Genomic DNA, 54,364 nt, shown 5'->3' on the forward strand with positions numbered 1-54,364 from the left:
CTTTTTATTATGAATATGTTCATGTGCTTCTTCTAATTGCTTAAAACCTGGATGATGTGTCGGCACAGTGAAACTTGGGAAGATCTCTCCTTTATCCTCAATCATAGATGTACCACCCCATTCAAATTCAAGTGGATTCTCTCTGAGCCATACATCTGCTTCTGCAACCTTATTTAAATATTCCTCTATTTCATCAACTACAGATTCATAACTTTCGTTCGGTAAGTAATGAACAGTAATCCATAATCGACATTCATCTGCAATAAATGCAGGATGACGTCCACCTTCTATGACAGCTGGGTTAATTGTATTCGCACCTGGCGGCATTCCAGGGCTCTTCTTCATGACAGCCCAATGTCTTTCAAGTTCATTAAGCGATTGAATCACCTTTGTCATTTTTTCAATGGCACTTGCACCAAACAAGCCCCCACCGGCATGTATCGTTTGACTACGCGCACCATCATGTATCGTATTCTTACTTTTAACTGTAATCCATCCAGTAATCACGCCACCTTGCCCAAGTGCTTGATTCTCACTCGTATCTAAGACAAGAGCTAAGTCACCTTTAGGTCCTATTTCACATGCACGTTTAGTCCCTGCTTCACCTACTTCTTCACCGACTACTGATTGAACAATAATATCACCTTCTGGACGTACACCCTCTTGATGTAATTGTTCCAAGACGTAGAATAATGAAGACATACCACCTTTCATATCGCTAACGCCACGACCGTATAGCCATTCATCTTTGTTGGTAAGTTTAAAAGGTGGATACTGCCAATATTGATCATCATCTACAGAAGCTACATCAACATGCCCATTCAATATCAGTTTTGGCGCTTGAGGATTGTGTCCTTTTAAGGTTGCTACTATCACACTATCATTGTCATATAACTGTTCTCTTTGTATTGAAAAATCCAGTTGTTTAAGTAACGTTTCGATTTCATCTTGCAATGGATCTGTATTACGTCCAGGTGGACTTTCAGTATTAAATTTAACTAGCATATCTAAAATTTCAAATTGACGTTTATCCAATTGATATCCCATCCTTTGTGTAAAGTGGTTGAATTCAAACGTAACAATTTAAGTGTAACATGAAACGAAAATGCTATTTTAAATAGAGAAATGTCATCATTTAAACAGGTCTTATCGTTACTTCATTAACATTAACGTGACTAGGTTGTGTTAAAGCATATACTACAGCATCAGCAATGTTCTGTGCTTCAAGTTTTTTGCGTTCTCCAAAATCAGTCCCTTCCGTCATAGGGGTATCAACCATTCCTGGTGAAATACTAGTCACTTTAACACCTGTACGTGCTAATTCTTTTTCAAGAGACTGTGTGATTGCATGTATTGCTGCTTTTGTCGCACCATAAACGCCATTCGTCTTTGTTGGTTCAAATCCTGATACTGATGCAAGATTGATGATATGCCCACTAGATTGTTTTAACAAATAAGGCAATGTTGCTTGTAAAACATGGAGTGTACCTTTAATATTTACATCTACCATAGTATCCCACTGCTCAACATTATAGTCTGTAATTTTAGATGATAAACTTTGACCTGCGCTATTCACAACAATATCGATATGACCGAAATGGTCTATTGCAACTTTTAACATATCATCTATGTTCGATTTTACAGTGACATCCGCTGAAACAACTTTAGCTGGGTTATTTAGTTGCTGGGCTATTTCGTTTAAGCGTTGTTCGTTACGACCAACCAGAACTATTGATGCGCCTTGTTGACTTAACTTTTTGGCAATCGCCTCTCCTATACCGCTACTCGCACCTGTAACGACTGCAACTTTCTCTTTTAATTTTGTCATACATCACTACTCCTTATCATAGTATTATTTTAAATATCTTTATCATAACGTTTTGTTAGAGAATAGGACATTAATGTGATTTATAGATCAACTTTAAACAAAAGGAATCAAACATATATTTAATTATAAAAATCATTTTATATTTAGTCATTTTCATTATAAAGTAAACATAGTAACAAAAGAATAAAAGTCAAGTTTTAGGAGGAACAGTAATGTCGTTTTATGAACGGGTATTAAAACTAAGCGAAAATAATCATCGTACTGCTTTTGAATTTCGTTTTGAAGAATTATTTTCAGAGGAAGAATGGTGCGCATTATCGCTAGCTGAACGTCAGGAACAAGAAAAAGCATTTAGATGCGAAGTGAACAAGCGAGACGATATACGTATACCATTTTCAAGTGAAAACGATGCTAAAAATAAGTTATATAATATTGTTTATGCTTACAATTCCGTAAAAAAGAACTTTAAACAGGCTGAACGGTCTAAAAATCCTAGAAGTCGAAACGTTTAATAATTATCAAGTCAGCTTGCATTGTGATGATTAAAATATGTTGGGAAATGAAAGATTCGATGTGATCATAGGATACTTCGTGTGAGACAATATGACACATTAAAAGAAATGTAAATCATCGTTGAATCACAGATCAAAAATGAAGACCATAACTCACAGGGGTAGTAAGTTACGGTCTCCTAACACATTAATTAAGATTTTAGGGGTATATAGAGTGTCAATTTTGCCCTCAATTACTCTTTGAGAGCAAGCGAGTTCAACATTGTGGGAGTTCGTCAAAAATCAACTTGTAACGAGAGCTTTGCGCTCTAAACTATAATAGTATAATCTTTCAGCATCAATATATGGGATAGAATCAATCGTCAAATAACCATCCTTGATGTCTCCAACCAACCCTTGGTTAACGCCTGTGTTTACATAGATGTCATAACTACTTACATCGGAGAAGATCAATTCTTCTATAGCATTTCTCATAGTCATCACCTCAATAATTTACTCTTTCCTTACACTTCATATACTACATCATTTTATGTAAATTAAAAGTATTTTGTGATACATTTCACAAAAGTATCACTTATTTTTACTAATAGTCAAAATTCATAAATAATAATTTTAGTATAAGTAATTAAGTAATATATCTATAAATATCATCTCGAATAGACGTATTCATTGATAAATGCATAGTAACCACGCTATTTCCATTAGGCATATAATCTTGCTTCTCAGTTCCTTTAATATATTTGGCTTTACCTAAATAGTAGAAATATTTCCCTTCATCATCTCTTTTTTTCACAAATATATACATATCTGTATTATTTTCTTCATGCTTTAAAATATTTTGTACTTCCGGTGAAGTTAATTTACGATTAGACCGCGTGTACCATTTCAATTCGTCTTGGCTCAAAAATTCATCGTCATACTTAGTATTATCGCTGATATTCTCATGTTTATCATAAGTGATAAATAAAGGAAGTGTACGATGTTTCATACGATAACCATTAATTGTTCCTGATTCATCTTTATCCCAGTTTAATAACTTAACAAAATCTTCCCTAGAATATTTGTTATATAGAATTAAACTGTTTTTCTTATTTTGATATTTGTCATTATTATAATTAGCAAGATCAATTAAATCATGAACAAATGTGTTAAACAGTGATTTATTTAAAGCCTCTTTAAATTCATTTCCTAGATAAATAAGATTATCCTTATATTGTATTAAAGGCAATCCATAAGTTTTACCTATAGTCTTTTTGAAAAAAGTAAAATCTAAAATACTCAATGAAGTGTTAATATCATATTCAGAAATATCGTTATTAATGTTTAACATTTTTTTGTTAAATTTTCATAAGTTACGTCATTTTGTATAACTTCTTTCAATACATCAATATCTACTTTTTTAAGTCCAGGTGCTAATTGTCTTGATAAAAATGTTAAATTTTTAAATTCATTAATACTTAATTCATTCTCAATAATTTTATTTTTTATTAAAAACTCATAATAATTTTTAAAACGTGAGAAAATCACACTCGGATCTATCGAATCGTTATTTATAAAGTCCATAAGTAAAGGTAATTTACCTATTCGGTCTTTTAAATTGTTAAAAGCTTCTTTAATTAGTTTTGGTTGATTTAATTTAACAGAATCTAGCGAATTATAGATTTTATTTTTAGCTACTTCTTCAAAATTTATTGTTGAAACACCGTTTAAAACCGTAGTATCTGTTAAGAATTTTCTATAATTATCCTTATTTTGAGATTTATTCCCAGATAAGGCTATTGGGATCATATAGTTAGTTTTATAATTGCCAATAAAATCTATAACAGTAACGAATTCTTTATTATTACTTTTCCTTAATCCTCTACCAAGCTGTTGAATAAATATAATACTGGATTTGGTAGGTCTTAACATTACAACTTGATTTATTTCAGGAATATCAATTCCTTCGTTAAACAAATCAACAGTAATTATATAATTAATAGATCCTTCTTTTAGTTGTTGAATTGTTTCAGTTCTATAAGCTATAGAATCTTTTCCTGTCAAACCAACTGATGATATACCACGTTTACTTAATTGGTTTGCTAATTGATACGCCTCCTCCCTACTACTAACAAATATTAAACCCTTTAAAGCGTCACCTGAATAACCATAATAATTAGTCTTTTTTATGATATGTTCAACACGCTCATTAGATGCTAAATATTTTAGATTAAATGCATCTTCTTGACTCATTTCATTTTGAATATAATCTGTAACTCCAAAATAATGAAAAGGACATAAAATATTACTCTCTAAAGCCTCTTGTAAACGAATTTCATAAGCAATATTGTAATTAAATAATTCAAAAATATTTAATTCATCTGTTCTTTCAGGTGTTGCAGTCATTCCTAGCAAAAAGTTAGGTTTAAAATAATTAAATATTTTCTGATAACTAGATGCAGCAGTTCGATGCGCCTCGTCAAAAACGATATAGTCAAAATGATTAGAGTTAAACAATTTATAATTTTCCTTTTTAGAAAGTGTTTGAATTGTTGCAAAAAGGAATTTAGCATCATGATCTTTTCGCTTTCCCGTTAATAATCCAAAATTACTTTCATCCTCATATGGAAAAACTTTCTTAAATTCTTCTATAGCTCTATTTAATATACCTTCATTATGAACAATAAATAGAAATTTATCTGGAGAATAAGCTCTTACATCAAGTGCGCATAAAATAGTTTTTCCAGTTCCTGTCGCAGATATAATTAACCCCTTTTCTTCTCCCATATTTCTCAAAGACTCTAATGACTTTAAAGCGTGTTCTTGCATTAAATTGGGTTTTATAAGTTTTGATTCATTAAACTTTTTAATATCCGAATTTTGAACGGCTGTGTTATCAAATACTTTTTGCAATGTTTGATATTCAAAAGATTGTTTATATTCCCTTATCCATTCATTAGTTAAAGAAAAGCTAGAATCCCAAAGTTCATCAAATTTATATTTAATATTGTTAACAAGATCTCCATTTTTATGAGTAGATAAAAATAAATTATGTTCATAATTCAATTTCAATGCATTAGAAGTTAAATTCGAACTCCCTATAATAAAAGAAGTATGATTATGATGTTCAAATATGTATCCCTTAGCATGGAACCCCTCAATGTTTGTTAATTTAACCTCTACATTCTCTATTTTTAATAATTCCTCAAACATTTTCGGACTATTAAAACCTAAGTAATTTGATGTTATTATCCTTCCTTTTACGCCTTTCTTACTTAAATCATAAAAATGTGATTTTAGACTTGCCAAACCACTTTCTGTTATAAATGCAACCGAAATACAAAAAGATTGGCAATTGTGCAGCTGATCTATAATAGTAGAAAGAACATTTTCCTCTTTGTTATTTACTAGTAATCTTGGAACAAAATTACCTTTATGGGAACTATCTTTATCTATAAACCCTTTATATAAAGATTGCTTAATATCTTGTATCAAATTACTCAATCTAATTCTCCTCTATTATACGTCTTACAGCAAGTACGTCTGCTGGAGCCCATTCTAATTTATCTAATTCATTTTTTCCTACCCATTTTATTTCCTTATGCTCAGTTAAAGTTGGTTTTTTATTGTTAAGTTTACACTTGTAGGTTGTTAAGTTAACTATTCCAAAGTCATACTCATAAGTTGTGGTTGTTACCTTATCACCAACAATTAAATCACATTTCATTTCTTCTTTAATTTCTCTTATTAATGCATCTTTTTCGGTTTCCCCATTTTCTATTTTCCCACCTGGGAACTCCCATTTTAAGGGTAAACTCATATTTTCGCTTCTTTGCGCACATAATATTTTGTTATCAGAGTATATAATAGCACCTACTACATTAATTTCCTTTTTCAATTTCATCACCTTCACACCTTAATAAATTTATTTTAATTTTAACAAATGTATATGTGTTTATACATCCAAACAACTGCGAAAAATGCTCTGTTTATGTATATAAAATTTATTTTTTAAACAAGTCGTGGTTTACATACTTAATATATTAGATGAGTTAAAAATATGATTTATATAGATAATTCATTGTTATTAAACGTATTTTATTTATGCATAAAAAAAGGTATTCAGATCATCTCAACCATCTGAATACCTAAAATTTTCAATTTATATATAATTACTTTACTCTCTCAAACAACTTCTGATAGTTATTCTTTGCTTGTTCATACTTGAGTGCATTTTTTGTTTCAACTTTTGTTAGTGGATTTTTAATTATTTTATCCATATAGGCTGCGAATGCTTCAATGTTATCTGGCTCAACAAGATAACCATTTTCACCGTGCTCTATGATTTCACCAGGACCGTATCTTACATCATAAGCAATGACTGGGCAACCTACTTCAATACTTTCCATAACGGTTAAACCAAAACCTTCGTATTCACTGGTTAATAGTGAGGCTTTAGATTTTTTGAATTCTTCAAGTGGATGCTTGGTAAAATCATTTAAATCAACTTTATCTTCAATTTGATATTCTTTAACTAAATCTAGTATGACTTGTTTTTGATTTTGTTCATCTGCACCATAAATCGCTAATTTCGTTTGATGTCCATATTTTAAGAATTGATTATAAGATTTGATTAAATGGTCCACTTGTTTTTGTTTGCCTAGTCTACCAATAAATACGAATCTATCCTCTTTGTCATGAGTATCTTGTTGTCCATAGCTTTTAATAAAGTGAGGTACAATCGATATTTTTTCATCGCTGATACCATATGCATGTTGAATATCGTCTTTTTGCATATGTGTGAGCAAGAGGTATTGAGCTACTTTATCAGAATTTTCCAGTGCAATTTTGTATGAAGATTTAATATGATCTCCATCGATGTGGCTATTATGAAATACAAGCACATTTTTTGTGTTCATACAGTTATTTAAAAGTGGTTTATCTAGAAGTCTAGCATCATTAAAAACAATATCATTTTGCTTAAAGCGATGTTCGAAATAATATTTAAAGAGATCTTTTTCGTTTTTAAAAGCCTTCATGATACGTTGATTTTTAAAAATTTGAATGAAATCTAATTCATTTGCCTTTTGAGAATTGAAAAATTTTTTACAGTAAATACTTCCCTCTGTGTCAAAATATTCTTCCAAAATTTTGTGATATGTGCGACTTGAGAAGTAAATCTTTCTATGCAATTGACCGAAGTGATTATATTCTCTACGTTCAATTTTTTTCTTAGAAATTGGTGACATCACGTCTTCAAATTCTATGATATTTGTATCTTCATAAAATTTACGATATAAAACATAAGTTTCTTGATCATAATATCTCATCACATTGCCATCATTGAATGCTTTAGAAGTTAAACCTTCTATGTCTCTATCTTTTTCAGAGTAAAGAGTTTTTTTCTTAAATCTTGTTTTAGGTATTGAAAGTAATTTGAAATCAGATAACCAATCATATATATTTTCGATTTGCGTATTTTTCGTTATGAGTTGATTCTCTTCGAACTTTTGATAAACTTCATTATAATTAGCGTTATAATTCGTTGTTAATATTTTATTGTGAATGCCCATTTCTTTATCAAGAAATCGAATTCTTGTTAATAATGATTTAGTTCTTCCTCCGTGCACTAGGGGTAATGTGCTTGTTACCGTATATATCATTGTTTTAATCCTCACCTTTTAAGATGTATGCTATTTTATAGTTAATTATAAAAATATTGATGCATTTTGAAGCTAGAAATTTTATAATGTGATTTAAGAAGTATTTTATATGTTGTTTTAAAATAAGCTAAGAACTTTTTATGTTTTCGAAAATAAACGTAAACTAAAAATATAGTATAATGTATATTTTAATTTTAATAAAGAGGAATTTGTAAATATGAAAAATAATTGGATAGATGTATTAGACGAAAGTTTAGTCAAAGATTTTTATAATAATCAAACTCCCGAAGAGCAACAAGAAGGACTCAATACTACACTGTCTTTTGGCACGGCTGGTATTAGAGGGAAATTCGGTTTAGGTGAAGGCCGATTAAATAAGTTCACAGTATCTAAAGTAGCGTTAGGCTTTGCCCACTATTTAACATCAAGTATCGCACATCCTGTCGTCGTCATACATTATGACACAAGGCACTTATCACCTGAATTTGCTCAAATTATCGCTAATATTCTAGCAAGTCATGATATTAAAGTTTATCTTGCTGATACATACAGAACAACACCTGATTTGTCATTTGCAGTCAGATACTTACAGGCTGATGCGGGTGTAATGATTACAGCTAGCCATAATCCTAAAGATTACAACGGAATCAAAGTGTATGGAGAAGATGGTGCACAATTACCAACCGACGCTTCCGCACAATTAAGCACATATATCGATAAATTAGGTCATCCGCTTCATATTAATTTACCTAGTTTAACTACTGAACAACAATCATTAATTCATTCAGTCCCGAGCGAAGTCAGAGAAGATTATTTCAAAAACGTACAAGACTTAGTTGGAACGATTCCACAGTCCGATTTAAAAGTTGTCTTTACAAGCTTGCATGGTACGAGTGTGCCAATTGTACCTGACATTTTATCTTCTCTTAACTTTAATCAATTTGAGTTAGTTGCATCACAATGTGAACCTGATTCAGATTTCAGCTCTGTAGCCAGTGCAAATCCAGAGGATCATAAAGCGTTTGATCAATCGATAGAACTTGCTAATCATATTGATGCTGATTTACTTATTGGCACAGATCCCGATGCAGACCGCTTAGGAATAGTTGAACGTGATGCTGAAGGTAACATCTACTATTACAATGGAAATCAGATTGGTGCACTTTTGTTAAATTATCGCATCAAGCAAACAGAAGGATTGCCTAACAGAATCATGTTCCAATCAATTGTAAGTGGTGGCTTAGCTAAATCTCTTGCTCAATATCATAATGTTAATTTCAAAGAAGTTTTGACAGGTTTTAAATATATCGCAGCTGAAATAAGACATCTGTCTCCTGAACAAAACTTTATTTTTGGCTACGAGGAAAGCTATGGCTTCTTAGCTCGTCCTTTCGTAAGAGATAAAGATGCGATTCAAATCGTGCCATTAATGATTAAGTATGCAGCTGAATTAAAAAATGAAGGACGCATGCTTAAAGATGAATTAGAAGACATTACTCGAAATGTCGGTAACTTTAATGACAAGCTCTTCTCACATACATTTGAAGGTACTCAAGGCAAGGCAAAAATCGAAAATATTATGACTCAATTCAGAAGTGAAACACCTACGGAAATGTGCGGTCTTAAAGTCATTGCAATCGAAGATTTTGAAACAGGTAAAAAGACTGACTTACAAAATGATGAAGTCAGTGATATAACTTTACCTAAAGCGAATGTAATAAAGATATACTTTAATGAAGGATTTATTGCTTTGCGTCCTTCTGGTACAGAACCTAAAATCAAACTTTATGTATCACTTTCTTGTGATCATTTTGACGTAATTGCACAAAAAATGAACGATGCTATATTTAACTCTTAAGTAGAAAAAGATAGAAATGTATTCTCTTTGCAATCTTAATATCGAAATAGAATTAACATGGTTAGTAGAATCTCTAGGTTGAACTCTCGATATTGGGTACTATCCTTTCTAATAATCAAAATTTGATGACAGTGAATACTCAATCCAATCATCCACTATAAATACGTAAAATGCCTGGAACAACTATTTTGTCCCAGGCATTTTTGATTGAATTTAAATATCTAATTGCTTAATGAATGCTTTTAAGTCTTGACTCATTTCTGGATCTTTTAAAGCATATTCAATCGTTGTTTTAACAAATCCTAATTTTTCTCCAACATCATAACGATTACCCTCAAAATCATATGCATACACTTGTTGTTTGCTATTCATTCGTTCAATCGCATCAGTTAATTGAATTTCATTTCCAGCACCTTTTTCTTGTGTTTCAAGATAATCAAAAATTTCTGGTGTTAATACATAACGACCCATGATTGCTAAATTAGACGGGGCAGTACCTTGTTTCGGCTTTTCTACAAATTGACGTACTTCATATCGACTCCCCTCTTTAGCAGAAGGATCAATCACACCATAACGATGTGTATCAGATTCTGGCACTTCTTGAACACCTATCACTGAATGGCCTGTTTCTTCATAAACGTCCATTAATTGTTTAATAGCTGGTGTATCAGACTCTACAATGTCATCTCCTAATAACACTGCAAATGGTTCGTTACCGATAAACTGTTTTGCAGTATGAATTGCATGTCCTAGCCCCTTTTGTTCTTTTTGTCGTACGTAAAAAATATTAGCTAAATCTGTTGAATATTGTACTTTTTCAAGCAGGTCTGCTTTTCCTTTATTTTCAAGAACCATTTCTAATTCTTTTTGATTATCAAAGTGATCTTCAATTGCACGTTTATGCTTACCAGTCACTATAATAATATCTTCAATCCCTGCTTTAGAAGCTTCTTCTACAATATATTGGATTGTTGGTTTATCTAATATTGGTAACATTTCTTTTGGCATCGCCTTTGTTGCTGGTAAAAAACGAGTACCTAAACCAGCGGCAGGAATTATTGCTTTTTTTATCTTTTTCAATCTATAAACTCCTTTACCTATTTACGTAATTAAACTCTTAATAAAGTGTATCACTATTTAAAATGCTTTCATAGTAGCGTTTTTTCACCACAATCTTTTTCAATATTAACATTAACTTAATCAAGAATTGCGTTAGAAATTAAAAATACTCGAAAAGAAATTAACTTTATTTTAAATACATCGGTGACAGACATCCACTGAAAAACACTCGCTATATTTTTAAAATGAGAGCGGCAGGAAATTTTTCTCTATACAAATAAACTAATAAACAAAATAAATAAAATACCTGATACTGAAATAATTGTCTCTAATAACGACCATGTTAAAAATGTTTCTTTAACTGTCAGCCCGAAATATTCTTTAAACATCCAGAATCCTGCATCATTGACGTGAGAGAGAATTACGCTACCTGCGCCTATTGCAAGAACGACCAAAGCAACATTAACATCTGAATGTTCTAAAAGTGGTAACACAATGCCTGTTGTTGATACGGCAGCAACTGTAGCTGATCCTAATGAAACCCTTAAGACTGCAGCTACAATCCATGCTAATAAAATGGGTGACATGCTTGTTCCTTCAAACATCTTAGCGATTGTATCACCTACGCCACCATCGATGAGCACTTGTTTAAATGTACCACCACCACCGATGATGAGTAACATCATACCGATTGGATAAATAGCATGCGTAACTGAATTCATAATGTCTTCCATTTTTCGGTGTTGCTTCATTCCCATCGTAAAGATTGCAAATATCACTGCGATAAGCATTGCAGTACCAGCAGTTCCTATGAAGTAAACAATTTGTTCGAATACATTTTTTGCTTCTTCGTGTCCTGTAATCAGTTGCACAATTGTAGAAATCAACATAAGAATAACAGGTAAAATAGCAGTCAATAAACTTATTCCGAAACTTGGCATCTCTTCTTCTTTAAATTCCTTTTGAGTACCTAAAGAAGAAATATCCCCTTCTCTCGTATACGCTGTTGGAACCATCTTTTGTGCAAATCGATTAAAGAGTGGACCTGAAATAAGTGTTACAGGGATAGCAATAATCATACCATATAACAAAACTTCACCAATGTTCGCTTTAAGCTCTTTAGCGATGACAACGGGTCCAGGGTGCGGTGGTAAGAATCCGTGTGTAACGGATAACGCTGTGACCATTGGTAGTCCTAATTTTAAAATTGATACATTTGCGCGTTTAGCTACTGTAAATACGAGTGGGATTAATAGTACAAGACCTACTTCAAAAAATAGCGCAATACCAACGATAAATGCTGCTATCAACATAGCCCATTGAACATGTTTCTGACCAAACTTTGCAATAAGTGTATCAGCAATACGCGTTGCCCCACCACCATCGGCTAATAATTTACCTAATATCGCACCTAAGCCAAAGATTAAAGCAATGTGACCTAGCGTACTACCCATACCATTTTCAATGGTTTCCATAATTTTGTTAAGTGGCATACCTAATAATAACGCTGTTATTATTGAGGTAATGATTAATGAAATAAATGTATTAAGTTTCAATCCAATAATTAATGTTAATAAGATAATAATTCCTAATACAACACTGATGAGTGGCCAAATCTCTCCAAACATCGCATTCCCCTTCTTTCTCTTGTTTATTATTCATATAATATATAATCAATTAATCACTTAAATGTTCTCGTTGGAAATTCGCAATATCACTGTAGTTCTCAGTCATAGAACGACTAATGTTAATAAAAATGGTGACAAGTTGTTGGTAGATGGCAACTGTTTCTTGGTTAGGTTCATGGGCATGTGTTGTACCAACCATATCTTTAATGACTGAAAAATCATCTATTTCTCCTAGAGCTTTCATTCCAAGTACACATGCACCTAGACATGAACTTTCGTAGCTTTCAGGTACGATTAAGTCTGTATCAAAAATATCTGCCATCATTTGTCGCCAAATTTCACTTTTAGCAAAACCACCCGTCGCTTTAATTGTTGTCGGTGTTTCATTCATCACTTCAATTAATGCCAGATAAACCGTATATAAGTTATACAGTACACCTTCCAATGCTGCACGGATCATATGCTCTTTCTTGTGAGATAATGTCAATCCGAAGAATGAACCCCTTGCGTCAGCATTCCACAATGGTGCGCGCTCTCCAGCTAAATAGGGATGAAAAATCAATCCTTCAGCACCTGGTTTTACTCTGCTCGCAATCTGAGTTAACACATCATAAGGATCGACCCCCAACCTTTTAGCCGTTTCAACTTCACTCGCTAAAATTTCATCTCGTAACCATCTCAAAACGACACCACCATTATTGACGGGACCGCCAATCACATATTGATCTTTATCGAGAATATAACAGAAAATACGCCCCTTCTCGTCTGTTTTTGGCTGATTTATTACCGTACGAATTGCGCCCGATGTGCCAATAGTTACAGCAACTTCACCTTTTTGATAGCTATTTACACCTAAGTTAGATAATACGCCATCGCTCGCTCCGACAATTACAGGCGTTTGTTCATCAATCCCCATCAACGTTGCATAGCGTTTTTTCATTCCAGTTAAAACATGTGTAGTTGGAACAAGTTGAGGTAATTGATTTCTTTCAATACCTAACAATTCTAAAGCCTTATGATCCCAATCTAATTGTTCTAAGTTCATCATACCTGTAGCTGATCCTAAAGAATAATCAATGACGAATCGCTCATATAATTGAAACAGTACGTATGTTTTTAAATCTGCAAACATAGCTGTTTGTTTAAATATTTCCGGTTCCTCATGTCTCATCCAAAAGATTTTTGATAATGGTGACATAGGATGAATCGGTGTACCCGTTCGTTGATACAATTCAAAACCGTCATATGATTTTTCTATTAAATCAGCATAATCATTCGCTCGATTGTCAGCCCATGTGATATTTTCAGTTAAACGTTGATTATCCGCGTTCATAGCAATCAAACTATGCATTTGCGCACTCAAGGAAATAAACTTAATATCTTCTTTTGCGATGCCAGATTCTCTTACAATATATTTAACCGTCATAAGCACAGCATCAAATATTTCATCCGGATTTTCTTCCGACACATCTACGTTTGGTGTATGTAAGTCATAGCCAATATTATGTTTCATTATAAACTTGCCTTTTTCATCATATAGCACAGCTTTCGTACTCGTTGTCCCCATATCTACACCAATCATATATTTCATATTTCATCCCTCTTTTCTATAAATTAACGTAACCAGAATGCTTCAATATTTTCTCCTACATCATCAAAATTTAAATGGAATGCTTTTCTCAATATGGAGGCATCATCGTTCTCAACAGCATCTATAAAAACTTGATGATTACTATGAATTCTATCGAAATCTTTAGGGTCATTTGCCATTCTTTGTCTCATTGAAATGAGTATGAGTGATTCCATAACAGGTTTAAGGTGATTCCAAAACACTTTAAGATACTGATGGTTTGTTGCTTGAATCATCACCTCGTGAAACTCAAAATCATGTTGTGTAAATGCTTCAGCATCCTCAAATTGGACTGCAACCTTCATCATTTCTAATTGCTTTTTCATTTCCTTAACAATATGTTGTGTATCTGTTCCACTTAATTTTGAAAAGGCGAATGATTCGAGCATCAAACGCAAATCATACATTTCCTTTTTCTCTTGATCACCAAAAGGAAGTATCTGTGCGCCCATACGTTCTAATTGAATCAGTTGATCTGTTTGAAGTAACTTAAATGCATCTCTGACTGGTGAACGACTCACATTAAATTGTTGTGCAACTTGATTTTCACTTAGTTGTATATGGGATTCAATTTCGCCATTCACTATTCCTAAACGTAACTCAGCAGCTATTACTTGTCCTGAAGTCATGTTTTCCTTCCACTTTTTCGGATAACCATACGTCACGTTCTATCCACCTCAATTCAATGTCCCTCTACTTGTATACAAGTATGTTAATATACAAATTTTTGTTTTGCAAGCGCTTTCTTTTAGGTGTTTTGACATTTTAAACACAATTCAACAAAATATTTCTTAGAATTATTTACATCCATCTTTGATTCGTTCACTTTCCTTCCTCTCAATACAATTTATAAAATAATGTAAAATACACTTAAACCATACTTACTTATTGCTTGTTTCTTATTATTCAATTATATATTTTATATTTCATAAAAAAATATAATTATATTGACAACGCTTACTTGGATACTTAAAATTTACTCGTAATTATTTTTCAGTTTTATACATCATCATACGATTAGGAGGTTATAACATGTTTAATTTCTTAAAACCAGCTAGACATATCAAATCATTGCCATCAGAAAAAGTAGATGATACGTATAAAAGACTACGCTTTCAAGTCTTTTTAGGAATATTTATCGGTTATGCTGGTTACTATTTATTAAGAAAGAACTTCTCTTTAGCAATGCCTTCATTAATTGAGCAAGGCTTTAGTAAAGGGGAATTAGGTATTGCGTTATCTGCAGTATCTATCGCATATGGCTTTAGTAAATTTGTAATGGGAACTGTCAGCGATCGAAGTAATGCTCGAATGTTCTTAACTTTAGGTTTAGTATTGACAGCAATTATTAACTTATTATTAGGATTTATTCCATTCTTTACTTCAAGCATAACTATAATGTTTATCATGCTGTTTTTAGTTGGTTGGTTCCAAGGAATGGGTTGGCCACCATCTGGACGTGTGTTAGTTCATTGGTTTAGTGTTAGCGAACGCGGAAGCAAAACGTCAATATGGAATGTAGCACATAATGTAGGCGGAGGTTTAATGGCACCTATTGCTACGTGGGGTATTTCCATGACTGCATTATACAACTTCGGTTATTTAAAAGGGTTTGAAGGCGTCTTTATATACCCTGCACTATTGGCTATCATTATCGCTATCTTTTCTTACATACTTATTAGAGATACACCACAATCTCAGGGGTTACCACCAATTGAGCAGTATAAAAATGATTATGCCACTTCAACTAAACAAACAATTGAAACAGAACTAACTACGAAAGAAATATTGTTTAAATATGTACTTAATAACAAATGGGTATGGGCGATTGCTTTTACAAACATTTTCGTTTATTTTGTGCGTTATGGTGTTTTGGACTGGGCACCGACATATTTAAGTGAGGAAAAGCATTTTGATTTAAGTGCTTCAGGTTGGGCTTACTTCTTATACGAATGGGCAGGAATTCCGGGCACACTACTTTGTGGTTATCTATCTGACAAACTATTTAAAGGTCGTCGTGGTCCAGCAGGCTTCTTCTTTATGTTAGGCGTAACAATCTTTATCCTTATATATTGGTTAAATCCACCAGGTCACGCATGGTTAGATAATCTTTCATTAATTGGTATTGGTTTCTTAATTTATGGTCCAGTCATGTTAATTGGTTTACAAGCGTTAGATTATGTTCCTAAAAAAGCAGCTGGCACTGCGGCTGGTCTAACTGGTCTATTTGGATACTTGTTCGGTGCAGTTATGGCTAATATTGTATTAGGGTTTGTAGTTCAACATTTTGGATGGCATATTGGCTTTGTGTTATTAACAGTCATCAGCATACTCGCTATGTTATGTTTCATTTTAACTTGGAATAAACGTGGTCAAGAACAAATCGACTAATATCCTGAGTGTGCTCAATCATTAATTACGATGCGCATATGTCCTATTCAGTCGTGTACTATATATAAAAATAGCCTAAGACTATTCGTCTCAGGCTATTTTTATGCTTTTCGTCATGTAGCACAAATGAATTTTTATTAATATATCCAAATTACATTCATTGCTTAGCAATTTCTACACAATAATGTATTTCGTGACAATCAGGACATTGAAGCTTTCTAGTTTTAGGTGTATGTGATGCTGTTACAAAATTAATGACACTAGGATTAAACACATGGTGGCAATTAGGACAGACATATGAAACATTCTTTTTATACTTTTTTGTTAACCAAAGTGAATACATAGCTACCGCAGGCATCATCGACAAGAAAGGCTTTTTCCTTTTAGTTACAATTGAAGTGATCAAACCACCATATTGTAATGAACCAATCAGAGCTATACTTAACCATAATTTCTTTCTAACATATTTGCGTCTATGAGATTCTTCCATATAAGTAGCTATATCTTGTAAATAATAAATTGGAGATATTGAATTTTGATGAACATAGCGCTGAATTTGCTCTATTTTACGTACCTTGTTTTCTTTAACTGTTATTGACTGTTGTATCTCATGCTTTTTGATTTGAAGAAGAGTGTAAAGCGTCTTCATTGATGAGTCTTCTTGTAATAACACTTTAATTTCTTTAATTGTGCAACCTATTTCCTTAAGAAATAAAATCAGTTCAAGTTTCTCCACTTCCTTATCAGTGTAAAAGCGTCTGTTAGTTTCAGAAGTATAATTTGGCGATAAGATTCCTTGTTTATCGTAGTACTGAATAGTGCGTGTTGACACATGGCATTTATGAGCTATATCTCCTGAAGTATAAATCGACATAGACATCTCACCTCCTAGTCAAAGCATACTCGATAACGTTACGTCATTATCAATAACTTTATTCATTTCTAGACGTCCGGACGTCTTATTTTTTGGAAATCCACGCTTTAATTTCATCTACCACGCCAGTTTGTCCATCCGATTGGGTTTCTAAAACACTCGGGAAATCTATATGACCAATTCCTGGATAAATAACTTCTTTAGTTTCTCCACCTAACGCCTTAAATTTTTCTAACGTAGCTTGAGAATCCGTATAAGGAATAATTTGATCTTCTTTTCCAGACATAAATAATATTTTCGGAAATTGTTTAATCTCATCGATATCTGGTAAATAATCTGTATTAATCGTGTAAATCATATCCGTAATTATAGTTTTAATAGGTGCAATAAATTGTACCAAATCAAGTGCGTTTTCCTTTTGTGCATAAATCGTTTTATCAAGTATATATTGAGGAAGATTTTTTACTGCCTTAATTTCATCTTTTAACACTGCTCGCTTACTCTCACTAGTGAATAATCGTGCTAACATACTCGCATCTGGAGTAATTTTCGCTGCGCTATGTAAATAAATAAGATGAGATACTGGTAATGTATTATACTTAAGTAATCGTGTCGCAATCATTCCTCCCATTGAATAACCAACAATACTCAGTTCTTTTATCTGTTGCTCCTTAACAATTTGCGTTAATACATCATATATACGTGCAGCGTAATCATCTAATGTATGTGTGTCACGATCTAAATCTGAACTTTTACCACGACTTGGACAATTAATAAATATTAATTTGTAATCTCTGAAGTAAGGCTCGAACATCGTCATAATTTTATATGTTAAGAGTGCACCATGAATAAATACAATCACATCATCAGCTTGGCTATCTCCTGCGTAGGCAACTTCACTATATTCCCCCTCAAATTGTTTAAGTGGATAAACTTTAGTTGTAAAATTTTGCTTAATCATATACATCCTCTTATTCTTAATACATTAATTAATATAATAATATCATATAATTAAATTTTTTATAATTATACTAATCATATGTCCATACTCTTTATATTACTACATATTTAAAACTGATTTTTCTATTTAAATAAGTTTAAACAATTTGAATCACATTAATGCGCTTAATAAAAAATTAATATTCCCCTCATACTTAATTAACATTTTATTACTATTCTTAATACTAGGAAACGAACGTTGCTTATAAATAATTTATACGTTTTACACAACATCATTTACATTTTCAACATCTAGGGAGGCACATTATTTTATGGTTATTTCAAAGAAATTAGCATTTACAACTTTAGGTATCTTAATATGTATTCTTTTAAGTTCACCTCTTATCGATCAACAGATTTCAAATCATTTCATGAATCAAGATTCCGTTTTTGGCACACTATTCCAAAACTACGGTTTATTTCCACCTACGCTTGTACTAATTATTTCAACTGTAATTTTAAATTATTATATTTTCACTACATTTCAAAATAAATTAGCTAAAATATTAACATTGCTTATATCTTTCATATTCACCCTAATTAAAACCAATGAATTCGTGTCAGAAACTGCTCAATATATGTTATCTACATCAGAAAACATCAAAAATCATAAGCCAATGGGTATGGCAAATAATGAAGGAAACGCCGGAAATGCTTTATCTTTAGGAATGAGTTTCTTTATTTCTTTGATTATCATTATAATTATCACTTTTATTTGTTATCAGTTTTGGTTAAAACATACAAATAACCAAGAACTTGATCATTTATTCAAAGTTTCACTTATTAGCTTTATGATTTTATTTATTGGATTAGAACTTGTTGATAGCTTGAAACATTTGTGGGGACGTTTTAGACCATATGAAATCACTGGCAAAGCCGGACATTTCACTCACTGGCTCACAATAAATGGAAACACTGGACATAGTTCCTTCCCTTCAGGACATACTGGAAATGGTGCATTTCTAATGTTTATCGCATTTTACTTTAAAAAATTACGCACTCAAAAAATAGTATTTAGTATCGGATTATGTTATAGCATTTTAATGGCATTGAGCAGAATTCGTATTGGTGCACATTTCACTAGTGATGTAACAATGAGCTTGCTTATTATGTTTTCACTCATGGTTATTGCAGATTTTATAATCAATAAAGTTAACATCCTGAATAAAATTCATAGTAATAATTCATAGTTTTTAATATGACAGTATTGTCAATTCTATATAAAAATAATCTTACATATACACATTAAAGCTGAATAAATTAACATGACACCCTGTTATTTTATTCAGCTATTCTTTTATTCATAATAATTTTAACTATATTTTTATATTCATTGTAATGATTAAAGTGATGTTTAATATCAATATATTTTAATACTTCCAAAAAAGAATCGTTTAATATTGCTAATTTTTCATAATACGATTTAGTGTATACTTTATTTAATGTTTCTAACTGCAATTCACTTAATTTACTCCTTCTCCCTTCATATTTAGACCAATCTCCCAAAGAATTGGGTTCTTCAGTCATTTCTAAATACCATAAATGGCAAAGAGAATTAGTCATCATATTAATGGCGTATTGCAGATAAAATAATTCATCTCTTTGATATCTTTTGTAAGACTCTATCAAGTATGCTAAGTACTTATTACAAATATTACATAACCTTTCACTTGTTATATTAGTCGTAACATCAGATTTTTTCTTTAAATCACTTAAAAAGAAATCTTTATCTTTAACAATCAAAATATTGTTAAACCAAATACTGGGCATTAATTCTTGCTTATAAAATATTAAGACATCAATTTTCAAAAGATTTTCTAAGTGTACTATAGCGAATTCATTAGTCTGATTTTCAACAAATAAAATATTATCAAATAAATTAATAAATTCCTTTAAAATTTTACACTTTTTTTGATTAGCTTTAATTATAATTCTTAAATCTATATCTGAAAACTTGTCCGATTCATTTCGAGCAATACTTCCACCGTAAAATGCTCCGAGTATATCATCATCGTATAAAATGTAACTTTCTATTATCTTTCTATATATATTCAATCAACTCACACCTTATAATACGCTACTTCTCTCGATTTGAAATTTCTGAATGTATTTGTTGCATTTTACTTTCTACATTTGTAATTTCTGATGCACATTGCTCTAATAATCCTTTATATTTTTCAGTGTCTGTATCATTTTTATAACGAATTTTGTGTTCTAAACTTGCCCACATATCCATGCCGATTGTACGAATTTGTATTTCTACTGGTGTTACTTCTACTGAATCTGCTAAAAACACTGGAATAGATACGACGATATGTAAACTTCGATAGCCGTTTTCTTTAGGATGTGTGATATAATCTTTACGTTTTAATAATTTAACATCTTCTTGTCTTAATAACATTTTTTCAATGACATAAACATCGTCTAAATAGTTACATACGACACGTATACCAGCAATATCCATAATGTTATCTTTAGCACTTTGTGCACTTACTTCAAATCCTTTACGATTCAACTTTTTAACTAAACTGTGCATCTCTTTTACTCGTCGTTCCATATGATGAATTGGATTGTGTTTATATTGATAGTTAAAGTTATCATCTAAAATACTTAATTTTGTACTTATTTCTTTAAGTGCTGAAGAATATAGGTGGTCCAGTTCCACAAATCCAACTAATGTATTAAATGCTTCATCATCATCTTTAAAATGTTTTAAGCTATTTTTGAATTCGTCTCGTAAATCTTCGATATAAAGTGCAGGCTTTCTCTCTACATACATCTTTCTCAACCTCCGATTTCTTTTCAAACCCATTATAGCGAATTAAAATTTAATATAGAAATTTTATGTCATATTACAGTTGTATCATATATCATTTATAGATAAAAAAACTGAGACAACAATAATTGTCTCAGGTAACATTCATTCATGCTTTTAATCATCGATAAGTCAATTTCATATATTTATTAGCTTTTATATTACAATACCAAATGTTTATATGAGGTTATCACTTCAACATAAATTCATCGCCATTACTTTGTTTAAAATCACTCATCTTTTCGATGCTCAATCACTTTGGTACCTTTATTCTCTGCGATATGTTGTGCACGGTTAACTGCTTCAGATTTTGTATCAAATGTATCTGAAGCTCGTTTAGCCTCTGTAGATTTTGCTTTCCATAACTGATCTTCATAATATACATGAACATTTTCTTCGTTAAGTTTAGGATTAGCTGATTCATCTTCTTGATGTTGCGTGATATGTTTGTTTTTTAACGTCTCTAATTCTTCTTTTGAAGCATGTTGATACCATTTTTCAGCTTGATTTGTAGCAATGGGTATCACATCAGATTCTTTATAGCCATCTTTGAGCATCGCATTACCAATATCAATCGCTTTTTTCCGTTCGAGTTCTTCAAAGTTTTTCCAACTTTGAGGATAATCTTGCATCGTCCAAGGCATCGTCTTACCTCCTCAATAATTTACTACACCTTACCACTAAATTTGTTTAATTAAACAATACGAGACATCTGTACTAATTAATCTTTTGTGATGGCCTGACGTTGTTCAGCACAATTACGTTGTATATTCATAAGGGAAGCACGGATGTAATTGTATTGAGGTAATGCTTGCATGTCTCTAAGATTTAAATCTGCTTGAAATTGGAAATGCTTAGCTATATTTTCAAATACAACTAAATATTCACCCATTAAATCATCATTTATTGTTTGTCGGTGTTTATTATTCATGGCACGCTCTAGCATAAAACTTATTTCCTCTAGAGCAAATATACTTGGATAGTAATACCTTACCGCTTCTTTATTACTAAACAATTCACCATTCGCTGAATTGTAAATCTGTGTCACATTACTGATTTTGACGTTTAAATTTAAACTTTCTACCCTATCACGTTCATTCGTTTCTTGTTTATTTTTTGAAAATAAATAATGAAATAAAATACCTTCTTTACGTACCAATTCGGCAATAGCATCAGATAACATTGAGGATGCAGTTTTACGCGCGAGTATGAATATACCAATAACTGCAATAGCTATACCTATTAGAACGTCAATAATTCGAGTGTATGCTATCTCAATATTTAAATTTTGAGAGGCTAGACCATTGAGCATAATGACCTGTGTCGTAATAAAAATAACTGCAAATGCATAGTTAGATGCCACAAACGCTTCCGTCATCATGGCTGAAAATCCCATAATGATAATAGCGAAAATAGGATCGATATGAAATGCCAAGATTCCCGACAAAACAATAGTCCCTATTATTGTTCCAATACCTCTAGCAATTGACCTGTCTAACGTACGAATCGTTGTCACATTACCTAACATGATGGTATGCGCTGACAATGGCACCCAATACGCTTTTTGAATGTTAAATGCTAGAGCAATAAATATAGCCACTGCCATAATAACTGTATATTGCAAAGCATTTCTAAATACAATTGAGTCGAAAGTTAGATTTTGATATATTCGCTTGCTATATAAAGGCTTACGAATATCTGCTTCATATTTAATTTGATTATCGTTTGCGTGAATCATTTCATCTATTTTCAAAATATGATCCATTAAATTTTGAAATTCTGGTGCTACATCAACAACTTTTGACCACGGTCGATATTGTTTAGGTTGTTGAACACTTTTAATAATATGATCCATCATTTCAACTAAGTCATTTGGTAATGGACGAATATGATTTTCATTGAGTTCTAGTAATTCTGAATATATCCCTTGTGCTGATGTGTGTAATAAAATTAATTTCTGAAACCTTTTACTTAATTTTCCATTACCACCTGATGTTGAAGTAATTAAAAGTTTTTCAGAATTTCTAAATTCTGTAACAGCATTTCGAGCATATGCTTTGAAATCCTCTGGCTCATCAAAATGATGTAGCAAGTTATGTAATGTTTTAAAATCCGCATGAATTGCTCTGTCTTCTGCTTTCTCTTTAGCAAATATGATTGTTAAAATTACTGTTATGGTTGCCAACATACCACCAATGAGAATTGCAGATCCACGTAAAAGCGCTTCTTCTGGGGCTATCGGTAAGTTTATAGATAAGCAAAACGTTACTAAAAAGAATGTCGATGATGGACCAGCGATTTTTAGCGCATTAAACGTATAATATGGGATTGTAACAACAATCAGTAATAGTAATCCAAATAAAATAGGCTGAGATACTGTTAAGGTGCCAAGAATCATGCAAATAGTAAATGATAGTGAACATGTGATGACTGTTTTTAACATAGATTGCGGTGATCCACTAAAAACGTAGACATGTGCTAGCGTACCTGTTGATATTAAAATACCAAACATAGGGAATCCTAATAAGTAACCTATCAATGCTGGTAGTATCATTAAAAATCCTTGTCGTATTCCTTTAGCTATATCAATCTTTGAACGGTCGAAGTGTATCAAAGAGTTAATGATTTGTTGCATCCCAATCTTCCTTTCTCTAACATCCCACAAATTCAATTAAAAAAGGACAGAACATATACTTCATACATTTATTGTTCTGCCCTTCATCAGCATTGTTGAGAATTATGATATTTAGTTATTATTTTATCACATTGTCACTTTAGAGTAAGTACAGATTGTGATTATAATTGAATAGGTTGACTTACATCAATTTGAGGTTCTTCAATTAAATATTGACTAATATTATCACTAAAAACTTTAAAGTAATCTGATTGATTGTGTGCTTGAACCGCTTGTTCGTCTTTATAGTTTTCAACTACGACAAAGACATTTTTCTCAGTTACATCTTCGTAATGATGATAGAATAAATTACCTTCTTCTTTTCTAGAATTTATGACTAATTCCTTCATAAGTTTTAGATAATCTTCGCGTTTGTTACCATCGATTTTTAATTTTGCGTTAATAATAATCATTTTAGTCAACTCCTATACATATTAATTATAAGTTTAGCAGTTTATAACTGATTAAAAAAACAATTCGCTTATCGCTTCCATGTTCTATACCACATAATAAAAGAATAAACACACGCAATGATATGAATGTCATTGCATGTGTTTCAAAAAATATTATTTATTAACATGTTCTTCACTAACAACAAGAGGTTTATCTGGTTTAACGAAGAACCATAAAATTGCTGCTATAATAGCCGGAACGATTAAGAGTTGTAATGTCATTGACCATCCTAAATGATCTACAACAATTCCTGCAAGTAAAGGACTAATAAGTGCGCCAACATTTCCCCATAAGTTCATCCAACCTGACACAGTTCCAGAGAAATTACGACCTAAGTCAGTGGCTGCAGCCCAACTCATTCCCATAGAAATACCTACGCCACCTAAACAAAGTGATAACCAGAAAATGGTTACATATAAGTTGTCTGTATGTACTGCTAAGAAAATTGAAATTGAGAATACCACAAATCCCGCAATCGCAATTACGCCACGTGCAACAAAACGTGATTGACCTGTATTCAAAATCTTGTCTGAAATAGCTCCAGCAAATAAAATTAAGAAGAACATAAATAACCAAGGTAATGCACTGATAGTCATTTCTTTGAAATTCACATGATATTGTTCAGTTAAATATGTTGGTAACCATATTAGGAACAATGCGATAACAAACTGAACTACAAAGTATTGCAATGCGATTGCGTAAAAACTGAAATGACTTAAAAAACGTTTCCACGGTGGTAAAGATTTCTCAGTCGCGACAATATCACGATTTTGAGTAATAAATCTTTTCTCGGCATCGTTTACCATTTTATGTTGTTCTGGTAAGTCTTTAGCAATAATTGCCCAAAGAACTGCCATTAAAATTCCTACAACCCCGAAAATGTAGAAAACGGCTTGCCAGTTAAAAGCGTTGACAATGGCTATCGTGATGATAGGTGCTAAAACTGGACCAAAATAAGAACCTGCTAACAACGCACTAGATGCACGACCTTTTTCATTTTTAGCGAACCAAAAAGAGTTAAAAACCGCATTGGATGGATACATTGGCGCTTCACCAACACCAAATAAGAATCTAATAAAGTAAAGTAAACCATGGTGTTTAATCATCCCTGTTAAGATAGTAAATGCACTCCACCAAACTAAAGCGACAGTAATCATTTTACGTGGTCCAAACTTCTCTGCTAACATTCCCGAAGGTACTTGCATTAATGCATATCCCAGGGAGAAAAATGATGCTAATAAACCAAATTGTGTCTTAGTTAACCCCAAATCTTTCATCATCGGTACTGCAATATAAGATATGTTAGATCGATCCATGTAAGCAATAACCCCAATAAAGAAGAACCCTATTGCAAAATACCAACGAACATTACTACGTTTTTCTTTCATATTTGTTTCCTACTTCCATTTGTATTCTGTTGTTTCTTATTATGATGTCGTTATGTTTCAGAAATCCCCTCTGGTGACTGTTTTAACTTCAATTTTTAAAACAACTATTAAGTTGTAGCGCTACAATTTTTTATTAATATAGCACGTAGTGTAAACGGTTACAATACTTTTTGTGAATTTTTTTTGAACTTTTTAAAATTTTTTGTGTATTTTAGATGCATCTTACACCTTTATATCTTTTACCGCGCCCCTTACACCCTATTCTCACAATATACTAGCAATCATTAGTTATTGATTTTTAAAGATGGTTTCTAAATATGTACTTGGCAAATTAAAGTTTAAAAATGATTCACAAATGATGATAATAACTTTTAAATGAATACGATATCTACAAATTACTTAATAGAAATTGTAAAGAAATTTGAAGTCTTTTATTAAAGGTAGTAAAATATTGTAAACGAAACATTTAATATCTTGTAAATTAATTTCATATTTAACCACTGGAAGTGCCTTTGTTTAAGGCTGAGAGTAAAGAACTGACTTTATAATTCCTGGAACCTGATCCAGTTCATACTGGCGTAGGGAAGTGGCGACGCTCAATTTTATGAAGTCATACTAAAGCTCAACGCTATTTCCCAATTTAAGGGAAATAGCGTTTTTTTATTGTAGAAATTGGGGGGATATTTATATTTATTGCGATTACACATCATAAACAACTGACTAGGGACGATTTACAGCATTATAAACATATCGAAGAAGCTATTGATGGCTTGTTATTTCGCACTTCCATGAATAACGAAGAAAACAAGGACATGATTCAATCTTTACTTCAATTGGGTTTTAGTAAAGATAAAATAATTATTCACAGTGATACGACACTATTAGAGGAATTAAATCTTAAACGTATTCATTTTAAGAGTAATGATACAACTGCTTTCGCATATAAAGCAGCACATCCTGATATTTATGTAAGTATGTCTACACATGACGTTGAAACAGTAAAACGATGTTATGAAAATAATTTAGATTATGTCTTTTTGGGGCACATTTTTCCGACCGCTTCACATCCAGATACGCCACCACGTTCTAAAAAGACCATTCAACAAGCATTAGATGTTCCTATCCCTATTTATGCTATTGGTGGTATCAATGAACATTCGATTCAAAAGATGCCACCTGGATTTAAAGGTATATGTGCCATATCATATTTTAACAATGCTTCACTAGAAGAAATTAAACAATTAAGAAAGGAGTGGTCTACTCATGCATGATGTACTAATCATTGGTTCAGGAGTTATTGGTATGTCAATTGCAAGACACCTCAGTGCAACACACTTAGATGTTGCAGTCATAGATAGAGATGTACCTGGAAAGCATGCGTCATATAAAGCTGGAGGTATGCTTGGCGCACAAAATGAATTTACAAAGGATAGTGACTTGTTTCAATTAGCCATCGAATCTCGTGCTATGTTTCCACAATTAAGTAAATCATTATTAGATGAAACAGGCATAGACATTCAATTTAAAAATTCAGGACTTATCAAAATTGCTAATGAACACGATGATATCTCATCTATAAGACGACAATATCAATTTCTGAATAGTCAAGACCGTAGTGTCAAACAATTATCAGATGATGACTTGCTACAACTTACACATGGTGAAGTTAAACCTTCATACGCGGCCATTCATATACCGCATGATGGTCAAATTAATGCACATCATTACACACTGGCATTATTAGAATCATTGAAGTTAAGAGAGATTAAGCGTTATGCGTCTACAGAGGTCACTTCAATAGAACGGCATAATGGCTATTATTCAGTGAAAACCAATCAATCTTCAACAATTGAAGCGCACAAAGTTATCGTTGCAGGTGGCGCATGGTCTTCACAATTATTAACACAATATCATTTACAACGACAAGTGATTGGCGTTAAAGGAGAAGTCATCTTATTAGAAAATAACGATCTTGCACTTACTGAAACATTATTTATGACTAATGGTTGTTACATCGTTCCAAAACAACCCAATCGTTTTTTAATTGGTGCGACGAGTGAATTTAATAATTATTCTGTCGGTACTACAGATGAAGGTATGGATTGGCTTCTTCACCATGCATATCATCGTGTACCTCAACTAAAAGACAGTCATATACTGAAGAAATGGTCAGGAGTAAGACCATACACAGAAAAAGAAATGCCAGTCATGGATCAAATTGATGATGGCTTATACGTGATAAGTGGTCATTATCGAAACGGAATATTATTGTCACCTATTATCGGTCGTGACATTGCCAATTGGCTAATTTCTGGTATTAAACCATCACGTTATTCAAGTTTTACAGTTACAAGGAGGAATAATCATGAAGTGTATCATTAATGGCGACCTCTTCACTTTCGATCAGGATCAATCGATACAAGAGGTTTTACATTCACTTGAGTTAGACCCAAAACGAGTGATTGTTGAACTAAACAAAGAACTTATCAAGCAAGACAAATATGAAGAATATACTGTAAGAGAAGACGACAGATTAGAATTACTAGAAATTGTTGGAGGCGGTTAATATGTTTAAAATAGGAAATTTAGAATTACAATCTCGTTTACTTTTAGGTACTGGAAAATTTGAAAATGAAGAGGTTCAATCAAAAGCAATTGAGGCATCTGAAACAAATGTACTTACATTTGCAGTAAGACGGATGAATTTATATGATCGTAACCTACCTAACCCACTTGCAAACGTTAATTTAAAAGATTTTATCACTTTTCCAAATACTGCAGGTGCCAAAACAGCTCAAGAAGCTATCAGAATTGCTGAAATTGCTAGTCACGCAGGTGTATGTGACATGATTAAAGTCGAAGTCATTGGCGATGACGAAACATTATTACCTGACCCATTCGAAACATACGAGGCATGCAAAGTATTGTTAGAAAAGGGCTACATTGTTTGTCCTTACATCTCTAATGATTTAGTTTTAGCTCAACGTTTGGAAAAATTGGGTGTACACGCAGTCATGCCACTTGCATCTCCTATTGGCACAGGTAGAGGTATTAATAACCCATTAAATTTAAGTTATATTATCGAAAATGCTAGTGTCCCTGTCATCGTAGATGCTGGTATTGGTTCCCCTAAAGATGCGTGTCATGCCATGGAGCTTGGCGCAGATGGTATTTTACTCAACACAGCCATTTCAGCAGCAAAAGATCCTGTGAAAATGGCTGAAGCAATGAAATTAGGTATAAATGCCGGCAGACTTTCATATGAAGCTGGACGCATTCCTGTTAAGTATACTGCACAAGCATCTAGTCCATCAGAAGGTTTAGGGTTCTTGTAAAATGTCGCGTTATGAACGTCAAACACGCTTTGCACCATTTGGAGAAGAGGGACAGCAAAAGCTATCTACCTCTCAAATACTTATTTTTGGTGCTGGTGCTTTAGGAAGCCATATTGTAGATCAACTCGCACGCATGGGGGCTCATCATATTGCAATTGTCGATATGGATATTGTTGAAATTTCAAATTTACATCGACAAACACTCTTCGATGAAGAAGACGCACATACTTTAATATCCAAAGTAGAAGCAATCAAGCATAAGGTTAATCAAATTAATACAAATGTCAATCTAACAACTTATGATTTAGAAGTTACTTCATCAAATATCGAAAATTTGATAAAAAATGTCGAACCAGACATCATCATTGATGGCATGGATAACTTCAAAATACGATACCTGATTAATGAGGTTTGTCACAAGCATCAAATCCCATGGGTTTATGGTGCAGCTGTTGGTAGTAAAGGATCAGTATATGGAATAGATTACCAAGGACCATGTCTAAAATGTTTATTGCAAACAATTCCTGACACAGGGGAAAGTTGCGCTATTAATGGCGTACTTCCCCCTGTTATATCAATGATTGCAAGCTATGAAGTAGCAGAGGCCGTACGTTATCTTTCAGGAAAAGGATTTTCTAAGCAATTAATCACTATCGATGCATTTAATATTAATTATAAGTCAATGAATGTAGATGCACTCAAAAATGAAGATTGCCCAGTGTGTGAAAAACATGAATATACGTTACTAGAAAGCCAACAAGAACGTACTATTGAGGACTTGTGTGGGAATGCTTATTTATTTAGATTTCCACCTAAAGCTTTTAAACACGCTGCCCATTTCCCTGGAAATATGGTGAAATCTACTTCCTTTGCCAAATTAATTCAATATCAAACTTATGAATTCACCTTGTTTAAAGATGGTCGTATGAATGCATATGGTATACACAATGATGAAGAAGCACATCACCTATACAATACGTTGTTAAAATCCATACGCTAATTAAAGTAAGATTGTTACCCTTTCAACCTGTTTCTTGTTAAAATAACTTATACTTAACATCAAGTTTACGACAACTCGATTAATTTAAAAGGAGAAACTAACGTTGTATGGAACAAATTATCACCGATTTTATTAGTAAGTGGGGTTATACAGCGATATTTATTTTAATCTTATTAGAGAACGTATTACCTGTTGTTCCGTCTGAGATTATTTTAACTTTTGCAGGCTTATTATCTGTGAAATCACACTTGTCTATATGGACATTATTAATCATAGCAACAATTGCTTCATTCATTGGTTTACTCATTTTGTATTATATTTGTAGACTTATCTCAGAAGAGAAATTATATCGTTTCGTTGATCGACATGGTAAGTGGATGAAGTTAAAAAGTAAAGATTTGAAACGGGCAAATGATTGGTTTAAAAGGTATGGTGCATGGGCTGTATTTTTATGTCGTTTTGTCCCGGTACTTCGAGTATTAATTACAATACCTGCTGGCATTAATCGGATGAACGTTATTCAGTTTACAACTTTATCGTTAATAGGTACTACAATTTGGAATTTTGCTTTAATACTTCTCGGTCGTTTGCTCAGTGACAGTTTTGACGCTTTGATGAATGGTATTCATACATATTCACGTATCATGTATGTCATTATTATTATTGCAGTCATATATTTTGTCATACGTTATTTAATGAAACGTCGTCGCAGTGTTAAATAAATGTTATGCTAAGTTTTCCGTTTCTTAACGGTTAACTTAGCTTTTTTATTAATTTTAATTTTATGATACGCAATTATTGAAAATTAATTGTTTTTTCAAGATAATCTATGTAAGCGCATTATTATAAATAATCGTATCGTTAGGTCGGAAAATATAATTAGAGGTGACTATGCATGACCCATATTACAGAAAGTGAAATGAAACAAAAATATCTAGATTTACTCTCACAAAAATTTGACAGTGCAGAAAAACTTGCTACTGAAATTATTAACTTAGAGTCAATCTTAGAATTACCTAAAGGAACTGAACATTTTGTCAGTGACCTTCATGGTGAATACGAATCTTTCCAACATGTTTTAAGAAACGGATCTGGAAATGTGCGTGCTAAAATTAATGATATCTTCAAAGATAAATTATCCAAGCAAGAAATCAACGACTTAGCAGCATTAGTATACTATCCGGAAGAAAAACTAAAATTAGTTAAAAATAATTTCGATTCAATCGGAACATTAAATATTTGGTATATTACAACCATTCAACAATTAATTGATTTAATTACATATTGCTCATCAAAATATACACGTTCAAAATTACGCAAAGCATTACCTGAACAATATGTTTATATCATTGAAGAGTTACTTTATAAGAGCAATGAATTTCATAATAAAAAGCCTTATTATGAAACACTAGTTAACCAAATTATTGAATTAGAACAATCAGATGATTTAATCATTGGCCTTTCCTATACTGTACAACGTCTTGTCGTAGACCATCTTCATGTCGTGGGCGATATCTATGATCGTGGTCCTAAACCTGATAAAATTATGGATACATTAATAAATTATCATTCTGTAGATATCCAATGGGGAAATCATGATGTATTATGGATTGGCGCCTATGCTGGTTCAAAAGTATGTCTTGCTAACCTTCTACGAATCTGTGCACGTTATGATAATTTAGATATTATCGAAGATGCATATGGAATCAATCTACGTCCTTTACTTACGCTTGCTGAAAAGTATTACGATGCTGAAAACCCAGCTTTTAAACCTAAGAAACGACCAGATAAAGACGTCAGTCTTACAAAGCGCGAAGAAAGTCAAATCACAAAAATTCATCAAGCGATTGCGATGATTCAATTTAAACTTGAAATGCCTATTATTAAGCGTCGTCCTTCTTTTGAAATGGAAGAACGCTTAGTTTTAGAAAAAATAGATTATGATAATAATGAAATCACTATATACAATAAAACTTATCCGCTTAAAGATACTTGTTTCCAAACTGTAGATCCTAATAATCCCGCTGAGTTACTAGCAGAGGAAAAAGAAGTCATGGATAAGCTATTACTTTCATTCCAACAATCTGAAAAATTAAGACGTCATATGTCTTTCCTTATGCGAAAAGGAAAATTATATCTTCCATATAATGGCAACCTTTTAATTCACGGTTGTATTCCCGTCGATGAAAATGGAGAAATGGAATCATTTGAAATTGAAGGTGAACGTTTAAGTGGTCGTGAACTACTCGATGTTTTTGAATATCATGTAAGAAAAGCTTTCGACCATAAAACATCTACCGAAGACATATCTACAGATTTAGTATGGTATCTTTGGACAGGTAAATATTCATCTTTATTTGGTAAACGTGCCATGACAACGTTTGAACGTTATTTTATAGAAGATAAAGCATCTCATAAAGAAGAGAAAAATCCTTATTATTATTTACGTGAAGATGTTGATATGATACGTAAAATGTTAAAGGATTTTGGTCTTAATCCAGATGAAGGACGTATCATAAATGGTCACACGCCTGTTAAAGAAATTGATGGTGAAGATCCAATTAAAGCTGATGGTAAAATGTTAGTCATAGATGGAGGATTTTCAAAAGCTTATCAATCAACAACTGGTATTGCCGGATATACACTTTTATATAATTCATTTGGTATGCAATTGGTCGCACATAAAGAGTTTAATAGAAAAGAAAAAGTGTTATCAATGGGGGCAGATGAATTGTCAGTGAAACGCGTTGTAGATGAAGAATTGCAACGTAAAAAAATTAGAGATACCAATATCGGTAAACAACTGCAAGATCAAATTGATATCCTCAAAATTTTAATGCACGACCGATATTTAAAATAATATTTTTAAACATATTTAGTAAGTTGAAGTATAATAACATATCTTACCTCCTAATAACTTAAATTAAAAGCGCCCGTACATACACTCATGTACAGGCGCTTAATTCATGTGCTAAAGTATGCTATGTTTTATTTTGAATAAATTAAAGGTCACGTCATTGATTATCTTTTCATAAAACAAATTAATTTTTGAAATATGACTTTTTGTAACTTACGCAACACATTATGTTAAATAAGCATTTTTTAAAATACCATAAACACCTGTTTCATGTTCAGGTATATCTCTATTACTTCGTTTAAACGTCACTTCTTTATCTTCATTGATATGATAGATTAACATATCATTTTCTGTAATTTTTTCATAATCTTCTGCTGGTACTTCAATAATATTATGTTGTGTAATAAATTGATTAAACCAACGTGGGGTATGATTTTCATCAAATAATATATGATTTCTGATTGGACCATTTAAATTGTTTCGTGCTTGCTCATCATTAAAAGATACAGGCATCATATCTACATTATTCAAGCCAAATTCAGGTACCAATTCATTAAATGCTAAACTGTTAAAGATAAACGATTGTGTCATCAAAATACATTTATTATAGCGTAATAAATCAGAATAAATTCTATCATTGCTAGATAAAAGATTACCTTTAAATACTTCGAACCCCGCTTCGTGGGCTTTTTCTGATGTGTTTTCAAATAAGTTGAACATCATGACGGGTATACCATGATCCCTTAGATTAATGCCGAGATGGAATGAAAATTCACTTTCTCCGACGATAATTACGCCTGGTGGCTCCGTACTTGCTACACCGAACAGTTTACTTAAAGGTGTAAAACCAAATCCATAAATGACTACAGTGATAAATACAAGACCAAAGGTTACTGGTGTAATATATTGAGCCATAGGAATTTTATCGTCCATAAATAAACTTGAGAAGAATTGTGCCACTGTTAAAACCACAATACCTCTGGGAGCCATTAGTGCTACTACTGCACGTTCCTTTTTAGTTATTTCAGTACCTAATGTTGAAAGAAGCACTGAAATTGGTCTTACTAATACAATCATTACCAAACTAAATAGTATGAGCTGCCAAGATAACACATTGAGCAATACATCTTTAGTTAGAGAAGACGTAATTAAAATAAATACAGTACTCACAAGTATAGATGATGCATTATCTATAAAGTGGTCTGATTCCTTAAAGATGAGATCGTGACGTTTTTTACGCGCCATCATTAAGCCAAAAATTGTTACAGCTAGTAAGCCTGATTCTGATAATATCTCATCGCAGATACTAAATGTTAAAAGAATAAATACAAACTGAATGGGTGGCATTAAACTTTGAGGAATTTTATCTTGACCTATAAGCCAATTAAATAGAAAGGCTGCACCAAAACCTATTAAAATTGCAGCTAAGAGTTTCAAGATAAAGAGAATAATAACGACAAAGCCTATCCCTTCCTCAAAAATCTGGAATACATAAAATGCAGTGAGTGCAATAATAGGTCCAATAGGATCTAAGATAATACTTTCCCATCTTAATACTGAATCGACATTTCTTTTTACTTTCGCTTGCTTTAATAAAGGTTGAATCACAGTTGGACCAGTGATTAGAAATAGTCCTCCGATAACAAATGAAATAGACAGAGGGAAATTCATAGTGACATGTAAAGCAATCGCTCCTAAAATCCACGCAATCCCTGCACCTATTGTAATAATTCTTATAACAGCTTTAGAAATGCCTTTTAATTCTCTAAAATCTAAATTACTACTACCTTCAAATAAAATAATTGCTACAGCAAGAGATACAATTGAACTAAATGCCTCAGGTCCAAGTGCCTCTTTTGGGTTTGCTAATCCAAAAATAGGTCCTACAAGTAAACCTACGATGGCCATGACAACAATCGATGGCCATTTTATTCTACTCGCTAACCATTGACTAAAAATGCCTAGTGCTAAGAACAACACAATCGTTAGCATCACGGGCAAGTCCAATGACATATTAAACACCTTCTTTATTTCCAATTCGATTTATATACTTAATATTGACCTATACTACCAAAAATGATTTGCAATTGCATTATGATTTGCTTAAAGATAATGTAAACATTTAAATGAAATATATGGATTTAAGTTAGATGGCACTTGAATATGCGCACTTATCTGTCATCTTATTTAATCATACCACACTTAAACGTACACCCTATTTATACAACAGTACATATGTGGCGAACTTTACTGTTTATTTTTTCAGTAAAATCATCTAAAATAGATTAATGTAATTTTTAAAATTTTTGTAAGAAAAATTAATCTAACTTGGATAGCGCTTGAAGGGATTTGTTTATTAAATGAACAATGTTAAAGAATCCATCATTGTTGCCTTCGCCTTTGTAGGCGTAGTAGTTGGAGCAGGATTTGCAACAGGTCAGGAAATTTTTCAATTCTTCACTAGTCATGGTATTTACAGTATTGGCGGTATTTTTATTACTGGACTTATCATAACTCTTGGAGGAATATTCGTATTAAATACTGGCTTTCGTCTTAGATCTCAAAACCACTCCGAATCTATTCGATATTATTTACATCCAACAATAGCTAAATTATTTGATATTATACTTACGGTATTTTTATTTTCTCTAGCAATTATTATGACAGCCGGCGGAGCATCGACCATAAATGAAAGTTTTGGCTTACCTTTTTGGTTAAGTTCTCTCACTTTAGTGATACTTATTTTGTTAACATTATTTCTAAAGTTCGATCGTCTCATCGCTGTTTTAGGAGGAGTAACACCATTTCTTGTGGCAGTCGTAGTAATGATTGCAGTGTATTACTTTATTACCGGTGATTTAAACTTTAGTGACGCCAGTCAATATTCAAATCAAAATAAGTCGATTTCACCTGGTTGGTGGTTTGACGCAATTAATTATGCTAGCTTACAAATTGCTGCTGCATTTAGCTTTTTAACTGTAATGGGTGGGAAGCTAAGGTATCAATCGTCCACAATTTATGGTGGACTTATCGGTGGTATTATTGTCACTTTACTATTACTTTTGATTAATTTTGGTCTTGTTACAGAATTTAATCAAATTAAAGAAGCAGCATTACCATCATTGCTACTTGCTAAGCAGATTTCTCCATCCATTGGTATTATCATGTCTGTCATTATGGTTTTAGTCATATACAATACAGTAGTCGGTTTAATGTACGCCTTTGCATCACGATTTAGTCGACCGTTTACGAAACGCTATTATATTCTTATAGTTATGATGGCGATAATAACATTTGCTTGTACTTTTGTGGGATTCATTTCTCTCATTGGTAAAGTATTCCCTATCATGGGACTTTTTGGTTTTATCTTATTAATTCCTGTGATATACAAAGGAATTTTACGAAAATAATAATCTTAGCCTAGGACAAATTGTCTTAGGCTTTTATATTATCAATAAGGTAAAGAGTTAAACACATACTAAACAAATTTTAATTCTATTAGCACTTCCTGTGTAAGTTAACCAATCTATTTAAACACTATTTACCTTCTTAATGGTTGCTCATTTTCTTGAAGTTCAGGAGAATTTTAATATAAATAACGCAATTTAAATTTAAAACTGATTTTTCAGGGAATACTTCTAATGGAGGTGTTTAACATGACAAACCAATTATTTATTAACAATGAATTTATAGAAAGTCAGTCTAAAGAAACAATGGATGTCATTAATCCAGCTACTGGCGAGGCATTTGATACTATCACTCTTGCAACTGAAGAGGAAGTAAACGACGCAATTGAAAAATCTCAACAAGCACAACTTGAATGGGAGCGCGTGCCTCAACCTACACGTGCAGAACATGTTAAATTACTTATACCTTTATTAGAAAAAAATCGCGATGAAATAGCTCAATTATACGTAAAAGAACAAGGTAAAACTTTATCGCAAGCTTATGGAGAAATTGACAAATCAATCTCATTTATCGATTATATGACAAGTCTGAGTATGTCAGATAAAGGACGTGTTCTACAAAATAGTATTGCAAATGAAACGATTCAAATTATCAACAAACCTATCGGAGTTACTGCTGGTATTGTGCCATGGAACGCACCGATACTTGTCCTTATGCGAAAAGTCATTCCAGCTATTGTAACTGGTTGTTCAGTAGTGATTAAACCTAGTGAAGAGACAACGTTACTCACTCTTCGATTAGCTGAATTATTCAGAGCATCAACTATACCAGCAGGTTTGATTCAAATTGTTCCTGGCACTGGAGAAACAGTAGGTACACAATTAGCTTCGCATAAAGACATTCAACTTATTTCTTTAACTGGAAGTATGAGAGCTGGTAAATCTGTTTACGAAAATGCTGCTCAAACTGTAAAGAAAGTAAATTTAGAATTAGGTGGAAATGCTCCAGTCATTGTCACATCAAATGCCGATTTAGATAAAGCAGTTGACTATATTGTGACAGCCCGTATAAATAATGCAGGTCAAGTTTGTACGTGCCCTGAACGTATCTTTGTGCATGAAGATGTTCACGATGACTTTTTAAATAAAGTAACTTCCAAAATGAAAAGCTTAACTGTTGGAGATTCATTTGATGAAAACACCGATTACGGCGCAATTATTAACCAAAAGCAACTTGATAGTATTCATGAAAAGGTTCAAGATGCTATTAAAAATGGTGCAACATTGATGACTGGTGGACATCAATTAAAACGCCATGGTTTCTTCTACGCACCAACGGTATTAGATAACGTTAGAAAAGACGATAGTGTCTTTAAAGATGAAATTTTTGGTCCTGTTCTTGCGATAACAACATACCGTAATTTTGAACAAGTGATTGAAGACGCTAATGATACAAACGCTGGCTTATCTTCTTATATCTTCTCTGAAAATTTAACAGAAGTAATGACAGCAACCGAACGTCTAAAATTTGGTGAAGTATATGCAAATTGTGAGGCTGAAGAAGTCGTTAATGGCTATCACGCAGGTTGGCGTGAATCAGGCTTAGGTGGCGCTGACGGTATTCACGGTTTTGAAGAATACTATAATACCACAGTAAGTTATATCAGATACTAATATAATCATTATCATATAACTAACGGGATGGGTTTAACGTTTTATTTAGAACGTTAAACCCACCCCGTTTTTAATTATTGAGTGCGCGATTTAATACGTGAATGTTCTTTTTCATTAATGATTGGTATGAAATTGAATCATCATTTTGCTCCTCTTTAGTCAATACAGCTAAATTATGAAAACTTAATGGTTTCGTATCTGTTTCTTTCTTAATAACATCTGTAATTTTGGAGGTAATATTTTGTTCATATAAAACATAAGGCGCGTGTGAATGCTGTATATCTTTAACGATATTCAAAATCTCTTTTTGACTAGGTTCTTCATCATTCATACCTTTAACACCTTGTTGTTTAAAACCATAACGATGCGCTAAATATCCTAGCGAATCGTGTGATATCACAACTTTATCTCTTTTAGAATGCTTCGTTATTGATTGTAGCTGTTGATCAATATGCACAATATCTTTATTTACTATTTTATAATTTTTATTGTAATAAGCTTGATGTTTAGGGTCTTTCTCTATTAATTTCTCTTTAATCATGAAAGCGAATTTTTGATTTAGAACAGGATCTAACCAAACATGAGGATCTTGATTCGATTCTTCATGATGTGAATGATGCTCATGATCTTCATCATGGTCTTTAGAGTGAATAAAATCACTTTGTTTGAGTCCTTCGGCAAGCGCTAATTTCATACTATTATTGGTCATCGAATTCGTAATCTTTGCAGCGACAGGATCTAATTGATGACTTGAATAGACAAACAGATCACTTTTGGCAATATCAATCATATCTTTTTGTGTTGGTTCATATGAGTGTAAATCAGCACCAGCAGGATAGATTGATTGCGCGTCAACATATTTTCCACCAATCTGTTGTGTCAAACTTTGAAATGCGTATACAGTCGTGTATACTTTCATTTTATTCTTGTCATTAATACTTTCGCGTTTACGATGATCAAAGCTACTGCATCCGCTTAACATTAAAATGATGATTGACACTATAATTAATTTCTTCAATATAAGTGCTCCCTACTATGACCAATTTATACGCTTATCACTATATCCGTTACATTATAAAAAAGCAATAGTTATCAATATAAATGTAAACTGTAAACCAATTATGTTTGAAAACGTCAAAGCGTGATAAATATAACTATATACTATTTTAAAGGAGTGAACGTCGATGGCTGCAGAAATTAAACAAGGCGATCATAAATTCTATGTAGGTGATGACGAAAATAACCCAAAAGCTGTTATTACATTTAAAGAGGTTGATAACAATGAGATAGACATAGATCATACTGGAGTTTCTGATGAACTCGGTGGACAAGGTCTAGGTAAAAAATTAGTTAATCGTGTTGTTGAACATGCACGAGAAAACAATCTAAAAATTATCGCTTCTTGTCCATTCGCAAAAAACGTATTAGAAAAAGATGATCATGCACAAGATGTTTATTTAGGATAGTTTATGTGAATGTACTCATATCAATTTGAGATATACGTCGTTCGCTTATTTCACCGAAAATTTATAGCAGTTGACTAAATATGCAATACGTTTATCAAATGGGCACACATATAGTTAACTATGTAAGGGTAGGACTAATTTCAAAATAATTTAGTTCTACTCTTTTATTTAGATTTTATATTAGTTCAATATATTAGCTATTTTAGTATCTTTTAAGTATATTAATTATACTTATTTTAAAATTGAAAGGAACACGAAACGATGACAAATTTTCATTCTATAGATGCTACACAAGTAACAAACGTCACTTTAAATGTTAAAGATTTAAATAAATTAACTGATTTCTATTCTAATGTATTAGGTTTTTCTATTGAAAAACAAACGAATCAACAGACCGTATTCAACATCGGAAATCTTGGTTATACTTTAACTTTAAATGAACTCAACAATGGTCGACAACCGGAATTTAGAGAAGCAGGTTTATTCCATGTTGCTTATCTTTTACCGACTCGTAGCGATTTAGCAGACTTCCTTTATCATGCTAACAATCACAACATCGCAATGGGTGGCGGAGATCACCTTGTCAGTGAAGCGCTATATTTCGCTGATCCTGAAGGTAATGGTATTGAAGTCTATCATGATCGTCCTTCAGAAGACTGGGTATGGCGAGACGGTTTTGTCAAAATGGATACATTGGAAGTTGATGTCAATGATTTAATGGCTCAACGCTCAAACGAAAGTTGGCAAGGTTGGCCGGAAGAAGGAAAAATCGGCCATTTACATCTCAAAACCCACAATTTAGAATCAGCTTATGAATTTTATGTTGAAAAGCTAGGGTTCGAACATATATCTAATTTCCCACAAGCACTATTTATGTCTACTCAAAAGTATCATCATCATATAGCTACAAATACTTGGCAGTCAAATAAGATTAGAACTCAAAATGAACAAACTTATGGTTTATGTCACTTTGACATATATCAACCTAATGCAAATAGTAGTCATGTTACTTCACCTGAAGGCTTTGACATTACAATTCATGGTAACAAAACAAAATAACGATGATAACTTATCGTAGTTGATACACGCCTTATTTTGAATAAGCTATCCAAGTTACCGACAACTTGCTCTGCCCGTGGAATTTCTCCGTAAAATTCTCTTTGTTAAGGCCACGAACCCCAACTTTCCTAGTCCGTTGAATTTCAACATGTACTTCGTCTTTATGGGATTTGTTGAAAGTGTTTGATATAAGGTAGATGTAATTTCTAGTGTTTTGTCTATATATTAAGAAAACCTGAGACAAGATTGATGTGTACTATACCTCACAATGTTAGAATTTAGTCTAACTTTGTGTTGCACTCAATGTCTCAGGTTTTTATAATTTTATTTATTTTTCATTAATTTTACTTCGCTTAATGCTTGCTGACGTATTCTTTCTTCATCTTCTCTAACCCAGTTTGGAATTAAAAAAGCATCAATAATAGCCCAAATTAATGTAGGAATTCCAAAAGTAAACCAAACAGTTAATAATGTTAAGACTAATAATCCAACTCCACTTCCTACTTTACCATGATAAAATCTATGTGCTCCAAATCCTCCTAAAAAAAACCAAAGTACATAAGATACAGCAGTAGATTTTCCACGATTCGTTACTTGTTGTTCAATATAACTTTTTTCTTCTAAATTCATAAAATCCCTCACAACATTTTCATATTTAAAATTATTGTACCATACAAAATATAAAAACAAATATTAATTTATTATTTTTCACCAGATAAATAAATTTTTGTGTAATACTCAAAAATATTTTCTGCTTTTAATTGAAGTAAAATTTCAACAAAAAAACAGGATGCACGCATACGCATGCATCCTGTAAAGTGCCTCTTTTTATTAATATAAACCTTTAGTTTGGTTGCTTGTATCAATAAAGATATTTTTAACTTGTTGATAGTTTTTGATAGCATCTTTATATACTTCGCGCCCAATACCTGATTTTTTATATCCTCCGAATGGCGCACCTGCAGGAATTTGATTATAAGTGTTAATCCAAATACGACCTGTTCTCATAGCTTTAGCTACATTTAATGCACGATTTAAATTTGTAGTAAAGATACCTCCAGCTAAACCATACTCAGAATCATTTGCAATTTCGATAGCTTCTTGCTCATCATCGAATTTTTCAACTACTACAACTGGACCAAAGATTTCTTCTTGAGCAAGTTGATGTTTATTATCGTTAATCTCAATAATTGTAGGCTCAAAGAAGTAACCTTTGTCTAAGCCGTTGTCTGTGATTCGATGACCACCAGTTAAGATGTTAGCTTTGTCATCTTCTTCAGCAATTTTTATATAACTTTCAATTTTATCTAATTGTTCTGGTCCAGTTTGCGCACTCATTTTAGTATCTTCATCAAATGGATCGCCAACTTTAATATTTTCAAATGCTTCTTTCAATTTTGGCAATAATTCATCGTAAATAGATGATTGTACTAATAATCTTGAACCTGCACTACATACTTCACCTTGGTTAAATAATATACCAAGTTGAACACCTTCAATCACTTGCTCTAAATTAGCGTCATCAAAGATAATATTAGCACTTTTACCACCTAATTCTAATGTTGTAGGAACGATACGTTCAGCACCTGCTTGTGCCACACCGTAACCCACGTCAGTAGAACCTGTAAATGATAATTTGTCTACACCTTCATGATGGAAAATAGCGTCTCCTGATTCAGACCCTTTACCAGTCAAGACATTAACTACTCCTTTAGGAAGAACTTCTTGGAAAATTTTAGCAAGTTCAATTAATGATAAAGGCGTTGATGATGATGGTTGAATTACTACTGTATTACCTGCTGCTAAAGCTGGTCCTAATTTCCATGATGCTAATAAAATTGGGAAGTTCCATGCTACTACTGCACCAACAACCCCAACAGGTTCATTAACAACTAAACTCATTGTATTTTGATCAATTTCATTAACTGAACCTTCGTCAGTTGTTAAAACGCTAGCAAAATACTTAAATTGATTGGCTGCTTGTGGTACATCAATTGTTGATGTTTCGCGATAGGGTTTACCATTTTGCAGTGATTCAACTGTTGCTAAATGTTCAGTTTTCTCATGAATACGTCGACTAATTTCTAATAAATAATCTGCACGTTCTTCTTTAGAAATCTTACTCCAACTATCAAATGCATCATGAGCTGCCTGAACAGCTTTATCCACATCTTTTTTACCAGCGCGTGCAACTTTAGCTAAATCTTCACCATTAGCTGGATTAGAAACAGTTAATGTTTCCCCACTATCACTAGCTTGGAATTCATTGTTAATAAACAAGCCGTAACTTTCATCTATATAATTTCTTACGTTAATATTTGTCATTAAAACCCATCCTTTTTTAGTGATATTTGAAGTAATCGCTTATCCCTAATAAAATGTAAGCGTTTACTCAATGTAACACTTATTTTAACCTCTTTTGTAAATAATGCAAAATTATCTGTTTGCATCATCAATAAAAGTGACTATGTTTGTGTTGTACCCGCTTCGCGTCACATTATTCAACGTATAAAAAATTTATTATATTCAAAAAACAACCTGAGGCTTCAAGTAGAAGTCTCAGGTTGTTTATATATTTATTATTGATAACTCACTTAATTTTATATTCATATAATCGTACTTGATTAAAGTTCTCACTATCAGGAGTAAACTATAGTATTTAACATAAACCTATGCTATACCTTGTGGTTTCATAAAATTTCTTTATTCAATCCAACTAATGATGTCGTCTTCATTTTGTCTAACTTTGCCGTGTTTAGGCTCTTGTGCTCTGTAACCAAAGCCTACCATAACTGAAATACCAAATTGTTCTGTATCTAAAACACCCTCATCAGAAAGAATTTCAGTCACTTTGTCTAAATCAAATCCTTCAATTGGACATGAGTCGATACCTAGTAATGCAGCACTTGTCATCATGTTTGCTAACGCAATATATGTTTGTTTACTCGCCCAATCATACAATGTTCGTTCATTATCGGCGATATGGAAACTTTCTTGGAAATCATCAAATTTATTTTCAACAGCTGGAATTGTACTTTCTTCATATTTTTTAACACCACGAAGTAAATGTTGCACGTATTCTGTATGAGCCGTCACATTCTTACGGGCAAAAATTAATACAAAGTGACTTGCTGTATCAAGTTGCTTTTGTGCTCCCCAACTATAGGCTTTCAATTTTTCTCTCAATTCTTTATTTTGAACCACTACAAAGTGCCAAGGTTCTAAACCTAGTGAACTTGGAGATAATCTACCTGTTTCTAAAATCGTATTAAAATCTTCATCACTAATTTTTTTCGCAGGGTCAAATTCTTTTGTCGCATGTCTAAAATGGAATGCATCAACAATCGTTTGATTCATTTGATTCATAATCATACCTTCCTCTCTTTACTTCTGTTGATACAAATTATATACGACTTCAAAGTGTAACTAAAGTAATTGATTTCTAATCTCTTCAGCTCACTTATATAGTTAGTATAATTTAGAAATTTAAAAGACCTATGAAATAACTTGTTTAGTGAATTAAATCACATATAATAAAAAAATCATAAGTACTGACTTGTGAATGTTTTTACTATTCATTAATTCTAAATTTTAGAAATGAGGTAATTTTAATGACAAAAATTATGTTTTTCGGTACAAGAGCATATGAAAAGGACATGGCATTACGTTGGGGAAAGAAAAATAATATCGATGTTACTACATCAACAGAACTTTTAAGTGTAGATACAGTCGATCAATTAAAAGATTATGACGGTGTGACAACAATGCAGTTCGGTAAATTAGAACCTGAAGTTTACCCTAAATTAGAGTCTTATGGTATTAAACAAATTGCACAACGTACGGCTGGATTTGATATGTATGACTTAGAACTTGCAAAAAAACATGGAATTATTATCTCAAATATACCTAGTTATTCACCTGAAACAATTGCTGAATATTCGGTATCTATCGCTCTGCAACTCGTACGAAAATTCCCAACAATTGAAAAACGTGTGCAAGCACATAATTTCACGTGGGCGTCCCCTATTATGTCTCGTCCAGTAAAAAACATGACCGTAGCAATCATCGGTACAGGACGTATTGGTGCTGCAACAGGTAAAATCTATGCTGGTTTTGGTGCGAAAGTAGTTGGTTATGATGCATACCCTAATCATTCTTTATCTTTCTTAGAATATAAAGAAACAATAGAGGATGCAATTAAAGATGCTGATATTATCTCATTACATGTACCCGCTAATAAAGATAGTTTTCATTTATTTGATAACAATATGTTTAAAAAAGTAAAAAAAGGTGCCGTTTTAGTTAATGCAGCAAGAGGAGCTGTGATTAACACACCTGATTTAATTGAAGCAGTCAATAATGGTACATTATCAGGTGCTGCCATTGACACATATGAAAATGAAGCTAATTATTTCACATTTGATTGGTCAAATCAAACGATTGATGACCCAATATTATTAGACCTAATTAGAAATGAAAACATTTTAGTTACACCTCATATTGCCTTTTTCTCTGATGAAGCAGTACAAAATTTAGTCGAGGGTGGTTTGAATGCAGCATTATCAGTAATTAAAACTGGCACATGTGATACGCGATTAAACTAATACGTATAAAGTCAGTAATCACTGTAGTCAATATATTATTTATCATTATTTCGATTTACTTAGCCTATACCATTACATTACAATATCACTTTTTATTAATGTGAATAAAATAATAAACAGTTTACTTTTCTAATAAAAAATGGTTAAGCGTCTGTACATGTTAATGTTTCAGACATTTAACCATTTTATTATTTATTGGAATAACCGAGAACAACATTTTCGATTGTTGATAGTACACCTTGTTCATCATTGGAAGGTGCCACATGACTTGCTATATTAAATAATGATTGATCTTCACTATTAGCCATGACATAACTATGTTCGGCGAGTTCCAACATATCTTTATCGTTATTTGCATCTCCAAATGCCATTAAATGTGAAGCAGACATTTGCCATTCTTTTAATAATCTAGACAAAGCTTGACCCTTAGTCATATTTGGCATAATAACATCTATACTATCTCTGCCACTTGATACTAGTTTAATATCATCTTTAAACTTAAGAGCTAATTTCTCATCTAAGTCTGGATGAGTCTGACGATTAATATTGAAAGCAATTTTCACATAATCATCGTCAGGTAATGTTTGTAAGGAGTCAATCTCTATGAGTTGGTGATAATATGTACGTGCATCTTGCTTAAATGCTTCGCTTGTCTCTTTTAAAATATATGCACTTTTCACACCACAAATAATCAAATTGTTTATCTTTTGATTCAAATTTAAATAATTTACAACTTTTTGAAAAATATACTGATCAAAACTTCGATAATTGTAAAGTTGATTACCTTTATAGATGACTGCTCCATTTTCAGATATAAAGAACATTTCCCTATCTCCAAAAATTGATTTTAGCTTTGCAAATTGATTCCCACTCGCAGCTATAAATTTGATATTTTTATCTATTAATTCTTTAAAAATAGTTTCAAAACGATTTCTATCAAACTGTTTATTTGAGTCAAGAAATGTTCCATCCATATCTACCGCAATGGCTTTAATCATCGTTAAGCCCCCTATCTATAGATTAAAATTCATAATCATTATATAGCTGTTGGATTTGGGATTGAAGCAATATCAAATATAGTGAAAAAATATTCATATATTGAAATTGTTTTCAACATAAAAAATAATTACCTTTGTCATTCACACTATCGCTTAATATATAAGATAAATCTCTTATTTTCATTTATATAACTTGAATCGACATATTAAAAAGAGCCAAGGACAATCACTTTGTCCTTAACTCTCTAATCAATAAGTTATTAAAATTCATTTTAACAAAGCTTCTTCTCGAAGCAGAACATAATTCATACAGTTTATTACGTATCTTTCACTTATAAGAATATTAGTTAATTTGTGTAGCTATAAATATTTTCCTTGTTTCCCAAACACCCGTTTCTTCATTATAGTCATCACAAGTAATTAATGTTAATTGATTTTTCTTATTAGGATGTTCGTCTAATACCTTAACCTCTGTAGGTTTAACATCACGTATTTTAGTTATTTTATACTTTCTAGTTTGATTTCCAGTTTTAAAATACACTTTACTACCGATTTTTGCTGATTTTAAATTTGTAAATTGATAGTGCGGACGATCAGTAAACGTATGACCAGCAATTGAAATGTTCTGTTGATTAAGAGATTCGTCACCTTCTGCAAAACTTACACCTCTATTGAGTTGTTCTGGCGTTGCTGGACCAGGGTATACAGGTTCTTTTATTTGCGCATCTGGAACTTCTATATAACCAGCCATTTTAGATTTATCGGAAGGTATCTTTGGCGTCGATTTAGATGTCTTTGTCTGTTCTTTTTCCTTTTTATCATAATTTTCAATTTTATGATCGTTATCTTTTTCATGAAGATAATTATCGATATATGGCTTTGAGAATAAATAAATAGCTAAAATGATTAACAATACTCCTATTAAGGTGATTAATCTATTCATCCACTGCTTCATTTATGTTACTCCTTTATATTTATTTCGCAAATTATATAATTTTAGTTTAGTATAGCATTAAATTAAAAATTCAACATTACATGGTGTGATATCTGAACTAGATGAGAATGCCTGAAGATGATGCATTGTCTATTGAATAAAAATAATAATTTTAAAGATTTGAGGGATTGAGATGATTAGATTTGCACGACTAGAGGATCTTCAAGATATTTTGACAATTTATAATGATGCTATCCTTAATACAACAGCTGTTTATACGTATAAGCCACAACAATTAGATGAACGTCTTCAATGGTATCAATCTAAAGCAAAAATAAACGAACCTATATGGGTTTATGAAAAAGAAGGGAAAGTGGTTGGTTTTGCCACTTATGGTTCCTTTAGACAATGGCCGGCCTATTTATATACTATTGAACATTCAATATATGTTCATCAACAGTACAGAGGACTAGGTATCGCTTCTCAATTATTAGAGAATTTAATTCATTACGCTAAAGAACAAGGTTATCGCACCATTGTTGCCGGGATTGATGCATCGAACATGGACAGTATCGCATTACATAAAAAGTTTGACTTCTCACATGCAGGTACAATTAAAAATGTAGGTTATAAGTTTAATCGATGGCTCGATTTATCATTTTATCAATATGATTTATCCGATTCATAAGAAAGTGTGGAGTTATTATTAAATAAGTTAATCCAAAAAGATACTCTTTATTTTTTATTTCTTCAGTCTTCTTTTTTATCTTCAATAACAAAACGAATGTAATAGAATATAAAAACAATTATCATGCTCAATGATAATGATTTAAATAGCAAGTTGGGCCATGTTCCCTCGATGGTCCATAAATAAGTTATCGTCGTGTTAATGATGAATGCGATGAAGATCAAAAATAATCTCAGCATTTCATCAACCCCTTTTTAGCTATTTTATGTTGTTGTCAGAAAATTTGCAATATATAAAACGCCTATAATCATATGATTAAAGGCGTTCTTAATATAAGAACTTTATCTTTTATAATTTTTTCTTTATTTTTAACATCTTTTACTACTAAAAATGCTCAAGCTTTATAATTTATAAAGCCTGAGCATTTAAATATTAATTATTTATTTTTAACCATGTTGTCTGCTTCGCCGAATATTTTACGTTTGATTTCTTCGCCAGTAGGTGTACCTGCTAAACCACCTAATCCTGTTTCTCTTAATGATGCAGGTAAATTACGACCTACTCTATCCATAGCACCTATGACTTCATCAACTGGAATTTGACTTTCAACTCCAGCTAGTGCAAGGTCTGCAGATATTAATGCATTTCCTGAACCAATAGCATTACGCATTACACATGGAATTTCAACTAAACCAGCAACTGGATCGCAAACTAAGCCTAATAAGTTACTAATTGCCAATGCCATGGCATGTCCTGATTGTTCAGGTGACCCGTTAAAAATTGATACTGCAGCAGCTGCAGCCATTGCAGATGCCGAACCCACTTCGGCTTGACAACCACCAGTTGCACCGGCAACGCTCGCGTTGTTTGCAACTACTCGCCCGAATAAAGCTGATGTGAATAGAAAATCTATCATTTGATCTTCAGTGATATTATGAGTTTTTTCTAATTTAAATATTACGCCGGGAATCGTTCCCGAGGAACCAGCTGTCGGAGTAGCACAAATAATACCCATTGCTGCATTAACTTCGTTCGTTGCAACTGCACCTTTGACTGCATCAATCATTTCATGACCTGATAATGCATGATTATTCTCGTTGTAATCTCGAAGTTTAGCAGCGTCATGTCCTGTATAACCTGTCACACTTTCCACACCGTCGCCAGTCGTACCTTTTTCAACCGCCTCACGCATAACGTTTAAGTTTTGTCTCATTAAATCACGCACTTCTTCGCGAGATTTACCTTCTCTTTCCATTTCATCATTAATCATCATATCAGCAAAACTGATGTTATTTTCAACTGAATAATCTATTGTCTCTCTAATTGAATCAAACATGTTAATCCCCCTCTATTTGATATAGGAAACGTTTAAATCACTATGTTTATCTTTAATAATATTTAATGCTGATTCTGAGATTGCTTTATTTAAAGGAAATACAACTAAACCTTCATTATCATTTGTTTTTATTAATTCTTCACCTAGGTCTAAGTTCATATCTGATAAATCATTAATAAGATGATTTATTTTAGCTTTATTCATATTTCCATCTATAACTAACATTGGAAGCCCATGATTCAGTTCCACATCTAAACCATTTACATTGATACCTTTTAGTTTGATTGTACCGCCACCAATAGAAATACCTATCACTTCTATATAACGACCGTCTTTCGTATTTGCTTTGATATAAGCACAGTTAGGATGTTGACCAATACTTTCTCCTTCATCTTCAATAATATCAATTGTAATATTTTCATCTTTTGCTATGTCTAAGGATGATTTAATTCTACTATCGAAAGTGCTGTAGCCCATAGCACCTCCGACAATAGCAACGTCTGTACCATGCCCTTGATGCGTTTTAGCAAAAGATTCATAATAACGAATTTCTATATGCTTAGGCATATCTCCTAACACAGCTCTCGCTGAATTACCAATTTTTACTGCACCTGCTGTATGAGAACTTGAAGGTCCCATCATTACTGGTCCAATAATATCGAAAGCACTTTGATAATCATAGCTTTTAGCCATCATTAAACACTCTCCTTAACCTGGTTTTTTCTACGTGGTAACTTGAATCCGACATTCATCAAGTTAAATTTATTAATAATAGCACTAATAACATACGCTAATATCACACTTGCAATTGCTACTGCGATAATTGTAATTGTAGATCTTACAGCATCGTTAAAGCCATAAAGTACAATAGCACCTGCTATAGGTGTTGCCATACCTTTAATATCAATAACTAGTCCACTGTATGTGACAATACAAGCATTTACAACACCAATAATGGCATTCGCACCAAACAGTTGTAGCGGATATTTGGCAATTAAGTCAATTTGAGTTAACGGCTCTACAAATACCGCGAAGGCATTACCTTTATTACCAATTTTTAATTTGCTAAATAAGATTCCATTAACAAAAGATGCTCCTGTACATGTTAACGCACCAATTGCCATTGGAATACCAGTTAAACCTAATAAGCTTGTAAGTACCATTGAGCTTAATGGCGTCATACCAGTTACAGGAATAACAAGTCCTAAAATGACTGCTAATGCATATGGGTTGTTATCACCTACTGAAGTGATTGCACTACCAATTTGTTTAAGTACTGCAATAACCCCTGGAGAAATTAAGTTTGCAAGACCAAATGTAACTGCTGGAGCCAATAAAATAACAACAATTAAATCTAGTCCCTCTGGAACTTTTTTCTCAACAAACTTGATTCCAAATGCAACAACATACGCTGCGATAAACGCAGGTAATAATTTTGAGTCATGTAATACTAAACCTACAATGACTGCAAATACTGGAGACACTTCTAACTTTAGACAAGTTAATATACCAACAGCTATACCACTTAAACTCCCTGCTAAATCACCAATTTCTTGGAAAAATTTAACATGGAATACGCCACCAATTGCGTAACTTAAGAACGCCTGTGGTAAAAACGTGGCACAAGCAGCCCCTGATAAAGCTTGTAAACCTTGTTTACCATATGGCGCAAAATTTAAGAAAAGCGTCATGATAATAAGAACGAGTACTAAAGTCCCTACTCCTAAAATAATATCCATTTCCCCAAAACCTTCTTTCTTTATTTTTAGGCCATAGTTATCGTACACCCTAAAGAAAGCGATTTCAACAATTTATTGAACACAATTAAGTCTATATTGTGATTTAATTCACAAAAATGTTTTAATAGTCTTTCTAAAACATTTATATACACGAATTTTATATTTTAAGATGGTTTCAAATTACTTTTTTAGTTAATTGGTTTTATTTATCTACTTCAAATACTGTAAAAGTAAAATGTAATCACAATAATTCAATATTTTGTCAATGCATAACTAAGATGACTCCATGTATTCTAACGCTAAAAGTCATATTTGTAAAAAATTAGTCACAATTAAAAAAGGAGCGGAACTGAATTCATCTAAGAATTTTATGTCCCGCTCTATCGCTCTTATTGACTGAGTTTATAAAAAACTTAATGAACCAAAAATTTCATTTCAATCAATGATTGCGAAAAGATTGAGAATCTACACGTAATTTTATGGTATAGATTCTAAGCAATATGAATGTTTATGTTAAATAATGTGTTTTAATGACTTAATATCAAATAAATGAAACGAATTTTATCATACTTTAACCTTCTTATAACTTACCTTTCTTACCTTTTATGGTGGTGCTCGACATCTCACTATCAAATATTTTAAGTGTCCATTTAATCTTTTGTATGGCATTGCGAATAAAAATAATATTGACTCAATGAATATTCTTGTCTCGCGAGATGTTCAGGTAATTGAAATATAAGTAAAAAAAGCTTTTGTATATGGAAAATAAGATCATTCAAAGACGGTATCATGAAGGTATTTGAGATTTCGAGATATTGGAAATCTCTATGCCATGCGTGGATGCTATATTGTAATGGATATAAATGGTCTTGCTGTTCGTGATAGTTTAAATCAACCTTTATGATATAGTTTGGTAGTTTTATTTCGAAAGAATTATTCTTTAGAGAAACAGGAACTTGGCATTTGGTAATTTCGTTGATTAATTTTTGTAATAGACAAATTAAAATATCATTGTCTTTGTCAGAGCTTTGAGGTGGTGTAATTTCTTTACGAATAGAATGCTGATCTAAGGGGAATTTGAGTTTTAAACAATGTTTTTGAGGCCGTAACTTTAGACTTTTCATTCTAGAATAAGCACTCAAAATTAAATGTATTTGCTGACGTGAATAAAAATGCAGGAAACTTAATTGTTCATTATTAATTGGGGTCGGAATTTCATCCTTTAAATGAATATAACAATTGTCTACGCGATTCTTAGGCTTCATAATTTTACTTCCTCGCAATGTTTTTCGAAGTTGATGAATCGGTGGAATAGATATTTGATGCTCTTCAATTATCATTAATAAGTTATAATAATCTATTTCATTCAAGTAGGCAAACGTTCTTGGCGTAACATATTGTAACTTTTCATATAATTCTTGTTTTGAAATAAACATAGTATCATCCTCTCGATGCTTATATAGTCTTGAGTGCTCAAATCTTAAAAATGATATCTATATTAAACGTATAATTTAAATCAATGTCAATATTCATTTTAATAATTAAATTTTTACTTATCATTTTTAGTAGACAGTTTTTCAATTTTTGAACTTTTCTACGACGAAATTGTATGTACTGTTGATAAATATAATTATTTTTTCATTTTCTTATAATTGACTATAATAAAAAGACTCATCGCCATTAAAAGTGAGCGATAAGTCTTTAATATTTTAATTCGTTATCGTTAACAAATCAGCAGTAAGCTGTTTCGTTTGTTTATATATAGCTTCATAAACTGAATAGTATTGTTCATAAAGGTCATGATTTTCATAATTCGGCTCAAACACCTCGTCTACTTTAATAAATGCCTCTACACAAGACTCAATTGTTTTAAACCATCCTAGACCGTATGCTGCTAAAATTGCCGCTCCCATGCTTGGGCCTTCTTCATGCTTCAATCTTTTTATTTGCACATTAAAAATATCAGCTTGAAGTTGTAACCAAAATCTACTCTTAGCCCCACCACCGATTGAAGTGATAGAGTTCATTTCATGACCAGCTCGTCTCATAATCTTTATAGAATCATATAAAGAATACGTTATGCCTTCGATTACTGCTCTCGCAAAGTCAGCTTTAGTATGTTGCCCACTGATACCTATAAAACTTCCACGTATTTGAGCATCACCATGTGGCGTACGTTCTCCAGCTAAGTAAGGTGTAAATAGTAGTCCATTGGCACCTATCTTTGAAGATGCAGCTAAATTTAAAATCCCTTCAAAAGAATCATTTTCAAAAAAAGTTTGTTTTAACCAGTTTAAACTATAGCCTGCTGCCAACGTTACTCCCATTGCGTAATAAGTGTCTGGAACACTATGATTAAATAAGTGTAAATTACTATCATATGAAGTCACACGTTGGTATTCAACATTTAATACAACACCTGAAGTACCTATGCTACATAATGCACTTTTATCATGAATGACACCAGCACCAATTGCACCACATGCATTATCGCCACCCCCAGCATATACAGCAACATCACTAGATAATCCTAATTCATTAGCCAGTGATTCAGTCACATTTCCAACATATGAATGTGATTGTACTAAGGGTGGGTAGATATCACCAATGTTAAATGTATCTCCAACATCTCTTGTCCATTCATAATTCTCAGGATTGAATAATAATGTACTACATGCATCACTATATTCCATATGAATTGTCTGAGTTAAGCAATAACGTAAATAATCTTTAGGCAACATAAAAACATCAACTCGACTCCAAATTTCAGGTTCATGTTGTTGTACCCATAACATTTTGGGAAGTGTAAATCCTTCTAATATCGGATTATAATTCAATCTTTCACCATATATATCTTCAATTTGTCTGCATTGTATTGAATTTCTAGTATCATTCCATAAAATCGCTTTTCTCAAAGGAATGCCGTTATCATCAACTATGACCAACCCATGCATTTGACCAGAAAAAGAAATCCCCTTTACTATCTTATCTAACATTTCTGTTGATTGAATTAATTCTTTTATCCCTTTCTTAGTAGCCTCAAACCATTCATTAGGGTCTTGTTCGCTATAACCAGGATGCTCTTGGTATAATTTTAATGTTTCACTTACTGATTCAATGACATTTCCTAATTGATCAACAGCAATAATTTTTATTGCGCTTGTGCCTAAATCAATTCCTAGAACTACTTCTTTCACCATCGTTCACCCTTTGTTTAAAATGTTAATTAATTATAAATATATCATAAATAGTTAGACTGAGAATTAAAACATAAAATTAAAAAGTATCCATTAAACAAAAAGGGGTTGGAGAAGAATTCGTGTTAAATTTCGTCCTCGTCGTGCAACTGGCTTAATCTGTTCGATCTTTCTATAATCCCTTTTAATTGAGCCTTTGATATTATTTAAACAGTTATAAAATTTAAAGATTCCCTCTTTATAAGTGAAGAAAGTCTGCGACATTATTTCATGTCACAGACTCTTATTCCTACGATTAGTCAAGTACTTATAATTAAAA

Annotated in this window: 47 protein-coding genes, 1 pseudogene and 1 riboswitch (1 of these 49 cut by a window edge); of the genes and pseudogenes, 17 read left to right on the forward strand and 31 right to left on the reverse strand. The window is 32.3% G+C overall.

The window, feature by feature from the left end; translation table 11 throughout:
- Together HMPREF3058_RS05760 and HMPREF3058_RS05765 are read right to left on the reverse strand one after the other, a co-directional pair.
- Positions 1 to 1,047, reverse strand: partial view of an acetylornithine deacetylase gene (locus HMPREF3058_RS05760; RefSeq protein WP_080033752.1) — the 5' portion only. The gene continues 210 nt to the left of window position 1, outside the view; 1,047 of the gene's 1,257 nt are visible here — the first part of the coding sequence; the start codon lies at positions 1,045 to 1,047; its stop codon lies off the left edge, out of view.
- An 88-nt stretch (positions 1,048 to 1,135) separates the two neighbouring features.
- The gene (locus HMPREF3058_RS05765) at positions 1,136 to 1,828 is read right to left on the reverse strand and encodes an SDR family oxidoreductase (protein ID WP_002491119.1); all 693 of its coding nucleotides are present in this window, start codon (positions 1,826 to 1,828) and stop codon (positions 1,136 to 1,138) included.
- 212 nt (positions 1,829 to 2,040) lie between these two features.
- Here HMPREF3058_RS05765 and HMPREF3058_RS05770 point away from each other — a divergent pair, with 212 nt between their 5' ends.
- Complete coding sequence (locus tag HMPREF3058_RS05770; RefSeq protein ID WP_002491053.1) at positions 2,041 to 2,340, forward strand: DUF1413 domain-containing protein; 300 nt, start codon at positions 2,041 to 2,043, stop codon at positions 2,338 to 2,340.
- A 282-nt stretch (positions 2,341 to 2,622) separates the two neighbouring features.
- Here HMPREF3058_RS05770 and HMPREF3058_RS05775 read toward each other — a convergent pair whose 3' ends face one another.
- From HMPREF3058_RS05775 to HMPREF3058_RS05790, 4 genes and pseudogenes are all read right to left on the reverse strand, one after another.
- A complete protein-coding gene (locus tag HMPREF3058_RS05775) occupies positions 2,623 to 2,814 on the reverse strand; it encodes a hypothetical protein (protein WP_001831457.1) in 192 nt (63 codons plus the stop codon).
- Between the two features lie 151 nt (positions 2,815 to 2,965).
- Positions 2,966 to 5,823: pseudogene (locus tag HMPREF3058_RS05780) on the reverse strand (DEAD/DEAH box helicase).
- Between the two features lies 1 nt (position 5,824).
- Entirely contained in the window at positions 5,825 to 6,217 is a 393-nt protein-coding gene (locus HMPREF3058_RS05785; protein ID WP_002499536.1) for a (deoxy)nucleoside triphosphate pyrophosphohydrolase, read from the reverse strand.
- Positions 6,218 to 6,491: 274 nt separating this feature from the next.
- Positions 6,492 to 7,982 carry a glycosyltransferase gene (locus HMPREF3058_RS05790; RefSeq protein WP_002491115.1) on the reverse strand — a complete coding sequence of 497 codons (1,491 nt, stop codon included), beginning with the start codon at positions 7,980 to 7,982 and terminating at the stop codon, positions 6,492 to 6,494.
- 217 nt (positions 7,983 to 8,199) lie between these two features.
- Between HMPREF3058_RS05790 and HMPREF3058_RS05795 the strand changes: the two genes are divergently transcribed.
- Positions 8,200 to 9,840 (forward strand): phospho-sugar mutase, encoded by a 1,641-nt coding sequence (locus tag HMPREF3058_RS05795; RefSeq protein WP_002491080.1) that lies wholly within the window; start codon positions 8,200 to 8,202, stop codon positions 9,838 to 9,840.
- A 213-nt stretch (positions 9,841 to 10,053) separates the two neighbouring features.
- On the opposite strand, the gene galU is transcribed toward HMPREF3058_RS05795, so the two are convergent.
- The 4 genes from galU to HMPREF3058_RS05815 form a co-directional block, all read right to left on the reverse strand.
- Entirely contained in the window at positions 10,054 to 10,920 is an 867-nt protein-coding gene (galU, locus tag HMPREF3058_RS05800) for a UTP--glucose-1-phosphate uridylyltransferase GalU (RefSeq protein WP_002490646.1), read from the reverse strand.
- 248 nt (positions 10,921 to 11,168) lie between these two features.
- Positions 11,169 to 12,527, reverse strand: a complete 1,359-nt coding sequence (locus HMPREF3058_RS05805; RefSeq protein WP_002491091.1) for a gluconate:H+ symporter — start codon at positions 12,525 to 12,527, stop codon at positions 11,169 to 11,171.
- A 49-nt stretch (positions 12,528 to 12,576) separates the two neighbouring features.
- Positions 12,577 to 14,118 carry a gluconokinase gene (gene gntK, locus HMPREF3058_RS05810; protein ID WP_002491042.1) on the reverse strand — a complete coding sequence of 514 codons (1,542 nt, stop codon included), beginning with the start codon at positions 14,116 to 14,118 and terminating at the stop codon, positions 12,577 to 12,579.
- Positions 14,119 to 14,141: 23 nt separating this feature from the next.
- A complete protein-coding gene (locus HMPREF3058_RS05815) occupies positions 14,142 to 14,822 on the reverse strand; it encodes a GntR family transcriptional regulator (protein WP_002491034.1) in 681 nt (226 codons plus the stop codon).
- A 367-nt stretch (positions 14,823 to 15,189) separates the two neighbouring features.
- Between HMPREF3058_RS05815 and glpT the strand changes: the two genes are divergently transcribed.
- Complete coding sequence (glpT, locus tag HMPREF3058_RS05820; protein WP_002477035.1) at positions 15,190 to 16,548, forward strand: glycerol-3-phosphate transporter; 1,359 nt, start codon at positions 15,190 to 15,192, stop codon at positions 16,546 to 16,548.
- 157 nt (positions 16,549 to 16,705) lie between these two features.
- Here glpT and HMPREF3058_RS05825 read toward each other — a convergent pair whose 3' ends face one another.
- Both HMPREF3058_RS05825 and HMPREF3058_RS05830 read right to left on the reverse strand, forming a co-directional pair.
- Complete coding sequence (locus HMPREF3058_RS05825) at positions 16,706 to 17,422, reverse strand: MerR family transcriptional regulator (protein WP_002499537.1); 717 nt, start codon at positions 17,420 to 17,422, stop codon at positions 16,706 to 16,708.
- Between the two features lie 85 nt (positions 17,423 to 17,507).
- The gene (locus HMPREF3058_RS05830; RefSeq protein WP_002469056.1) at positions 17,508 to 18,383 is read right to left on the reverse strand and encodes an alpha/beta fold hydrolase; all 876 of its coding nucleotides are present in this window, start codon (positions 18,381 to 18,383) and stop codon (positions 17,508 to 17,510) included.
- Between the two features lie 310 nt (positions 18,384 to 18,693).
- On the opposite strand from HMPREF3058_RS05830, the gene HMPREF3058_RS05835 reads away from it, so the two are divergent.
- On the forward strand, positions 18,694 to 19,611 hold the full coding sequence (locus HMPREF3058_RS05835; protein WP_002491031.1) for a phosphatase PAP2 family protein: 918 nt from the start codon (positions 18,694 to 18,696) through the stop codon (positions 19,609 to 19,611).
- 91 nt (positions 19,612 to 19,702) lie between these two features.
- On the opposite strand, the gene HMPREF3058_RS05840 is transcribed toward HMPREF3058_RS05835, so the two are convergent.
- From HMPREF3058_RS05840 to HMPREF3058_RS05865, 6 genes are all read right to left on the reverse strand, one after another.
- Positions 19,703 to 20,476: a nucleotidyltransferase domain-containing protein gene (locus HMPREF3058_RS05840; protein ID WP_002491077.1), complete on the reverse strand. Its 774-nt coding sequence runs from the start codon at positions 20,474 to 20,476 to the stop codon at positions 19,703 to 19,705.
- Positions 20,477 to 20,498: 22 nt separating this feature from the next.
- Complete coding sequence (locus HMPREF3058_RS05845) at positions 20,499 to 21,200, reverse strand: GTP pyrophosphokinase (protein WP_002438184.1); 702 nt, start codon at positions 21,198 to 21,200, stop codon at positions 20,499 to 20,501.
- 266 nt (positions 21,201 to 21,466) lie between these two features.
- The gene (locus HMPREF3058_RS05850; protein WP_002491113.1) at positions 21,467 to 21,880 is read right to left on the reverse strand and encodes a DUF2188 domain-containing protein; all 414 of its coding nucleotides are present in this window, start codon (positions 21,878 to 21,880) and stop codon (positions 21,467 to 21,469) included.
- A gap of 77 nt (positions 21,881 to 21,957) precedes the next feature.
- Entirely contained in the window at positions 21,958 to 23,871 is a 1,914-nt protein-coding gene (locus tag HMPREF3058_RS05855; protein WP_002490644.1) for an FUSC family protein, read from the reverse strand.
- A gap of 161 nt (positions 23,872 to 24,032) precedes the next feature.
- The gene (locus HMPREF3058_RS05860; RefSeq protein ID WP_002491022.1) at positions 24,033 to 24,323 is read right to left on the reverse strand and encodes a putative quinol monooxygenase; all 291 of its coding nucleotides are present in this window, start codon (positions 24,321 to 24,323) and stop codon (positions 24,033 to 24,035) included.
- A gap of 153 nt (positions 24,324 to 24,476) precedes the next feature.
- Positions 24,477 to 25,751 (reverse strand): pyruvate MFS transporter, encoded by a 1,275-nt coding sequence (locus tag HMPREF3058_RS05865; RefSeq protein ID WP_002458193.1) that lies wholly within the window; start codon positions 25,749 to 25,751, stop codon positions 24,477 to 24,479.
- A gap of 492 nt (positions 25,752 to 26,243) precedes the next feature.
- Positions 26,244 to 26,353, forward strand: a riboswitch (TPP riboswitch).
- A 69-nt stretch (positions 26,354 to 26,422) separates the two neighbouring features.
- Here HMPREF3058_RS05865 and HMPREF3058_RS05870 point away from each other — a divergent pair.
- From HMPREF3058_RS05870 to HMPREF3058_RS05900, 7 genes are all read left to right on the forward strand, one after another.
- Positions 26,423 to 27,022: a thiamine phosphate synthase gene (locus HMPREF3058_RS05870; RefSeq protein ID WP_077756056.1), complete on the forward strand. Its 600-nt coding sequence runs from the start codon at positions 26,423 to 26,425 to the stop codon at positions 27,020 to 27,022.
- Positions 27,015 to 28,133 carry a glycine oxidase ThiO gene (gene thiO / locus HMPREF3058_RS05875; RefSeq protein WP_002491127.1) on the forward strand — a complete coding sequence of 373 codons (1,119 nt, stop codon included), beginning with the start codon at positions 27,015 to 27,017 and terminating at the stop codon, positions 28,131 to 28,133. The genes HMPREF3058_RS05870 and thiO overlap by 8 nt, the downstream gene beginning before the upstream one ends.
- Positions 28,117 to 28,317: a sulfur carrier protein ThiS gene (gene thiS, locus HMPREF3058_RS05880; protein ID WP_002447125.1), complete on the forward strand. Its 201-nt coding sequence runs from the start codon at positions 28,117 to 28,119 to the stop codon at positions 28,315 to 28,317. Before thiO ends, thiS begins: the two co-directional genes overlap by 17 nt.
- A 1-nt stretch (position 28,318) precedes the next feature.
- A complete protein-coding gene (locus HMPREF3058_RS05885; protein ID WP_002447124.1) occupies positions 28,319 to 29,086 on the forward strand; it encodes a thiazole synthase in 768 nt (255 codons plus the stop codon).
- Position 29,087: 1 nt separating this feature from the next.
- Positions 29,088 to 30,086 carry a thiazole biosynthesis adenylyltransferase ThiF gene (gene thiF / locus HMPREF3058_RS05890; protein ID WP_002491070.1) on the forward strand — a complete coding sequence of 333 codons (999 nt, stop codon included), beginning with the start codon at positions 29,088 to 29,090 and terminating at the stop codon, positions 30,084 to 30,086.
- Positions 30,087 to 30,193: 107 nt separating this feature from the next.
- Positions 30,194 to 30,808 carry an undecaprenyl phosphate transporter UptA gene (locus tag HMPREF3058_RS05895; RefSeq protein WP_002474855.1) on the forward strand — a complete coding sequence of 205 codons (615 nt, stop codon included), beginning with the start codon at positions 30,194 to 30,196 and terminating at the stop codon, positions 30,806 to 30,808.
- 173 nt (positions 30,809 to 30,981) lie between these two features.
- Positions 30,982 to 32,946: a fructose-bisphosphatase class III gene (locus tag HMPREF3058_RS05900; protein WP_002499540.1), complete on the forward strand. Its 1,965-nt coding sequence runs from the start codon at positions 30,982 to 30,984 to the stop codon at positions 32,944 to 32,946.
- Positions 32,947 to 33,168: 222 nt separating this feature from the next.
- On the opposite strand, the gene HMPREF3058_RS05905 is transcribed toward HMPREF3058_RS05900, so the two are convergent.
- On the reverse strand, positions 33,169 to 34,956 hold the full coding sequence (locus HMPREF3058_RS05905; RefSeq protein ID WP_002489482.1) for a cation:proton antiporter: 1,788 nt from the start codon (positions 34,954 to 34,956) through the stop codon (positions 33,169 to 33,171).
- Positions 34,957 to 35,303: 347 nt separating this feature from the next.
- Here HMPREF3058_RS05905 and HMPREF3058_RS05910 point away from each other — a divergent pair, with 347 nt between their 5' ends.
- The gene (locus HMPREF3058_RS05910; RefSeq protein ID WP_002491025.1) at positions 35,304 to 36,353 is read left to right on the forward strand and encodes a YkvI family membrane protein; all 1,050 of its coding nucleotides are present in this window, start codon (positions 35,304 to 35,306) and stop codon (positions 36,351 to 36,353) included.
- Positions 36,354 to 36,599: 246 nt separating this feature from the next.
- Positions 36,600 to 38,024 (forward strand): aldehyde dehydrogenase, encoded by a 1,425-nt coding sequence (locus HMPREF3058_RS05915; RefSeq protein WP_002491076.1) that lies wholly within the window; start codon positions 36,600 to 36,602, stop codon positions 38,022 to 38,024.
- Positions 38,025 to 38,094: 70 nt separating this feature from the next.
- Here the strand turns inward: HMPREF3058_RS05915 and HMPREF3058_RS05920 are convergent, their stop codons facing one another.
- Positions 38,095 to 39,042, reverse strand: a complete 948-nt coding sequence (locus tag HMPREF3058_RS05920) for a metal ABC transporter solute-binding protein, Zn/Mn family (RefSeq protein WP_002489507.1) — start codon at positions 39,040 to 39,042, stop codon at positions 38,095 to 38,097.
- A 166-nt stretch (positions 39,043 to 39,208) separates the two neighbouring features.
- Between HMPREF3058_RS05920 and HMPREF3058_RS05925 the strand changes: the two genes are divergently transcribed.
- Together HMPREF3058_RS05925 and HMPREF3058_RS05930 are read left to right on the forward strand one after the other, a co-directional pair.
- Positions 39,209 to 39,490: a GNAT family N-acetyltransferase gene (locus HMPREF3058_RS05925; protein WP_002484947.1), complete on the forward strand. Its 282-nt coding sequence runs from the start codon at positions 39,209 to 39,211 to the stop codon at positions 39,488 to 39,490.
- A gap of 261 nt (positions 39,491 to 39,751) precedes the next feature.
- Complete coding sequence (locus HMPREF3058_RS05930; protein ID WP_002491092.1) at positions 39,752 to 40,549, forward strand: VOC family protein; 798 nt, start codon at positions 39,752 to 39,754, stop codon at positions 40,547 to 40,549.
- Between the two features lie 324 nt (positions 40,550 to 40,873).
- On the opposite strand, the gene HMPREF3058_RS05935 is transcribed toward HMPREF3058_RS05930, so the two are convergent.
- The 3 genes from HMPREF3058_RS05935 to HMPREF3058_RS05945 all read right to left on the reverse strand — a co-directional run bounded on the left by HMPREF3058_RS05935 (position 40,874) and on the right by HMPREF3058_RS05945 (position 43,915).
- A complete protein-coding gene (locus tag HMPREF3058_RS05935; RefSeq protein WP_002458205.1) occupies positions 40,874 to 41,179 on the reverse strand; it encodes a TM2 domain-containing protein in 306 nt (101 codons plus the stop codon).
- Positions 41,180 to 41,380: 201 nt separating this feature from the next.
- Positions 41,381 to 42,874: an aldehyde dehydrogenase family protein gene (locus HMPREF3058_RS05940; RefSeq protein ID WP_002447113.1), complete on the reverse strand. Its 1,494-nt coding sequence runs from the start codon at positions 42,872 to 42,874 to the stop codon at positions 41,381 to 41,383.
- Between the two features lie 378 nt (positions 42,875 to 43,252).
- Entirely contained in the window at positions 43,253 to 43,915 is a 663-nt protein-coding gene (locus tag HMPREF3058_RS05945; protein WP_002447111.1) for an NAD(P)H-dependent oxidoreductase, read from the reverse strand.
- 245 nt (positions 43,916 to 44,160) lie between these two features.
- On the opposite strand from HMPREF3058_RS05945, the gene HMPREF3058_RS05950 reads away from it, so the two are divergent.
- Entirely contained in the window at positions 44,161 to 45,153 is a 993-nt protein-coding gene (locus tag HMPREF3058_RS05950) for a D-lactate dehydrogenase (protein WP_002486430.1), read from the forward strand.
- Positions 45,154 to 45,341: 188 nt separating this feature from the next.
- On the opposite strand, the gene HMPREF3058_RS05955 is transcribed toward HMPREF3058_RS05950, so the two are convergent.
- Both HMPREF3058_RS05955 and srtA read right to left on the reverse strand, forming a co-directional pair.
- Positions 45,342 to 46,151 (reverse strand): Cof-type HAD-IIB family hydrolase, encoded by an 810-nt coding sequence (locus tag HMPREF3058_RS05955; protein ID WP_002447109.1) that lies wholly within the window; start codon positions 46,149 to 46,151, stop codon positions 45,342 to 45,344.
- 343 nt (positions 46,152 to 46,494) lie between these two features.
- Entirely contained in the window at positions 46,495 to 47,106 is a 612-nt protein-coding gene (gene srtA / locus HMPREF3058_RS05960) for a class A sortase SrtA (RefSeq protein WP_002447108.1), read from the reverse strand.
- A gap of 172 nt (positions 47,107 to 47,278) precedes the next feature.
- Between srtA and HMPREF3058_RS05965 the strand changes: the two genes are divergently transcribed.
- The gene (locus HMPREF3058_RS05965; protein ID WP_002475106.1) at positions 47,279 to 47,773 is read left to right on the forward strand and encodes a GNAT family N-acetyltransferase; all 495 of its coding nucleotides are present in this window, start codon (positions 47,279 to 47,281) and stop codon (positions 47,771 to 47,773) included.
- A 62-nt stretch (positions 47,774 to 47,835) separates the two neighbouring features.
- On the opposite strand, the gene HMPREF3058_RS12150 is transcribed toward HMPREF3058_RS05965, so the two are convergent.
- The 6 genes from HMPREF3058_RS12150 to xylB form a co-directional block, all read right to left on the reverse strand.
- Positions 47,836 to 48,012, reverse strand: a complete 177-nt coding sequence (locus HMPREF3058_RS12150) for a hypothetical protein (RefSeq protein ID WP_002447106.1) — start codon at positions 48,010 to 48,012, stop codon at positions 47,836 to 47,838.
- Positions 48,013 to 48,209: 197 nt separating this feature from the next.
- Positions 48,210 to 49,109, reverse strand: a complete 900-nt coding sequence (sdaAA, locus tag HMPREF3058_RS05970) for an L-serine ammonia-lyase, iron-sulfur-dependent, subunit alpha (protein ID WP_001832363.1) — start codon at positions 49,107 to 49,109, stop codon at positions 48,210 to 48,212.
- A gap of 12 nt (positions 49,110 to 49,121) precedes the next feature.
- Positions 49,122 to 49,802 carry an L-serine ammonia-lyase, iron-sulfur-dependent subunit beta gene (gene sdaAB, locus HMPREF3058_RS05975; protein WP_002458212.1) on the reverse strand — a complete coding sequence of 227 codons (681 nt, stop codon included), beginning with the start codon at positions 49,800 to 49,802 and terminating at the stop codon, positions 49,122 to 49,124.
- Positions 49,803 to 49,804: 2 nt separating this feature from the next.
- Entirely contained in the window at positions 49,805 to 50,848 is a 1,044-nt protein-coding gene (locus HMPREF3058_RS05980) for a PTS sugar transporter subunit IIC (protein ID WP_002486456.1), read from the reverse strand.
- Between the two features lie 650 nt (positions 50,849 to 51,498).
- Positions 51,499 to 52,284: a hypothetical protein gene (locus tag HMPREF3058_RS05985; RefSeq protein ID WP_002491112.1), complete on the reverse strand. Its 786-nt coding sequence runs from the start codon at positions 52,282 to 52,284 to the stop codon at positions 51,499 to 51,501.
- Positions 52,285 to 52,557: 273 nt separating this feature from the next.
- Complete coding sequence (xylB, locus tag HMPREF3058_RS05990) at positions 52,558 to 54,048, reverse strand: xylulokinase (protein WP_002491061.1); 1,491 nt, start codon at positions 54,046 to 54,048, stop codon at positions 52,558 to 52,560.
- Between the last annotated feature and the right edge of the window lie 316 nt (positions 54,049 to 54,364).

Source organism: Staphylococcus sp. HMSC068G11 (assembly GCF_001815825.1).
GTDB lineage: Bacteria > Bacillota > Bacilli > Staphylococcales > Staphylococcaceae > Staphylococcus > Staphylococcus epidermidis.

Excerpts from the sequence above, each read along its gene's own strand:
- HMPREF3058_RS05765 (WP_002491119.1), bottom strand. The coding sequence starts at position 1,828 with ATGACAAAATTAAAAGAGAAAGTTGCAGTCGTTACAGGTGCGAGTAGC.
- HMPREF3058_RS05770 (WP_002491053.1), top strand. The coding sequence starts at position 2,041 with ATGTCGTTTTATGAACGGGTATTAAAACTAAGCGAAAATAATCATCGT.
- HMPREF3058_RS05775 (WP_001831457.1), bottom strand. The coding sequence starts at position 2,814 with ATGAGAAATGCTATAGAAGAATTGATCTTCTCCGATGTAAGTAGTTAT.
- HMPREF3058_RS05790 (WP_002491115.1), bottom strand. The coding sequence starts at position 7,982 with ATGATATATACGGTAACAAGCACATTACCCCTAGTGCACGGAGGAAGA.
- HMPREF3058_RS05795 (WP_002491080.1), top strand. The coding sequence starts at position 8,200 with ATGAAAAATAATTGGATAGATGTATTAGACGAAAGTTTAGTCAAAGAT.
- HMPREF3058_RS05805 (WP_002491091.1), bottom strand. The coding sequence starts at position 12,527 with ATGTTTGGAGAGATTTGGCCACTCATCAGTGTTGTATTAGGAATTATT.
- gntK (WP_002491042.1), bottom strand. The coding sequence starts at position 14,118 with ATGAAATATATGATTGGTGTAGATATGGGGACAACGAGTACGAAAGCT.
- glpT (WP_002477035.1), top strand. The coding sequence starts at position 15,190 with ATGTTTAATTTCTTAAAACCAGCTAGACATATCAAATCATTGCCATCA.
- HMPREF3058_RS05825 (WP_002499537.1), bottom strand. The coding sequence starts at position 17,422 with ATGTCGATTTATACTTCAGGAGATATAGCTCATAAATGCCATGTGTCA.
- HMPREF3058_RS05830 (WP_002469056.1), bottom strand. The coding sequence starts at position 18,383 with ATGATTAAGCAAAATTTTACAACTAAAGTTTATCCACTTAAACAATTT.
- HMPREF3058_RS05835 (WP_002491031.1), top strand. The coding sequence starts at position 18,694 with ATGGTTATTTCAAAGAAATTAGCATTTACAACTTTAGGTATCTTAATA.
- HMPREF3058_RS05845 (WP_002438184.1), bottom strand. The coding sequence starts at position 21,200 with ATGTATGTAGAGAGAAAGCCTGCACTTTATATCGAAGATTTACGAGAC.
- HMPREF3058_RS05850 (WP_002491113.1), bottom strand. The coding sequence starts at position 21,880 with ATGCCTTGGACGATGCAAGATTATCCTCAAAGTTGGAAAAACTTTGAA.
- HMPREF3058_RS05855 (WP_002490644.1), bottom strand. The coding sequence starts at position 23,871 with ATGCAACAAATCATTAACTCTTTGATACACTTCGACCGTTCAAAGATT.
- HMPREF3058_RS05860 (WP_002491022.1), bottom strand. The coding sequence starts at position 24,323 with ATGATTATTATTAACGCAAAATTAAAAATCGATGGTAACAAACGCGAA.
- HMPREF3058_RS05865 (WP_002458193.1), bottom strand. The coding sequence starts at position 25,751 with ATGAAAGAAAAACGTAGTAATGTTCGTTGGTATTTTGCAATAGGGTTC.
- thiO (WP_002491127.1), top strand. The coding sequence starts at position 27,015 with ATGCATGATGTACTAATCATTGGTTCAGGAGTTATTGGTATGTCAATT.
- thiS (WP_002447125.1), top strand. The coding sequence starts at position 28,117 with ATGAAGTGTATCATTAATGGCGACCTCTTCACTTTCGATCAGGATCAA.
- HMPREF3058_RS05885 (WP_002447124.1), top strand. The coding sequence starts at position 28,319 with ATGTTTAAAATAGGAAATTTAGAATTACAATCTCGTTTACTTTTAGGT.
- thiF (WP_002491070.1), top strand. The coding sequence starts at position 29,088 with ATGTCGCGTTATGAACGTCAAACACGCTTTGCACCATTTGGAGAAGAG.
- HMPREF3058_RS05895 (WP_002474855.1), top strand. The coding sequence starts at position 30,194 with ATGGAACAAATTATCACCGATTTTATTAGTAAGTGGGGTTATACAGCG.
- HMPREF3058_RS05900 (WP_002499540.1), top strand. The coding sequence starts at position 30,982 with ATGACCCATATTACAGAAAGTGAAATGAAACAAAAATATCTAGATTTA.
- HMPREF3058_RS05905 (WP_002489482.1), bottom strand. The coding sequence starts at position 34,956 with ATGTCATTGGACTTGCCCGTGATGCTAACGATTGTGTTGTTCTTAGCA.
- HMPREF3058_RS05910 (WP_002491025.1), top strand. The coding sequence starts at position 35,304 with ATGAACAATGTTAAAGAATCCATCATTGTTGCCTTCGCCTTTGTAGGC.
- HMPREF3058_RS05915 (WP_002491076.1), top strand. The coding sequence starts at position 36,600 with ATGACAAACCAATTATTTATTAACAATGAATTTATAGAAAGTCAGTCT.
- HMPREF3058_RS05925 (WP_002484947.1), top strand. The coding sequence starts at position 39,209 with ATGGCTGCAGAAATTAAACAAGGCGATCATAAATTCTATGTAGGTGAT.
- HMPREF3058_RS05930 (WP_002491092.1), top strand. The coding sequence starts at position 39,752 with ATGACAAATTTTCATTCTATAGATGCTACACAAGTAACAAACGTCACT.
- HMPREF3058_RS05935 (WP_002458205.1), bottom strand. The coding sequence starts at position 41,179 with ATGAATTTAGAAGAAAAAAGTTATATTGAACAACAAGTAACGAATCGT.
- HMPREF3058_RS05940 (WP_002447113.1), bottom strand. The coding sequence starts at position 42,874 with ATGACAAATATTAACGTAAGAAATTATATAGATGAAAGTTACGGCTTG.
- HMPREF3058_RS05945 (WP_002447111.1), bottom strand. The coding sequence starts at position 43,915 with ATGAATCAAATGAATCAAACGATTGTTGATGCATTCCATTTTAGACAT.
- HMPREF3058_RS05950 (WP_002486430.1), top strand. The coding sequence starts at position 44,161 with ATGACAAAAATTATGTTTTTCGGTACAAGAGCATATGAAAAGGACATG.
- HMPREF3058_RS05955 (WP_002447109.1), bottom strand. The coding sequence starts at position 46,151 with ATGATTAAAGCCATTGCGGTAGATATGGATGGAACATTTCTTGACTCA.
- srtA (WP_002447108.1), bottom strand. The coding sequence starts at position 47,106 with ATGAAGCAGTGGATGAATAGATTAATCACCTTAATAGGAGTATTGTTA.
- HMPREF3058_RS05965 (WP_002475106.1), top strand. The coding sequence starts at position 47,279 with ATGATTAGATTTGCACGACTAGAGGATCTTCAAGATATTTTGACAATT.
- HMPREF3058_RS12150 (WP_002447106.1), bottom strand. The coding sequence starts at position 48,012 with ATGCTGAGATTATTTTTGATCTTCATCGCATTCATCATTAACACGACG.
- sdaAA (WP_001832363.1), bottom strand. The coding sequence starts at position 49,109 with ATGTTTGATTCAATTAGAGAGACAATAGATTATTCAGTTGAAAATAAC.
- sdaAB (WP_002458212.1), bottom strand. The coding sequence starts at position 49,802 with ATGGCTAAAAGCTATGATTATCAAAGTGCTTTCGATATTATTGGACCA.
- HMPREF3058_RS05980 (WP_002486456.1), bottom strand. The coding sequence starts at position 50,848 with ATGGATATTATTTTAGGAGTAGGGACTTTAGTACTCGTTCTTATTATC.
- HMPREF3058_RS05985 (WP_002491112.1), bottom strand. The coding sequence starts at position 52,284 with ATGTTTATTTCAAAACAAGAATTATATGAAAAGTTACAATATGTTACG.
- xylB (WP_002491061.1), bottom strand. The coding sequence starts at position 54,048 with ATGGTGAAAGAAGTAGTTCTAGGAATTGATTTAGGCACAAGCGCAATA.